Genomic DNA, 57,671 nt, shown 5'->3' with positions numbered 1-57,671 from the left:
CCGATGCCTTGGTGAACTGCGGCAGCAGGTGCTTGAACAGGCCCGACTGTTCCGTCGAGGTGGTCGAGGCCAGCACGATGAACTTGTCCTGTGCGTGCGCCATCGGGGCGAGCAGCGCGCCGGCGAGGGCGAGAAGGGTGAAGCGTCTGCGCGAAGCCATCGTCATCGTGTCAGTCCTCGAGAGTGAAAGAAAGAAGCGGTTCGGCCATCAGGCTGCGGCGTCGACGCGAAAGCCCAGCCGGCCCAGCGCCTCGCGCGCCGCGGCCGATTGCAGCAGCGCAATGAAGGCCTGCACCGGCGCGCGCCCAAGCCGTGCCTGGGGCACCACGAAGTCGTAGCGTTCCTCCTGCACGGGAATGAAGCCCAGCCCGTACTGCCGCGCGACCGTGTCGATGGCCATGCCCCAGTCGGCGCGCTGCTGCGCCACGGCCACCGCCACCGCGTTGTGCGACTTGGTCTGCACGCCGTAGCCGGGCGGTTGCGCGCCGCCGAGCAGGCGGTCGATGAGGATGCGCGTGCCGCTGCCGGCGTTGCGGTTGACCATGGTGCAGCCGGGCTGTGCGGTCGCGGCCGCGATGGCCGCGGCGGCGTCCAGGCCCTCGAAGCGCGTGTCGCCGGGGCGATGGACGACGCCCTGCATGCGGCCGTAGCCCGTCACCAGTTCGAGGCCCGGCGTGAGCAGCGGCCGGTTGTAGACGCCCGTCGCCGGGTCCATCAGGTGGATGCCGGCCACGTCGCATTCGCCGCGCCGGGCGGCCATCAGCCCGCCCGTGCTGCCCACGTTCATGGCCTTGATGCGGATGCCCTGGCGCATCAGCTCGCCGGCCAGCCAGTCCAGGCCCACGCAATGGCTGCCGATGAAGATCAGGTCGGCGGCGTCCAGCCCCTGGCCCAGCAGCTGAACCTGCACGGGGGCGCCGGCATCGACGATCTCGGTGTGCTGGCCGATGGTGATGAAGCCGTCGGCGCTGCTGAAGGTGGTGACCGAGCCGGAGCCCTTGCCCATCGGGTAGGCGGCCACGCCGTCGTCGGTGGGCACCAGGCCCACCAGCAAATATTCGGTGCGGCCGCGCTCGGAGTTCACGCGCATCGGCAGCGTGGCCGCCACGTGCGCATGCCGCTGCGGCGGCCGGCCTGCGAAGGCGCGGATCACGGGCGCGAGGAACTCATGGAAGGTGAAGACCGCCGAGGTCGGAAAGCCCGGCAGGATCACGACCGGCTTGCCGCCCGTGACCGCCAGGCACACCGGCTTGCCGGGCTTGAGCGCCACGCCGTGCGCCACCACGCCCGGGTCGCCGAGGGCGGCCACCACGCGGTACGACAGGTCGCCTTCGCCCTTGGACGTGCCGCCCGAGAAGACCACGGCGTCGCATTCCAGCCCGCGTGCGAGCGCGGCCGACAGCAGCGCCTCGTCGTCGGGGATCACGCCCAGGCGCACCGGCTCGCCGCCCAGTTCCTCGACCGCGGCGCCGATGATGGCGGCGTTGGAGTCGTACACCGCGCCCGTGGGCAGCGGCGCACCGGGCGCGACGATCTCGTTGCCGGTGGAGAAGATGGCCACGCGCGGCTTGCGCCACACGGCGACCTCGGCCAGGCCCAGCGCGGCGAGCACGCCGATCTCGCGCGAGCTCAGCACCTGGCCGGCGCGCAGCACGGTTTCGCCGCGTGCGATGTCGGTGCCGGCGTAGCTGACGTTCTCGCCGGCCGTGGCTGCGCGGCGCACCTGCACGTTGCCGTCGTCGAGGTCGGTGTGTTCCACCATCACCACCGCGTCGGCGCCGCGCGGCAGCATGCCGCCGGTGGCGATCGCCGTGGCGTGGCCGGGCGTCACTTCGCGCCGCGGCACGATGCCGGGTGCGAGCGTCTCGCCCACGAGGGCCAGCGCGCGGACCTGTTCTTCCATCGCGCCCCAGGTGTCGGCGGCCTGCACGGCAAAGCCGTCGACGTTGGAGCGGTCGAAGCCGGGCACGTCGATGGCGGCCACCGCGTCGTCGGCGAGCACCCGGCCCAGCGCCGCGTGCAGGGGAACGGTCTCGCGGCCCAGCGGCGCGAGGCTCAGGTGTTCGCGGAAGCGGCGCTCGGCCTCGTCCCGCGTGACGACATCGAGAAATTGCGATTGGGCTTTCACAGGCACTCGTACAGATGAACAGTGACGTCGGTCCCGGGCCCGAAGCCTTCGCTTTCGGCGGGGGCGATCACGAAGCCGTCGGCGCGCGTGGTCGAGCTCAGCACCGAGGCGCCCGAGAGCGCGAGCGGCTCCACGCCGTCGGCGCCGATCTTCACGCGCACGTAGTCGACGCGCCCCACCTGCGAGACGATCTTGCGCGCTACGGTGGCGCGCGTGCGCGGGTAGGGCCAGTCGGCGGGCCGGCCGCCGAGCAGGCGGATCGCGCGCCCGGCAAAGAAGTCGTAGGCGCACAGGCAGGAGACGGGGTTGCCCGGCAGCAGGAACACCAGCGTTTCGCCGATGCGCCCCATGCCGGCCGGGCTGGAGGGCCGCATCGCGATGCCGTGGATCGCCAGCTCGCCGAGCTCGGCCAGCAGGCGCGGCGCGTGGTCCTCGGCGCCCACGCTGGAGCCGCCGGAGATGAGCACCACGTCGGCGCCGGGCGCGTCCAGTGCCTGCGCGATGATTTGCGGGTCGTCGCCCAGGCGCTGGTGCGACTCGAGCAGGCCGCCGTCGCGCGCCACGAGGCCGCGCAAGGTCACGGAGTTGGCGTCGTAGATCTCGCTCGGGCCCTTGGGCGTGCCGGGCGCGCGCACCTCGTTGCCGGTGACGAGCAGCCGCACGCGCGGCCGGCGCACCACCTGCAACTGCGCCAGGCCGAGCGACGCCGCCAGCCCCGCGTCCTGCGGACGCAGGCGGCGGCCCGCGGCCAGCGCCGTGCTGCCGCGCGCGATGTCCTCGCCGACGTGGCCCACGTGCTGGCCCGGCGCGACGGCGCGCGTGATGGCCAGGCGCCCGTCCTGCTCGCTCGCGTACTCGGCGGGCACCACGGCATCGAGCCCGTGCGGCACCGGGGCGCCGGTCATGATGCGGATGGCGGCGCCCACGGGCACCTCGCCGTCGAAGGGGCGGCCGGGCCAGGCGTGGCCCGCGATCGGAAATTCGAGCGGGTTGTATTCACCGGCCCCCGTGGTCTCGCCGCCGCGCAGCGCATAGCCGTCCATGGCCGCGCGGTCGAACTCGGGCACCGCGATGGGCGCGATCACCTCCTGCAGCAGCACCCGCCCCGTGGCCTCGTCGACGGCCACGGATTCGCCGGGCAGCAAGGGCGTGTGGGCATCGATCCAGGCGAGGGCGGTGGGCACCTCGGCGCGCTGCGTGAAGCCGCGCATACGCACATCGGTCGAGGCAGTTCGTTCGGGTGTGGGCATCGGGGCCAGTATAGAAGTTGGAGGTCGCCGGCGTGGTCGGGCATGGCACCCGACAGCCATGCACAAGAGCGGCCGTGCCGGACCTTGCCGGCGGGCCATTTGCGGTCGCTTTTTTCTTCAGCCGCGTCCGCGCACGCGCGGTGCGTCGCCGGCTTACTTCTTGGGTGCGGGATTCGTCTGTGCCGAGGTCTGGTTCGAACTCGGCGGCGACGCGGCCGTGGGGGCCGGGGAGTGGGCGCCCGATGCCTCGATGGGCTTGGTTTCAACCTTGGGGGCCGCGGCGTAAGGCCCCGGGTCCACGCAGGGCGGCGTGGCCACCGCGGCCGGTGCCGGCTTGCCGGCGGCCTGCGCGCTCGCGCGGTACTTGGCGGCGACCTGGTCCTGTGACTTGCACAGCAGGTAGCCGTCGGTCTTGGCGCTCCACGCGGTGCGGGCCGCGGCCTCGGCGGCCTTGGCCTGCGCTTCCGGCGTGGGCGGGGGGAGCTTGGCGAAAGCTGAGGTCGCAGCGAGTGCGCACAGAAGAAGGGTCAGCGTGTGCTTCATGCGGAGGTTCCTTGCTGCGCCGTCGCCGGCCGTGCGGGCTCGGGTGCGCCGGCCGGTTGCGAGCGCTGCGCGGGGATCTTGCCGGCCTGGATGTCGTCGTACCAGAGCTTGTGGTGCTCGCGCGCCCAGGCCTCGTCGACATAGCCTTCGCGCATCGCCTTGTAGGCGCCGTCCATGCCCAGCGTGCCGATGTAGATGTGGCCCATGATCATCGCCATCATGAGCAGCGTGGCCACCGCGTGCACCATGTGCGCGACCTGCATCTCGCCGCGCGTGTAGACGAAGCCGGGCAGCAGCTTGTCCAGGAACAGGCCCGAGGCGATGACGATGCTGCCCAGGAACAGCACGCCGCCCCAGAACACCGCCTTCTCGCCGGCGTTGAAGCGGTGCGACGCAGGCTCCTTGCCGCCGAACAGGCCGCCGCCGTGCCGCAGCCAGGTGAAGTCGTCCTTGCTCGGCCAGTTGCTGCGGATGAAGGTGAAGATCATGAACAGCGTGGTCACCACGAACAGCGGCCCCACGAAGTTGTGCACGGTCTTGAGCACGTAGGCGAGCCAGCCGAACAGCGTGCTGCCCAGCACCGGCAGCAGGAAGAACTTGCCGAAGGCCATCACGATGCCCGAGATCGCGAGCGTGACGAAGGCCAGCGCGTTCGACCAGTGCGTGGCGCGCTCGAAGGGCGTGAAGCGCTCGATCTTGCGGCCGGTTTCGGTGCCGTGCAGGCGGATCGGCCCGCGCGTGAAATAGAAGATGGCCAGCGCCAGCAGCGTGACGAAGAGCAGCGCCGCGCCGTACGGAATGATCCAGTCGTTGCGCACCTGTCGCCAGGCCTCGCCCGCGTTGGTGAAGCGCGAACCCGGGTACTGCACGAAGCGCTGGATCAGGTTGCCGGCCTCGGGCGCCTGGCTCACCGGCAGGCTGCTGTAGCCGGTGACGCCGCCGCTCACCTGGCGCCACATCGGCGCGTTGTTGCCGGGCTGCACCTTGTTGCGCTCGCCGTTGGTCTGGTTGAGGTAGTTGGGGTCGGCGCTGGCTTCGGGCTTGACGTCGAAGATGTTCTGGCTGCGGATGCCGCCCTCGGCCTTCGGTGCTGCGGCCGTGGCTGCGGCAGGCGAAGCGGGCGCGGGCGCCGCGGTCACGGTGCCGCTCGCGGCCGGGTTGGCCTCCTGGGCCGGTGCCACCGCCGCCCAGCCCAGGAGCGCGGTCGCCAGCAGCGCGTGGAACGCGTGCCTGGTGCGAATGGTGACGCTCATGCGGCCTCCGGTTCAGTTTTCTCGGGTGTACTCGTTCTGGCCGTTGGAGCGCGTCTTGATCTGCTGCTCCCACGCCGTCTTGTCGCCCACCTTCCAGCCGGGCGCGGTGAAGGCGGTGCCGGTGTTGGCCTGCGTGCCCGTGCCGCTCCAGGGCACCGCGTCGTGCTTGACGCCCTCGGCGTTCGTCTGCGGCTTCTCGCTGCAGGCCGCCAGCAGCATCGCGCCCGAGGCGAGCGCGACGAGCATCACGACCGCGCGCTTCACTTGGTGCCTCCGGTGGGCGGCGTGCCGGCCTGTTGCGAGCCGTAGGCCGTGCCCCAGCCCCAGACCTCGGCGCCCGTGCCGCGGTGCACGACGCGGGTGCGGAAGATGTCGGCCACCACGTCGCCGTCGCCGGCCAGCAGGGCCTTGGTCGAGCACATCTCGGCGCAGGCCGGCAGCTTGCCTTCGGCCAGGCGGTTGCGGCCGTACTTCTCGAACTCGGCTTCGGAGCCGTTGGCTTCGGGGCCGCCGGCGCAGAAGGTGCACTTGTCCATCTTGCCGCGCGCACCGAAGGTGCCCTGCGACGGGAACTGCGGCGCGCCGAAAGGGCAGGCGTACGAGCAGTAGCCGCAGCCGATGCACACGTCCTTGTCGTGCAGCACCACGCCTTCGTCGGTGCGGTAGAAGCATTGCACGGGGCACACCGCCATGCAGGGCGCGTCGGAGCAGTGCATGCAGGCCACCGAGATCGATTTCTCGCCCGGCAGGCCGTCATTGAGCGTGACCACGCGGCGGCGGTTCACGCCCCAGGGCACCTCGTTCTCGTTCTTGCAGGCCGTGACGCAGCCGTTGCACTCGATGCAGCGCTCGGAATCGCAGACGAACTTCATTCTTGCCATGGTGATTCCTTATGCTTTCTCGATGTTGCAGACCGTGGTCTTGGTCTCTTGCATCATGGTGACGCTGTCGTAGCCGTAGGTGGTGGCCGTGTTGATGGCCTCGCCGCGCACGATGGGCGCCGCGCCCTTCGGGTAATAGGCGAGCAGGTCTTCGCCCTGCCAGCGGCCCGAGAAGTGGAAGGGCATGAACACCGTGTCGGGCCCCACGCGCTCGGTCACCAGGGCCTGCACGTTGAGCTTGGCGCCCGTGGGCGTGTGCACCCAGGCGCGCTCGCCGTTGCGGATGTTCTTCTCGGCCGCCACCTTCGGGTTGATCTCGATGAACATCTCCTGCTGCAGCTCGGCCAGCCAGGGGTTGGAGCGGGTTTCCTCGCCGCCGCCCTCGTACTCCACGAGTCGGCCCGAGGTCATGATGTAGGGGAACTTCTCGGCGATCTTGTCGGCGATGTTCTTCTGCTGCACCGTCTTGTAGAGCGTGGGCATGCGCCAGAAGGCCATCTTGTCGTCGTGCGTCGGGTACTTGGCGACGAGGTCGGGGCGCGTGCCGTAGATCGGCTCGCGGTGCTGCGGGATCGCATCGGGGAAGTTCCACACCACCGCGCGCGCCTTGGCGTTGCCGAAGGGGTGGCAGCCGTGGTTCTTCATGAACACGCGGATCATGCCGCCCGAGCTGTCGGTCTTCCAGTTCTTGCCCTCGGCCTTGGGCTTCTCGGCCTCCGTGAGTTCGTCCCACCAGCCGAGCTTCTTGAGCAGCAGGTGGTCGAGCTCGGGGTAGCCGGTGGTGATGTCGGCGCCCAGCGAGTGGGAGCCGTCCTCGGCCAGCAGGTTCTTGCCGTTGCGCTCCACGCCGAAGTTCGCGCGGAAGTTGCCGCCGCCGTCCATCACGTGCTTGGACGGGTCGTACAGGTTCGGCGAGCCGGGGTGCTTGAGCTCGGGCGTGCCGTAGCAGGGCCAGGGCAGGCCGAAGTAGTCGCCCGAGATGTCGTAGCCGTTGACCTTGTCCTTGACCGCCCCCTTGGCCCGCAGCGTGCGCACGTCGAAGGCGGCCATGTTGCGCATGTGCGCCTGCAGCCGCTCGGGGCTCTGGCCCGAGTAGCCGACGGCCCAGCAGCACTTGTTGATCTCGCGCAGGATGTCGTCGGGCACGGGCTCGTCCATGCCCTTGACCTTCTGCATCTTGTAGTTCTTGCTGAGCTCCTTGCCGAAGCCCAGGCGATCGGCGAACTGCTGCATGATCATGTGGTCGGTGCGGCTTTCCCACAGCGGCTCGATGACCTTCTCGCGCCACTGGATCGAGCGGTTCGACGCTGTCACCGAGCCGCTGGTCTCGAACTGCGTGCACGCGGGCAGCAGGTACACCGCGCGGTTCGCGTTGGCGTCCTCGGGCCGGCCCGGCATCGCGGCCATGGCGGCCGTGGCCGAGGGGTACGGGTCGACCACGACCAGCAGGTCGAGCTTGTCCATGGCCCGCTTCATCTCGAGGCCGCGCGTCTGCGAGTTGGGCGCGTGGCCCCAGTAGAAGACGCCGCGCAGGTTCGAGTCCTGGTCGATGAGCTCGTTCTTCTCGAGCACGCCGTCGATCCAGCGCGACACCGTGATGCCGGGCTTGCTCATCATCGCGGGCGAGGCGAAGCGGCCCTTGATCCATTCGAAGTCCACGCCCCAGGTGGCGGCGAAGTGCTTCCACGAGCCTTCGACCAGGCCGTAGTAGCCCGGCAGCGAATCGGGGTTGGGGCCGACGTCGGTCGCGCCCTGCACGTTGTCGTGGCCGCGGAAGATGTTGGTGCCGCCGCCCGAGGTGCCCACGTTGCCCAGCGCCAGCTGCAGGATGCACGAGGCCCGCACGATGGCGTTGCCGATGCTGTGCTGCGTCTGGCCCATGCACCACACCACGGTGCCGGGGCGGTGCTCGTGCAGCATGGTCGCGACCTTCAGCACCTGCGCCTCGCTCACGCCGCAGGCCTCCTCGACCTTGTCCGGCGTCCACTTGCTCATGACTTCCGCGCGCACTTCTTCCATGCCGTAGACGCGGTCGTTGAGGTAGCGCTTGTCTTCCCAGCCGTTCTTGAAGATGTGGTGCAGGATGCCGAACAGGAACGCGATGTCCGAGCCCGAGCGGATGCGCACGTACTCGTGGGCCTTGGCCGCCGTGCGCGTGAAGCGCGGGTCGACCACGATCATCTTGCAGCCGTTCTCCTTGGCATGCAGCATGTGCAGCATGCTCACGGGGTGCGCCTCGGCCGCGTTCGAGCCGATGTACATCGCGATCTTCGCGTTGCGCATGTCGTTGTACGAATTGGTCATGGCGCCGTAGCCCCATGTGTTCGCCACGCCCGCGACCGTGGTCGAGTGGCAGATGCGCGCCTGGTGGTCGCAGTTGTTGCTGCCGAAGAAGCTCACGAACTTGCGCAGCAGGTAGGCCTGCTCGTTGCTGTGCTTGCTCGAGCCGATCCAGTAGATCGCGTCGGGGCCGCTGGCCTTGGTGAGTTCCTTCAGCTTGGCGGTGATTTCGTCGAGCGCGGTGTCCCAGCTGATGCGCTCGTACTTGCCGTTCACGAGCTTCATCGGGTAGCGCAGACGGTACTCGCCGTGGCCGTGCTCGCGCAGCGCCGCGCCCTTGGCGCAGTGGGCGCCCAGGTTGATGGGCGAGTCGAACACCGGCTCCTGGCGCACCCACACGCCGTTCTCGACCACCGCGTCGGACGCGCAGCCGACCGAGCAGTGCGAGCACACGGTGCGCTTCACCTCGATCTTGCCGGCGCCGATGGCCGTGGGCCGGCCGTCGGCGGCCTTGGCCTTCTGGATCAGCGTGAGCTGGCTGGCCGCCAGGCCCACGCCGACACCCAGGCCGGAGCGCCGCAGGAAGGCGCGCCGGTCCATGGTCGGCAGGGCGTTCGCGAGACCGCGCCGCAGGCTGTGAACGAAGGGCGACGCGTCGGAGGTCCGCGAGCTCGCGGTGCCTGGGGATTTTCTGGTCAGAAGCACGGGGTCTCCTCAGGCTGACGTGGTGGCGTAGTAACGCTTGACGTGTTCGCTCAGGGAATAGCCGCCGCCGTTTTCGGGCGGGGGCGGCAAAGAGGGGGCGACGGCGGCGACGGGTGTCTCGGCCATGTTTGGCAGCGACGTGACGGCCACCGCGGCGGCGCCGGCGGTGGCGGCACCGATGAAGAATCCGCGGCGGGAGGCCGGCTTGATGCCGGTGTTTTGGCTGTCCTGCATATTGACTCCAGGAGTGGCTGGGCGCGACGAGAGAGGGGAAACCCGGTCGGCCTTGTGGATACTAGACCAGCAACAAGGTGTGAGCAACCTGAATACCCCTCGCATTCGTTCGCCTCAGAAGGTGTGAATGAATCCGGCGTGGCCGAGGGGGCGCGCCTGGGCGGGATGAGCGGACATGGCGGGTTCGTTCACGCCTTCTCAGTCCAGCATGTCGAAGGCCTGCGCCTCGACGTCGACGAACGCGCGCGTGAAGGCGGCGAGCGCCGCATAGAAACGCGCCTTCGGATGCTGCAACACAGCATCGCACAAGGCGGGCAGCCAGGGCTGGATGTGTCTGGAGAACATCGCCTGCTGCTGCGTGAGGTTGGCCACCGCCACGTCCTCGCCGGCGATCAGGTAGCGCATGACCTCGAACAGGCAGGCGATGTGGTCCTCGGTTTCGTAGGTGGTCTCGGTGCGCGCCAGGCCCAGCTTGTCGAGGTCGTGGCGCAGCTGCACGAGCGGCTTGTCGTTGAGAAAGCCGCTCAGGTAGTGCGAACCGAACAGGAACACCTCGGGCTTGCCGATGCCGCCGAAGAGCGCGTCGTATTCCTCGTGCGCGGCGGCCGCGTCGGTGTCGCGCGCGATGCCGACCAGCTGGCGCCACGGCTCTTCCAGGAAGGCGCCCGCGGCCGGCGCCTCGGTGGGCGCGACCTGGAAGGCCTCCAGCAATTCGGCATCGGGCGCGGCGTACCACAGGCGCGCGAGCAGGCCGTAGAGCTCGGCCCGGGCCACCTCCTCGTCGAGCGCGGACGTGGCGGGAAAGGTCTGGCTCATAGCGGGGCGATCTTCACTTCGTTGGTGGCGCTGTACAGGTCGATGACGCGGCAGTCGCTGCACATCTTGAGGCGCTCCAGCGCTTCGCCCTGGAACATGGCATGCCCGGCCAGCTTGCCGAGCATGGCCTCGATGGCTTTTTGCGTGCCGAAGGGCTTGCTGCAGCGGATGCAGGCCCAGGGCTTGGCCTCGTTCAGCAGCACCTGCTGCTTGCGCTCGGGCGCGGCCAGCAGGCGCGGCACGAGCGAGACGGCGTCCTCGGGGCAGGTGGTTTCGCACAGGCCGCATTGCACGCAGTTCTTCTCGATGAAGCGCAGCTGCGGCGCGCTCTGGCTGTCCAGCAGCGCGCCCGACGGGCAGGCGCTGACGCAGGCCAGGCACAGCGTGCACTTGTCCTTGTCGACCGCGACGGCGCCCAGCGGCGATCCGGCCGGCAGCGCGAAGGCCAGCGGGGTCTCGGCGGGTGCCTGCAGGGCCGGGGCCGCGCCCATCAGGTGGTCCAGCGCCATCTCGAGCCGGTCGCGCTTGTCGGCGCCGACGGCGAAGCGCGCCGCCGTGGCCGGCACGCGCTGCGTGGTCGTGCGCAGGCCGGCCAGCGCGGCGTCCAGCGCGGCGGGCGAATCGGCCTCGATCACGTGGAAGTGCGTGCCGGTGTAGCCCAGACCCAGCAGCAGCGCCTGCGCGACGTCCCTCTGTTGCTTGAGCGCCGCGAGGTACTGCGGCGCCTCTTCGCCGGTGCACAGCACCGCGACCTGCGAGGCGCCGAAGGCGACGGCGCTCAGCCACAGGTCGATGCCGGTGCTGGCCGCATGAAAGAGGTCGACCGGCATCACGCGCGCCGGCACGCCCTGGGCCTTGCCCAGCTGCGCCTGCCGGCCGAGCTGTTCGAGCAGCGCCTGGCCGCCTTCCTGGCTGTGCAGCAGCAGCGCGGCATCGCGCCCGCCCGCCGCGGCATAGGTGCTGAGCAGCTTGCGCAGCTTCAGGCCCTGGTCGGGCGCGCGCGGGTAGGTGTAGCCCAGCGCGCCCGTCGGGCACACCGTGGTGCAGGCGCCGCAGCCGACGCACAGGTTCGGGTTGACCACGATGCGCTGGCGCTGCGGGTCGCTGCTCACGGCATGGGCCGAGCACACCTCGACGCAGGCGTTGCAGCCGACCACCTCGTTGCGGCTGTGCGCGCACAGCTTCTGCTTGTAGTCGAAGAACTTGGGCTTCTCGAATTCGCCCACCAGCTCGCGCAGGCGCAGCAGCGTCTGCAGGCCCTCGGCCTGCGCGACGCCGCCGGGCAGGTGGAAGTAGCCTTGCGGCGGCGCGTGCCAGTCGATCTGCGGCGCGGCGCCGAGGTCGAGCACGAGGTCGAAGGCCGCGTCGAGCGCCTGCGGCTCGCGACTGAAGTTGATGGCGCCGGCCACGCTGCAGGCGCGTTCGCAGTCGCGGTGCGAGGTGCAGCGCGCGTTGTCGATCTGGTAGTCCAGCCCGATGGCCTGCTCGGGGCAGGCGACCACGCAGGCATTGCAGCGGGTGCACAGGTCGAGGTCGATCGCGTTGTCGCGCGTCCAGCGCAGCGTGAAGGCGCCGAGCCAGCCGGTGAGCGAATCGATGCGCCCGGCGATCACCGGCCAGTGGCGCGCCTGGGCGCCACCGTCTGCACCGGGGCCCTGCGCGAGCAGGGTGACGTCGAGCGTGTCGCCGACCAGCGCCGCGGCGCGTTCGGCCGCGTCGAGCGGGCCGATGATCAGCAGCCGGCCCTGGCTGGTGTAGCTCACGGTCGAGACGGGGTCGGGCTCGGGCAGGCTGGCGGCGGCCAGCAGCGCCGCGATCTTCGGCATCGCGCTTTTCGCGTCGCGGCTCCAGCCGCCCGTCTCGCGGATGTTGATGAAGCGGATCGGCGAGGTGGCGTTGGGCGTCTGCGTGGCGAGTTCGCCGAACAGCCGTTTTTCCTGGGTGCAGGCGACCACGACGTCGTCGCCGGACTGGATGGCGCGCTGGAAGGAGGTCGCCTCGCGGCGGCACAGCGACGAATGCAGCGGGAGGGTTTCAGCCAGTGCCGCGCCGAGCGTCTTCGGCTCGAGCGGCATCGTCTGGTTGCAGTCGCAAATCAGCGTGGTGGTCATCGGTTTCTTGGCTGGCGGGTTGCTGCGTGGCAACCGGCGGGCTGGGAAGCGTTGCGGGATCCTGGGACTGTGCCACGTCCGTCGCCTCGGTGGCGTCGGGGGTTTCAGGGGGAATGTCTTCGGCGTCTTCGGGGTCTTCGTCGAAGAGCTTGAGGAACTTGGCGCTGGCCATCTGGCGCAGCACGCTCTCGGGCACGGGGGTGGACTGGGAGTAGTCGTCGACGTAGGTGTCGAGACCGTCCATCACATTGAAATGCGGATCGGCAAAGAGCTTGCGGAAGGCCGCGTTCTTGACCTCGGGCGCGACCTCCTTCGTGAGGAAGGGCTTGAAGTCGGACCCGATGTCCAGTGCGTCCACGTCCGCGAGCGTCAGCGGCGGCGCGGCGTCCTGCTCGCCTTCGGCGGCGGGGGGCTCGGCGAGCGCGGTGGGTGCGGGCACTGGCGCAGGCGCCGCAACGGGTTCCACGGCTGGCAGGGTCTTTTCTTCCACGGCGGTCTCGGCCGCGCGCACTTCCTGCTTGCGGCGCGACCAGCGTCCCAGGAAACCTTCAGACATCGCCCGCACCCCGCCCGCGCTTCTTCTCGGTCGTCACGCTCGCGGCGTTGCCGAAGCGGTCGACCAGCGAGCGGAAGCTCTCGGGCCGGCGGCGGCGCTTGGGCTCCACCACGTAGTGTTCGTCGACGAAGGCGCGCACCCAGTCGACCACCTCCGCGGGCGCCGGCACCTGCTCCACGGTTTCCTGCGCATCGAGCCAGCGCCCGGCCTCGTAGTAGCTGAGCGTGACCACGACCGGGCGCGGAATGGGTTCCGTGGAAAGCGTCGGTTCCTCGTCCATGCGCCACAGCACGAACCAGCACGGGGTCGGCGTGATTGCGTTGAGGTGGTAGCCCTCGGCCTCGTCGCGGTACAGCTCGACCTGGAAGCCGGGGTGCAGCCAGTGCTGCTCGCCGTCGTCGTCGCGCAGGAGGCGCGGTTCGGTGCCGAAGCCGGGCTCGTCGGGCAGCACGCTGTCGAGCGTCCAGCGCCAGGGCTGCCAGTGGCTCGAGGGGCCGTGCAGGCGTTCGCGGCGCATGACCACCGCGACGTCGAGCGTCGGGCGGCCCGTGGGCGCGGTCGCGGGAGTGTCCGAAGAAGGCATGAACGAACCATAGCCGATGGCGCGCCCGTTCGCGAGCAGTACCCCTTCGCGCTCCGCTCGCAGCGGTGGCGTAGGATTCCGCATGGCCCCACGTGAAGACGACGCAGAAGACGAGACACCGCTGGCTTTCGATGCGGTCCCGCTGCCCCGGCGCGCCGGCGCGCCGCGCCTGAACCCGGCGCGCGGCCCGCTGCTGCGCCGCATCGAGATCGTCGACCAGCACGGCGAACGCCGCGACATCGACATCCCGGCGGAGCGGCCGTTGACCGTCTTCGTCGACAAGCGCGAACTCGTGACGCTCATGACCCTGGGCGCCGCGCCCGAGCTGCTGGTGCTGGGCTACCTGCTCAACCAGGACCTGGTGCGGCGCGCCGACGAGGTCGAGAGCATCGACGTCGACTGGAGCGTGGAGGCGGCCGCCGTGAAGACCCACCGCGGCATCGCGAACCTCGCCGAGAAAACCGCGCACCGGGTCGTGACCACGGGCTGCGGACAAGGCACCGTCTTCGGCGACGCCATGGCGCAGATCGGCGCCGTGCGGCTGCCGGCGGCGCAGTCGGCGCGCATTGCACAGGGCACGCTGGCGCGCATCCTCGAACAGATGAAATCGCGCAACAGCGTGCACCGGCACGCCGGGTCGGTGCACGGGTGCGCGCTGTTCCGCGGCACCGAGATGCTGGTGTTCGCGGAGGACGTCGGCCGGCACAACGCCATCGACACCATCGCCGGATGGATGGCGGTGCATGGCGTCGACGGCGGCGACAAGGTCTTCTACACCACGGGCCGCCTGACGAGCGAGATGGTGATGAAGTCGGCCCACATGGGCGTGCCGATCGTCGTCTCGCGCAACGGCGTCACCGCGATGGGGCACGAGCTGGCCACCAAACTCGGCATGACCTTGTTCGGCCGCGCGGCCAACCGCCACTTCCTGTGCTACTGCGGGTTCGAGCGCTTCGACGCCGAGCCGCTGGCGCAGGCGCTCGTCGCCGACTGAGGGGCCTGCGCGGCCTACCCGCGCGCCACGTCGATCACCGCCTTCGCGAACGCCTCGGGCGCTTCCTGCGGCAGGTTGTGGCCGATGCCGCCGCTGACCAGCCGGTGCTCGTAGCGCCCCGAGAACTTCTTCGCATACGCGCCGGGTTCCGGGTGCGGCGCGCCGTTGGCGTCGCCTTCGAGCGTGATGGTCGGCACGCCGATCACCGGCGCCTGGGCGAGCCGGTTCTCCAGCGCCTGGTACTTCGCCTCGCCCTCGGCCAGGCCGAGGCGCCAGCGGTAGTTGTGCACCGTGATCGCCACGTGGTCGGGGTTCTCGAAGGCGACGGCGCTGCGTTCGAAGGTGGCGGCGTCGAAGTTCCACTTCGGCGAGGCGAGCTGCCAGATGAGTCTGGCGAAGTCGTGGCGGTTCTTCTCGTAGCCCGCGCGGCCGCGCTCGGTCGCGAAGTAGTACTGGTACCACCACTGCAGCTCGGCCTGCGGCGGCAGCGGCGCCTTGCCGGCCTCCTGGCTGCCGATGAGATAACCGCTGACCGACACCAGCGCCTTCACGCGCTCGGGCCACAGCGCGGCCATGATGCACGCGGTGCGCGCGCCCCAGTCGCAGCCGGCCACGGTGGCGACGGGGATCTTCAGGGCATCCATCAGCGCGACGATGTCGACGGCCACCGCCGACTGCTGCCCGTTGCGCGGCGTGTCGGCCGACAGGAAGCGGGTGGTGCCGTAGCCACGCAGGTACGGCACGATCACGCGAAAGCCCGCGGCGGCCAGCTGCGGCGCGACGTCGACGAACATGTGGATGTCGTAGGGCCAGCCGTGCAGAAGAATCACCGGCGCGCCGTCGGCCGGGCCGGCCTCGTAGTAGCCGATGCGCAGGCTGCCGGCGTCGATGCTCCTGAGGGGTTCGAGGCGACGGGCGCCGCCTGCGCTGGCGGACTGGGCGAAGGCGGGAACGATCGATGTCAGCTGCGTGGCGGCGAGGCCGAGTGCGGCCTTGCCGAGGAACGCGCGGCGTGGCAGCGAGGGGGAGGCGGTCATGGAAATCTCCTGGGATTCGAAGGGGGACGGCGCGATTGTTCGGCGGGGAATCCACCTGTCGATCGGCTTGTGTATGCCTCTGTATCCGCGCCGGTTCCGGCCACACTAAATTTCAAACACAGGCGTGCGAAGGCACCTCAATGAAACGTGGTGTGTCGATGTCGGGCCGGGATACACAGGCATACGCAATGCCCGTTGCGTGGTGAGAAGGCGGCCAACAATCCGCCCGTCATCCACTCATCGCCCGAAGGAAATTCCCATGACGCGTCCTCGCGGATTCAAGAAGCTCTGGTTCGCGCTGCTGTTCTTCGCGGGCGGGTTCGCGCACGAGGTGCGCCATCCGACCCAGTGCCAGAGCGTGGCGTCGGTCAGTCTCTCGCTTCGACCGCCGAAGCGAGCACGTAGCCTTCGCTGCGCACGGTCTTGATGTAGCGGGGCTCGCGCGCATCGTCGCGCAGGCGCTGGCGCAGCCGGCTCACGAGCAGGTCGATGGAGCGCTCGAAAAGCTCGGCCTCGCGCCCCTGCGTCAGGCTCAGCAGCTGGTCGCGGCTGAGCACCTTCTGCGGGTGGTCGAGGAACACGCGCAGCAGCCGGTACTCGGCGCCGCTGAGCGCCACCATCACGCCCGCGTCGTCGATCAGGTGGCGCGCCACGGTGTCGACCTGCCACTCGCCGAACCCCAGCTTCTGCGAGGGCTCGACGGTGCCCATGTTGGGCGGCAGCATGCGCGTGCGGCGCATCACGGCGCGGATGCGCGCCAGCAGCTCGCGCGCGGAAAAGGGCTTGGCCAGGTAGTCGTCGGCGCCCATCTCCAGGCCCAGGATGCGGTCGGCTTCCTCGCTGCGCGCGGTCAGCATGAGGATGGGCGTGGCCTTGTACTTGCCGGTGCGCAGGTCGCGGCACAGCGTGAGCCCGTCTTCGCCGGGCAGCATCAGGTCCAGGATGATCAGGTCGAAGGGCCCCGACGCCTCGAGCGCGGCGCGCATGTGGCGCCCGGTGGGCACCGCGACCACGCGCAGGCCGTTCTTCACCAGGTAGGTGGTGAGCAGTTCGCGGATGTCCCGGTCGTCGTCGACGATGAGGATGTGGTCGGAGGTCTTGGGCGTCATGGCAGGGAAGGCGGTGGCGGCACGGCGCCGCAGCCGCAATGTAGCGTTCCGGCGGCGCGCCGGGGGTGGCCGTGGAAACGTAGTGTGTGGTTTCGCGGGCCAGATACACAGGCATACAGAAGGCGATCCGGCAGGGGGCGGTCGGCCCAACAATCCGTGCGTTTTCCAACCACCCTGCAACCAAGGAACCCTCATGACCCGCATCGACAAAGTCCTCTACACCGGCAAGACCCACACCTCCTCGGGAGGCCGCGACGGCGAGGCGCGCAGCTCCGATGGCCGCCTGGACATCAAGCTCTCGTCGCCCGGCAGCGCCGGCACCGGCACCAACCCCGAGCAGCTGTTCGCGGCCGGCTGGTCGGCCTGCTTCATCGGCGCGATGGGCAAGGCGGCCGGCAAGATGAAGGTCGCGCTGCCGCCCGACCTGGCCGTCGATGCCGAGGTCGACCTGGGCACGGCGGGCGGCGAATACTTCCTGCAGGCGCGCCTGAACGTGAGCCTGCCGGGCCTGGACCGCGAGGTGGCGCAGGCCCTCACCGAGGCCGCGCACCAGACCTGCCCCTATTCCAAGGCAACCCGAGGCAACATCGACGTTGCCATCCACCTGGTGTGAGCCCGCTGCGCTGATGACGCATCGCCACGCCGCCTGACCGAAGAAGCTGTCCATGTCCACTTCCGCGAATCCCGTTGCGAATCCGACCGGTACGGCGCCGCGCTGGCGCCGGCTGCTGCCCGGCTCGCTGTTCTCCCGCGTGACGCTGATCATCGTGGTGGGCCTGGCGATCGCGCAGCTGCTCACCTTCGCGGCGATCCGCTACGAACGGAACATGGCGCTTCGCGAGCTGATGATGATCGGCATCGAGCGCGACATCGCGAGCTCGGTCGCCATCCTCGACCGGCTCCCCGCGGCGGAGCGCGCCGGCTGGCTCGACCGGCTGGAACGGCGCAACTACCGCTTCGTGCTGGGCGGCAGCGCGCAGGGCAGCGCGCCTGCTTCGGAGGCTTCGCGGCAGTTTGCCGCGGCCATCGTCGATGCGATGCGCCCGTTCCCAGTCGTCAAGGTCGGCGAGGTGGCCTGGCCGCCCGAAGGCCTGCAGATCGAGGTGCGGCTGGGCGACGGCTCGTCCGTGGTCGTGCACGCCATGCGCGTGGGCATGCCGGTGTCGGGCTGGGTGATGTGGCTGCTGGTGGGCCAGCTGCTGGTGCTGGCCGTGTGCGCCTGGGTCGCGGTGCGGCTGGTGACGCGGCCGCTCGCGCAGCTGTCCGCGGCGGCCGACCAGCTTGGGCCTGACCTGAAGGGCCGCACGCTGGTGGAAGAGGGCCCGACCGAAGTGGCGCACGCGGCGCGCGCCTTCAACGCCATGCAGCAGCGCATCGCGGGCTACATGGCGGAGCGCGTCGAAATCCTGGCGGCCATCTCGCACGACCTGCAGACGCCCATCACGCGGATGCGCCTGCGCACCGACCTGATGGACGACACGCACGACCGCGCGAAATTCCGCCAGGACCTGGACGCCATGAACGCACTGGTGCGCGAAGGCGTGACCTATGCGCGCACGCTGCACGGCGCCACCGAGCCGCCGCTGCGCATCGATGCCGACGCGCTGTTCGAGAGCATGGTGGCCGACTACGAAGACGTGGGCCAGCAGGTGCGACTCGACGGCCGGGCCGGCGCGCCGATCGTGAGCCGCCCGAACGCGCTGCGCCGCATCCTGATGAACCTGATCGACAACGCGCTGAAGTTCGGCAACGACGTGACGCTGCGCGTGCAAACCGAAGGCGAGGGCGGCCGCCTCGTCGTGAGCGTGCTCGACAACGGCCCGGGCATTCCCCCCGACGAACTCGACGCGGTGCTCAAGCCCTTCTACCGCGTCGAAAGCTCGCGCAACCGCAGCACCGGCGGCACCGGCCTGGGCCTGGCCATCGCGCACCAGCTGGCCATGGCGATGGGCGCCGAACTCACGCTGCACAACCGCCCCGAAGGCGGGCTCGAGGCGCGGCTGGCCTTGGCCGCCGCGCCCGCCCGCTGAACCCGATCCCCCCATCTTTCACACCATGCTCATCCTCTTCATCGCCTACCTGGGCGGGGTGCTCACGATCCTGAGCCCCTGCATCCTGCCGGTGCTGCCCTTCGTGTTCGCACGCGCCGACCGACCCTTCCGCTCGCACGGCCTGCCGATGCTCATGGGCATGGCGCTGGCCTTCGCCGTGGTCGCCACGCTGGCCGCGGTGGGCGGCGGCTGGATCGTCACGCTCAACGAATACGGGCGCTACGCGGCCATGGCCTTGCTCGCGCTGTTCGGTGCGACGCTGCTGTTCCCGCGCGTGGCCGAGCGCCTGAGCCGGCCGCTGGTGGCGCTGGGCCTGCGTTTGTCCGACGGACGGCAGGCTTCGGTGTTTTCGCCGCTGTGGCTCGGCGTGGGCACGGGCCTGCTCTGGGCGCCGTGCGCGGGGCCGATCCTCGGGCTGATCCTGACGGGCGCGGCGCTCAACGGCGCGAGCGTCGGCACCTCGCTGCTGCTGCTCGCCTATGCCGCCGGCGCGTGCACCTCGCTCGCGGTGGCGCTGCTGTCCGGCGGCCGGCTGCTGTCGGCGCTGAAGCGCACGCTGCCGACCGGCGACGGCGTGCGGCGCCTCGCCGGCGCCGCGGTGCTGGCCGGCGTGGGCGCCATCGCGCTGGGGCTGGACACCGGCTGGCTCGCGCGCCTGTCGCTGGGCACCACGTCGGCGCTCGAACAGGCGCTGGTGGACACGCTGCGCCAAGACGCGCCACAGGCACAGCGCGCAGACACCGGCTTCGTGCGCGTCGCGGACACCCGCCCGGCCCCGCTGCCCGCGCGCGATCTCCGCGTCGAGGGCCGCCTGCCTTCGCTGGCCGGCGCGACCGAATGGATCAACTCGGTGCCGCTCACGCCCGAGGCCTTGCGCGGCAAGGTGGTGCTGGTCGACTTCTGGACCTACTCGTGCATCAATTGCCTGCGCACGCTGCCCTACGTGCGCGCCTGGGCCGACAAGTACAGGGACGCGGGCCTGGTCGTCCTCGGCGTGCACGCGCCGGAGTTCGCGTTCGAGAAGAACCCGGCCAACGTGCGCAAGGCCGTGAAAGACCTGGGCATCGGGTTCCCGGTGGCGCTGGACAACGACTTTGCGATCTGGCGCGGCTTCGACAACCAGGCCTGGCCGGCGTTCTACTTCGTTGATGCGCAGGGGCGCATCCGCCATCACCAGTTCGGCGAGAACCGCTACGACAAGGCCGAGCAGGTGATCCAGCAACTGCTGGCCGAAGCCGGGCAGGCCCGGGTCGCCGACGGGCTGGTGGCGCCGCAGGGGCAGGGCACCCAGGCCGCGCCCGGCGCCGAGCCGGCGCAGTCCGGCGAAACCTACCTGGGCCATGCGCGCGCGCACGGTTTCGCGTCGCCCGGCGGCATCGCGCGCGACCGTGCGAAGGCCTACGAGCCCGTGGTTTCATCGCTGCGCACCAACCAGTGGTCGCTGGGCGGCGACTGGACGGTGGAGGGTGAGCGGGCCGTGCTGAACCAGGCCAATGGCCGCATCGCCTACCGCTTCAAGGCGCGCGACCTGCACCTGGTGCTCGGCCCGATGGCCGACGGCAAGCCGGTGCGTTTCACGGTGCGGGTCGACGGCCAGCCGCCGCTGGCGGACCACGGCGCCGACACCGATGCCCAGGGCCACGGCGTGGTCGATGCGCAGAAGCTGTACCAGCTGGTGCGGCAGTCGGCGGGCAGCGGCAGGGAGCGCCTGTTCGAGATCGAGTTTCTCGACGCCGGCGCGCAGGCCTACGCGTTCACCTTCGGTTGAGCGGCGCCCCGGTCAGGGCGTCAGGCCCGCCGCGTTGACGGCCCGGCAGGTGTCGACCTCCTGGCGCGTGGGCAGCACGAAGCAGCGGGCGTCGGCCTCGCGGGCGACGGCTTCGCGCAGCTGGCGTTCCTGCGCGGTTTCCACCTGCAGCTCGACCAGCCACTTCATGAGCAGCGCCATCACGATCAGCAGCACCACGGAGGCCGCGAGCAGGGTCGTGCGCCAGCTCTGGACGCGGAAGACGGAAGCGTTGGAAGTACTCATCGCGTGCGGCCCTCAGCTCGACAGCTGCGGAAAGATCCAGATGCTCATGCCGAGCACCACGCCCGCGCCCAGCGACATGGCCGCCGCGGTCGCGAACAGGCAGGCCACGAGCAGGCTCGGCACGACCACCGACATGCTCAGGAAGGCGATGGCGACGAGCACATAGGCCAGCACGGGCAGCAGGGCGATGTAGGCTGGCCGCGCGGTGCCGGTCGGCAGTTCGTCGGGCGTCATGTCACGCAGGAACGGGTTCAGCATGGCGGGCGATCAGCAGTTGCCCTTCTTGGCCTGGCCCGGCGGGCAGAAGTTGCCGCCCTTGTGCGCCGGCCCGGGCTCCGCACGCGGCGGCGGCGCGTGGTGGTGCACGCAGGCGCTCATGAGAACGGATGCCGCCAGCGCGAGCATCACGGTGATCGTGGATTTGGTCATGGGAACTCCCTGCTTCGATTTCTTGTGCACCTCGGGTGCTTCGGGGCAGGACAATAGTTGCCGTATTAACAATCTCACAGGGAAATGCTCACATTTGTGGGCGAATTGAGAAGGGTGCGGTCAATCTCCGTGCGGGATTGCGCAGTACTTCACACCCGTGCGGCCGACCGGCCGCCGCCGCGCAACCGCTACATTGCATGCCCCATGGACCGCCTCGAGAACATAGAGACCTTCGTGCGGGTCGCACAGACCCAGAGCTTCGCCGAGGCCGCGCGCCAGCTGCGGGTGTCGAAATCGGTGGTGACCAGCCGCGTGAAGCAGCTGGAGGACCACGTCGGCGCGCCGCTGTTCCACCGCAGCACGCGCGTGGTCCGTCTCAGCGACGTGGGGCAGGCCTTCCTGCGCGACTGCGTCGAGCTGGTCGGGCGGGCCAACGACATCATGGACCAGATGCGCGACGCCAAGGACGGACCCACCGGCACGCTGCGCGTGCATGCGCTCACGGGGTTCGTGCTGGGGCATTTCGCCACGCTGCTGCGCGCCTTCCAGGTGAGCTTTCCGGACATTCACCTGGAGCTCATCGTGAGCGATGCGGTGGTCGACCCGGTGAAGGCGGGCGTCGATTGCGCGCTGCAGATTTTTCCGGCGGCGTCGACCGAGCTGGTGTCGCGCCCGCTGTTCCCGGTGCGCCGCGTGTTCTGCGCCACGCCCGAGTACCTGCGCGCACACGGCCGGCCCGCGAGCCCGCGCGAGCTGCACAAGCACACGCTCGGCCTGTACTCGGGCTACCCCACGCGCGACCGCTGGACCTTCCATCACGCGGGCGAGCAGGTCACGCTGTACATGAGCGCCGCGCTGCTCACCAACAGCGTCCACCTGCTGCGCGAGTACGCCATGGAGCATGCCGGCATCGTCTGCCTGCCGACGCTGGTGGCCGGCGAGGCGATCCTGCGCGGCGACCTGGAGGTGGTGCTGCCGGCGCACCAGCTGTCGTCGTTCTCGCTCAGCGCGGTGTACGCGGGCACCTCGCGCAATGCCTTCAAGCTGCGCCTGTTCATCGAGCACCTGACCCAGGCGTTCTCCAAGGTGCCGCCATGGGACGCCGCCATGATCGAACGCGGCCTGCTGCCGCCGGGCCTGATCTGGGACGCCTGACGCGAGCGCGGCCGGTTCCGGGGTAAACCCTGTGCATTGAACGGATTTGCCGAACAATGCGGCCCGCGTTTCGGGCCTACCGCTCGCGCCCCCCGTTTCCTACAGTGCACACATCGCAGCCACCACGCTGCATCGTCCGGCACCTCAGGAGACACCCATGACCGTCGCATACCAGACCCGCTTCGGGTCCCTCAAGCACTTCGAGAAAGGCCACGTCGAGCCCATCGACGACGACGTGCGCCACTACGCGTTCTCCAACTGCTTCGAGATCGCCAGCATCAGCCAGCCCTACGAGAAGGTCGTGTTCGGCCAGAACCAGATCTACGTGCTGGAAACGCTGCGCGCCGAAGGCACCTCGCCCTGGTTCACCTGCGCCCACGACGAGTTCGCGCTGGTGATGGACGGCGAGGTCGAGGTGCATCTCGTGCAGCTCGATGCGGCCCAGGCCGTGGCCGACACCGAGAAGAACGGCGCGGTGCGCGTGAAGGGCGAACCCCAGGGCAAGAAGATGGGCTGGATGAAGCTCTCGCGCGGCCACCAGGGCCTGCTGCCTAAGAACACGGCCTACCAGTTTCGCGTGGCCGGCGACCCCGGCGTGATCGTGCTGCAGACCTGCAAGGGCGATCTGTCTGTCGAGAAATGGGCCGACATCTGCCAGACGCACTGAACCCGCATCCAGGAGCCACACCATGAACGCACCCGCAGAACTCGCCAAGGTCATCGCATCGCAGCCCGATGCCACGCTCGGCTACAAGGATTTTTCGCTCGGCAGCTTCGGCTTTCGCCGGGACGAGTACTTCGCCCACATCACCTGGAAGACCCGAGACGGGCGTCCCATGAGCCACACCATGGACGCCGGCAACTACCTGCGTGCGCTGATGCGCGACGTGGCCTGGGGCTTCTTCTACGGCTGGGTCAACTTCGACAACGTGTTCGGCACCATCAACCACTACGACTCGGTCGACCTGTACGCCGGCAGCTTCAACGGCACCATGAAGGACGCCGGCATCGACCTGCTCGAGAACTTCCCCACGGCGCAGATCCGCGCCACCTTCGAGGCCATGCTCGACGACTGGACCAACGAGGCCTTCGATCCCTTCGCCGCGCCGCAGGAAACCGGCTCGCCCTACGGCCGCAAGAGCGGCAACAACACCGCCAAGATCACCCGGGCGCGCGAACTGGCCAAGCGCTGCGTGGGCCTGAAGGGCGACCTCGACCTGCGCAGCGACGCGCGCGGCGCGCCCGTCAACCGCGCCTTCGCCGACGTGCCGCAGGGCCAGCCCGAGCTGCACCCTGAGCCCGGCTTCGAGAACGAGGTGCATGCCTTCAACCTCTTCGGCTTTTTGAGCCGCTCGCAGGTCACGTGGAACCCGAGCTTCACCTCGGTGGTGAAGCACAGCTACATGTGCCCGACGACCGAGGAGCACATCCTGCCGATCATCCATGGCAACGACCGCGTCGAGTGGTTCTTCCAGATGACCGACGAGATCCACTGGGACTGCGGCGACAAGAACACCGGCAAGCCCATGGCGCGCGTGATCATGAAGGCCGGCGACATGGCCGCCATGCCCGCCTACTGCCGCCACCAGGGCTTCAGCCCCAAGCGCTCGATGCTGCTGGTGTGGGAGAACGGCTCGCCCAGCCTGGTCTACGAGATCCAGAAGGGCGAGTCGCCCGAGATCCCGGTCGAGTTCTGACCGGCCGGCGCGCCGCCGCTTCTTTCTTCCCGCCACCCATCCATCCAGCCCTCCCCGCGCGGGGAGGGCGAGGAGAACCCATGCCCGCTCTTTTCATCCGCCACCAGCTTTTCATCGACGGCCGCTTCGTCGACGCCGAATCCGGCGAGACGCTCGCCACGCTGAACCCACACGACAACACGCCCATCGCCCAGGTCGCGCTGGCCGGCAAGGCCGACGTCGACAAGGCCGTGGCCGCCGCGAAGCGCGCGTTCCCCAAGTGGAGCCGCATGGCCGCCGCCGACCGTGGGCGCATCCTGCTGAAGCTGGCCGACCTCATCGAGGCCAATGGCGAAGAACTCGCGCGGCTCGAATCGCTGGACACCGGCCACCCCATCCGCGACTCGCGCCGGCTCGACGTGCCGCGCACCGCCGCGTGCTTCCGCTACTTCGGCGGCATGGCCGACAAGTTCCAGGGCGAGACCATTCCGGTGGAAGAGGGCTTTCTCAACTACACGCTGCGCGAGCCCGTGGGCATCGTCGGGCAGGTGGTGCCGTGGAACTTCCCGCTCATGTTCACGAGCTGGAAGATGGCGCCCGCGCTGGCGGCCGGCAACTGCATCGTGATGAAGCCGGCCGAGATCACGCCGCTCACCTCGCTGCGCATCGCCGAGCTGATGGCCGAGGCCGGCGTGCCGCCCGGCGTGGTCAACATGCTGCCGGGCCTGGGCAGCGTGGCGGGCCAGTACATCGCCGAGCATCCCGAGATCGCCAAGATCGCCTTCACCGGCAGCACCGCCACCGGCCGGCGCATCGTGCAGGCCAGCGCGGGCAACCTGAAGAAGGTGCAGCTCGAGCTGGGCGGCAAGGGCCCCAACATCGTGTTCGAGGATGCGAACCTGCAGGCCGCCGTGAACGGCAGCGCCTGGGCCATCTTCCACAACCAGGGCCAGGCCTGCATCGCGGGCTCGCGGCTGATGCTGCACGAGAAGATCGCCGACGCCTTCCTCGAGCAGTTCATTCCGCTGGCCCAATCCATCCGCCTGGGCAACCCGCTCGACGAGGCCACCGAGATGGGCCCGCTCACCAGCGCCCAGCACCGCGACCGCGTGCTGAGCTATGTCGAGGTGGCGCAGGCGCAGGGCGGCGAGGTGCTGGCGGGCGGCGGCGCGCCCGGCGGCGACCTGGCGCAGGGCTGCTATGTGCAGCCGACCGTGGTGCGCGCCCGTTCGTACCAGGACCGCGTGGCGCAGGAAGAAGTCTTCGGCCCCTTCGTCACCGTGCTCACCTTCAAGAGCGACGAAGAGGCGATGCAGATCGCCAACGGCACCGACTACGGCCTGGGCAGCGGCCTGTGGACCAGCAATCTGCAGCGCGCCCACAAGGTGGCGCGCGACCTGCACGCCGGCATGGTCTGGATCAACAGCTACAAGCGCGTGAACCCCGGCTCGCCCTTCGGCGGCGTGGGCCAGAGCGGCTACGGCCGCGAGATGGGCTTCGACGCGATGCGCGAGTACACGCAGGTGAAAAGCGTGTGGGTCAACGTCGACGCGCAGATTCCGCCGCACTTCGTGCGCTGACGTCTTCCTTTTTCTTCCAACCCGACGGACGCACACGATGTCTTTCTCGATCCTTTCCCGGGCCCTGGTCGCCTGCACGCTGCTGTGGGGCATGGCCGCGCAGGCCCAGGCGCCGGCCTGGCCGACCAAGCCGGTGCGGCTGGTCGTCGGCTTTCCGCCGGGTGGCATCGTCGACACCGTCGCGCGCCAGTTGCAGCCGCGCCTGCAGGCTGCGCTCGGCCAGACCGTGATCGTGGACAACCGCAGCGGCGCCGGCGGCACGCTGGCGGGCGCCGAGGTGGCCCGCGCGGCGCCCGACGGCCACACGCTGCTGATGGTGTTCGACAGCTACGCGACCTACCCGCTGGTCTACCCGAAGCTGAGCTTCGACATCGCCAAAGACCTGCAGCCCGTGACGCAGGTGGCGAGCAACCCGCTGGTGCTGGTGGTCAACCCGAAGGTCGAGGCGAAGGACTTCGTGCGCTTCGTCGGCCTGCTCAAGGCGCAGCCGGGGCGCCTGAACTACGCCAGCGTCGGGCCGGGCTCGAGCAACCACCTCACGGCCGAGTACTTCAAGGCCGTGAGCGGCACCTTCGTCACGCACATCCCTTATCGCGGTGGCGGTCCGGCCCAGCAGGACCTGCTGGGCGGGCAGGTCGAGATGATGTTCCTCTCGGCCGTGCTGGCCCAGCCGCATGTCAACGCGGGCCGGCTGCGCGCCCTGGCCCAGACCGGCGCGCAGCGCGTGGCCGCCTATGCCGACGTGCCGACCGTGGCCGAGAGCGGCTACCCCGGTTTCGAGGTGAACTCCTGGGTCGGCCTGCTGGCCCCGGCCGGCACGCCGCGCGCCGTGGTCGACCGGCTGCAGGCCGAGGTGCGCAAGGTTGTGACCGAGCCCGCGTTCCAGCAGCGGCTGCGCGAACAGGGCCTGACGGGCATCGCCAACACGCCCGAGCAGTTCGCCGCCGTGTTGCGCACCGAGCAGGACAAGTGGACCCGGCTGGTGCGCGAGCGCCGCCTGAGCCTCGAATAGCCAGAAAGAAAAGGAGCGCGCCATGCACGACTTCATCCACACCACCCATCCGCAGCGCGTGGTGTTCGGCGCCGGTTCGCTGCGCCACCTGGCGCGCGAGATCGATGCGCTGGGCGCGAAGAAAGCGCTGGTGCTGTGCACCCCCGAGCAGCGCCCGCAGGCCGAGCGCGTGGCGGCCTCGCTCGGCGCGCAGGCGGCCGGCCTGTTCGACCGCGCCGTGATGCACGTGCCCGTCGAGACGGCGCGCGAGGCCCGCGACCTGGCGCGCCAACTCGGTGCCGATTGCGCCGTGGCGCTGGGCGGCGGTTCCACCACGGGGCTGGGCAAGGCCATCGCGCTCGAATCCGGGCTGCCGATCGTCGCCATTCCCACCACCTACGCGGGCAGCGAGATGACGCCGATCTACGGCCTCACCGAGAACGGCCTGAAGAAGACCGGCAAGGACCCGTGCGTGCTGCCGCGCACCGTGATCTACGACCCCGAGCTGTCGCGCACGCTGCCCGTGGGCCTGAGCGTGACCAGCGGCATCAACGCCATCGCGCACGCGGCCGAAGGCCTGTACGCGCAGGACAGCAACCCGGTGATGGACCTGATGGCCGAGGAGGGCATCGCGGCGCTCGCCCGTGCACTGCCGGCGATCCGCGTGCAGCCCGACGACCTGGCCGCACGTTCCGATGCGCTGTACGGCGCCTGGCTCTGCGGCGGCGTGCTCGGCGCGGTGGGCATGGCCCTGCACCACAAGCTGTGCCACACGCTGGGCGGCAGCTTCAACCTGCCGCACGCCGAGGTGCACACGGTCGTGCTGCCGCATGCGCTCGCCTTCAACGCACAGGCCGCGCCGCGTGCCATGGCGCGCATCGCGCGCGCGCTCGGCGGCGTGTCGGCACCGGCGGCGGTCTTTGCGCTGGCGCGCGACAACGGCGCGCCGGTGGCGCTGAAGGACATCGGCATGCGCGCTGCCGACCTCGACCGCGCGGCCGACATCGCCGTTGCCAACCCGTACTGGAACCCGCGGCCCTTCGGCCCGGCCGAGCGCGACGCGATCCGCGCGCTGCTGCAACGCGCCTTCGACGGCGAGCCGCCGGGCTAGGCACGGCGCACGCATCGAAGACACACACGAACAACGAAGGAGACAGCCATGACATTCAACCGCAGACAGTTCACGCAGGCCGCCGCCGCGCTCGCCGCCACGGGCGCCGCGCCGCGGGTGTTCGCCGCCGACACGCTCAAGATCGGCTACGTGTCGCCGCAGACCGGGCCGCTCGCGCCCTTCGGCGAGGCCGACAAGTGGGTGATCGAGCAGATGAAGGCCGCCTTCAAGGACGGCATCAGCGTGGGCGGCAAGAAGTACGCCGTGCAGATCGTGCTGAAGGACAGCCAGTCGAACCCCAACCGCGCGGGCGAGGTGGCCAACGACCTGATCCTGAAGGACAAGGTCGCGCTCGTGCTCACCGCCGGCACGCCCGAGACCGCCAACCCGGTGAGCGACGCCTGCGAGCTCAACGAGGTGCCCTGCATCTCCAGCGTGGTGCCGTGGCAGCCGTGGTTCTTCGGCCGCAAGGGCGACCCGGCCAAGGGCTTCAACTGGACCTACCACCTGTTCTGGGGGCTCGAAGACGTCATCGCCACCTTCACCAACGGCTGGAAGACCGTGGCCACCAACAAGAAGGTCGGCGGCCTGTTCCCCAACGACGGCGACGGCAATGCCTGGGGCGACAAGGAGCTGGGCTTTCCCAAGCCGCTCGCGCAGATGGGCTTCACGCTCACCGACCCGGGCCGCTTCCAGAACGGCACGCAGGATTTCAGCGCGCAGATCGCGGCCTTCAAGCGCGACAACGTCGAGATCGTCACCGGCGTGGTGATCCCGCCCGACGCCAAGACCTTCCTCACGCAGGCGCGCCAGCAGGGCTTCAAGCCGAAGGTGATCACGCTCGGCAAGGCGCTGCTGTTCCCGGGGGCCATCGAGGCGCTGGGCGACCTCGGCGAGGGCCTGTCGACCGAGGTGTGGTGGAGCCCGTCGCACCCCTTCAGCTCCAGCCTCACGCAGCAAAGCGCCAAGGCGCTGGCCGAGGCCTACGAAGCCGGCACGAAGAAGCAGTGGACGCAGCCCATCGGCTTCGCGCATGCCTTGTTCGAGGTGGCGGCGAACGCGCTGTCGCGATCGAAGTCGCTCAAGGCCGGCGACGTGCGCGACGCCGTGGCCGCGACCTCGATCAACTCCGTGGTCGGCCCCGTGAAGTGGGGCGGGCAGGGTCCGTTCAAGAACGTCAGCAAGACGCCGCTGGTGCTCGGCCAGTGGGGCAAGGGCAAGCAGCGCAAGGTGGAGCTGACGCTGGTGAACAACGAGGCCGCGAAGGCCATTCCCACCGGCGGCGCGCTGCGCCTGCTCTGAGTGACGGCTGCCATGACGTTGCTGGCCTTGCACGGCGTGAGCAAGTCCTACGGAGCGCTCAAGGTCACCGACGGCATCACGCTGGCGGTGGCCGAGGGCGAGACGCTGGGCATCCTCGGGCCCAACGGCGCGGGCAAGACCACGCTGTTCAACCTGATCTCGGGCGACGCGCGCGTCGACGCCGGCCGCGTGGAGTACGCGGGCCGCGACGTGACGCGGCTGCGCCCGCACCAGCGCTGCCGCGCCGGCATCGGCCGCAGCTACCAGGTGCCGCAGCCCTTCGGCCACATGAGCGTGTTCGAGAACCTCGTCACCGCCGCCTGCTTCGGCGGCCAGCAGGCCGAGCGCGAGGCCTGGGAGACGGCGCACGAGGTGCTGGCCCAGACCGGTCTGGCGCCGCACGCCAACAAGCCGGCCGGCGGGCTCACGCTGCTCGACCGCAAGCGGCTGGAGCTGGCGCGCGCGCTCGCGACCAAGCCGCGCCTGCTGCTGCTCGACGAGATCGCGGGCGGGCTCACCGAGCCCGAGGCGGCGGTGCTGGTGGCGGAACTGAAACGCATCAAGGCGCGCGGCGTGACCATGATCTGGATCGAGCACGTCGTGCATGCGCTGCTGTCGCTGGCCGACCGGCTGTTCGTCATCAACTTCGGGCAGCAGCTGGCGGAAGGCGCGCCGCGCGCGGTGATGAACGACCCCGAGGTGCGGCGCGTGTACATGGGGATCGAGGCATGAACGCGCTGCTCGACACCCACGGCCTGCAGGCCTTCTACGGCGACGCGCAGGCGCTGTTCGGCATCGACTTCACGCTGTCGGCGGGCGAGCTGGTGGCGGTCATCGGCGCCAACGGCGCGGGCAAGTCGACCTTCCTGAAAAGCCTCACGGGGCTGCTGCGCGCGCCCTCCGACGCGATCCGCTTCAAGGGCGAACCCATCGGCGGCCTGCCGCCCGGCGAGATCGTGCGGCGTGGCCTGGCGATGGTGCCGGAAGGCCGGCGCCTGTTCCCGAGCCTCAGCGTGGAAGAGAACCTGCTGATGGGCGCCACGCCGCGCCGCGCGGGGCCGTGGAACCTGCAGCGCCTGTACGGCCTGTTCCCGATCCTGGCCGAGAAGCGGCGCCAGCCCGCCACCTCGCTGTCGGGCGGGCAGCAGCAGATGGTGGCGCTGGGCCGCGCGCTCATGAGCAACCCCGAGGTGCTGCTGTGCGACGAGCTCTCGCTCGGCCTGGCGCCGGTCGTCATCCGCGAAATCTACGCGGCCATGCCGGCCATCACGGGGGAGGGCATGACGGTCGTGATCGTGGAGCAGGACGTGCGCATGGCGCGGCAGGTGTCGCAGCGCGTGTACTGCTTCCAGGACGGGCGCGTGTCGCTCACGGGGCGCTCGGATGAACTCACGCCCGAGCAGATCTCGCAGGCTTACTTCGGCATCGAGGACTCCCATGCTTGAAACCCTGCTCCAGGGCGTGTTGCTCGGCGGCCTCTACACGCTGTTCGCGCTCGGCCAGTCGCTGATGTTCGGCGTCATGCGGCTGACCAACACGGCGCAGGGCGACTTCATCATCCTGGGTGCCTTCGCGGTGATCGCCGGTATCTCGATGACCGGCGCCGCGGTGCCGTGGGGGGTGGTGCTCGCGGTGCTGCCGCTGGCCTTCGGCTTCGGCTACCTGCTGCAGCGCCATGTGCTCAACGGCACGCTGGGCAAGGACCCGCTGCCTTCGCTGGTCGTGACCTTCGGCCTGTCGATCGTGATCCAGAACCTGCTGCTGGAGCTGTTCTCGGCCGATCCGCGCGCCATCGAGGTCGGCGCGCTGGCCACCGCCTCGGTGCCGCTGGGCGACACGCTGGCGCTGGGGGCGCTGCCGCTGGTGATCCTGGCGGTCGCGGTGACGGCCACGGGCGCGATGCAGTGGATGTTCACGCGCACGCCGCTGGGCCGCACCTTCCGCGCGGTGTCCGACGACCGCGAGATCGCCGAGCTGATGGGCCTCAAAGCCAAGCAGGTCTATGCGCTGGCCACGGGCATCGCCTTCGTGCTGATCGCCATCGCCGGCGCGCTGCAGGGCATGCGCACCACGGTGTCGCCGTCGGACGGCCCGCTGCTGCTGCTGTTTGCCTTCGAGGCCGTGATCATCGGCGGCATGGGCTCGTTCTGGGGCACGCTGGCCGGCGCCATGATCCTGGGCATCGCGCAGCAGATCGGCTTTCGCATCGATCCGGGCTGGGGCATCTGGTTCGGCCACCTCGTGTTCCTCGCGGTGCTGGTGCTGCGGCCGCAGGGACTGTTCCCCAAGACACGCTGACCGCCTTCCGACATGACCGACAAGACTTCCCCCGCGCCGCTCAAGCATGTGCTGTTCATCATGTGCGACCAGCTGCGCGCCGACCACCTCTCGTGCTACGGCCACCCGCGCCTGAAGACCCCGCACATCGATGCGCTGGCCGCGCGCGGCGTGCGCTTCAGTCATGCCTATGCGCAGGGCGCGGTCTGCGGCGCCTCGCGCATGTCGACCTACACCGGCCGCTATGTCAGCAGCCACGGGACGATGTGGAACTTCGTGCCGCTGTCGGTGGGGCAGAAGACGCTGGGCGACCACCTGCGTCCGCACGGCGTGCGCTGCGCGCTGGTCGGCAAGACGCACGTCGAGGCCGACACAGAGGGCGCCCACCGCCTGGGCATCGACCCGACGCAGGGCGCGGGCCGGCTCGCAATGGAAGGCGGCTTCGAGCCCTACGCGCGCGACGACGGCATCTGGCCGCCGGGCTTCAAGGTCACGGGCAATGCCTATTGCGACTGGCTGCGCGCGCAGGGCTACGAATCGGACAACCCCTGGCACGACTTCGCCAACTCGGGGCGTGGCCCCGACGGCGAGATCCTGAGCGGCTGGCAGATGCGCTGGGCCGACCGGCCCGCGCACATCGCCGGCGCGCACAGCGAGACGTCCTACACGACCGACCGCGCGATCGACTTCATGCGCGAGGCCGGCGACGCGCCCTGGGTGCTGCACCTGTCGTACATCAAGCCGCACTGGCCCTACGTGGCGCCCGCACCGTACCACGCGATGTACGGGCCCGACGACATGTTGCCCGTGGTGCGCAGCGAGGCCGAGCGCGTCGACGCCCACCCGGTGGTCGAGGGCTTCCGGCGCGAGACCGTGAGCCGCAACTTCAGCCGCGACGAGGTGCGCAATACCGTGGTGCCGACCTACATGGGGCTCGTGAAGCAGGTCGACGACCAGCTCGGCCGGCTCTTCGCCTTCATGGCCGAACAGGGGCTGGACCGCGACACGCTGGTGGTCTTCACCAGCGACCACGGCGACTACCTGGGCGACCACTGGCTGGGCGAGAAGGAGCTGTTCCACGACCCGATCGTGAAGGTGCCGCTGATCGTGGTCGATCCGCGCGCCGAGGCCGACGCGCGCCGCGGCACGGTGAGCGACGCGCTGGTCGAGTGCATCGACCTCGTGCCGACCATGCTCGATGCATTGGGCCTGCCGCAGCCGGTCGAATGGCTCGAAGGGCAGTCGCTGCGCCCGCTGCTGCACGGCCACGCCGGCGCGGCCGGCAAGGACCTGGTGGTGTGCGAGAACAGCTTCGCCTTCCGCGACGAGGTGCGCCTGCCGCTGGCCCAACCCGTCGAGCGCTGCCACATGACGATGCTGCGCACGCGCCGCTGGAAGTTCGTGCACTTCGAAGACCTGCCGCCGCAGCTGTTCGACATGCAGGCCGACCCGGACGAGCTGGTCGACCTGGGCCGCGACCCGGCCTTGGCCGCGGTGCGCGAGCAGATGCTGGGCCTGCTGTTCGACTGGCTGCGCCAGCGGCGGCGCTTTCCCACGGTGGCGCCCGAGGACATCGCGCGCTGGAACGAACGCGAGCTGGCGGCCGGCATCCTCATCGGCGCCTGGTAGGCGAGCGCGCACCCCAATTCAAAAAAGGAGACATCCCATGAACGCTTTCCGCCGACCTCTCGCGGCCTGCATGGCGGCAGCTGCCGTGCTCGCCACCCTCGCGCCCGGCCACGCCGCCGACACCTGGCCCACCAAGCCCGTGCGGCTGGTGGTGGCCTTCCCGGCCGGTGCGCCGGGCGACATCGTCTCGCGGCTGATGCAGCCGGCCCTGCAGAAGGCGCTGGGCCAGCCCGTGGTGGTCGACAACAAGCCGGGCGCGGGCGGCAACATCGGCATGCAGGAGGTGGCGCGCGCCACCGACGGCCACACGGTGCTGGTCGGCCCCGACACCATGCTGACCATCAACCCGCACCTGTACCGCAAGCTCGCCATCCGCCCGATGGAAGACCTGGTGCCCGTGACCCAGCTCGCGGCGTTCAGCCAGGAGCTGGTGTGCTTTCCCGGCGCCGGCATCAAGACCCTGCCCGAGCTGCTGGCCGCGGCCCGGGCCAAGCCGATGAGCTACGCCTCGGGCGGCCCCGGCGTGCCCGGCCACATGGCGATGGAGATGCTGCTGGCCGATGCCGGCGTGCAGATGCAGCACGTGCCCTACCGCGGCCCGAGCCCGGCCATGCAGGACGTGATGGGCGGCATGGTGCCCTGCGGCTTCCTGGCCTCGCCGACGGTCGGCCCGATCATCCGCGACGGCAAGCTGGTGGCGATCGCCGTGTCCGGCAGCAAGCGCCTGGGCAGCCAGCCCACGGTGCCGACCGTGGCGCAAGCGGGCGTGAAGGGCTACGACGCCAGCTTCGCCGAGATGATGGCCATGCCGCGCGCCACGCCGCCGGCCGTGGTGGCGCGGCTGCAGGCCGAAGTGGCGAAGGCGCTGGCCGCGCCCGAGCTGCGCGAGCGGCTGGCCACCATGGACCTCGAGGTGGTGGCCAACACGCCCGAAGAAGCGGCGCGCCGCCTGCGCGCCGAACACCAGCGCTGGGGCCAGGTGGCCGCGCGCGTGCAGCTGCAGCTGGACTGAGCGCCATGACCTGCGTCGTCGTCACCATCGACACCGGCAGCAGCCGCCGCGCGGGCTGGACCGCCGCCGCGCTGGTGGCGGTGGCCGCCACGCTGCCCTTCTGGGGCGAGCCCAGCTGGATGCGCGAGTTCGTCGAGATCGCCTGCTACTTCATCTTCGCGATGATGTGGAACCTGCTGGCCGGCTACGGCGGCATGGTCAGCATCGGGCAGCAGGCCTTCTTCGGCTTCGGCGGCTACGTGATGCTGATGCTGGGCAACTTCGCGGGCGTGAATCCGTTCGTGGCGATTCCGCTGGGGGCGCTGGCCGCCGCGCTGATCGCGGTGCCGGTGTCCTTCGTGGCGTTCCGGCTGTCGGGCGGCTACTTCGCCATCGGCACCTGGGTGATCGCCGAGGTGTTCCGGCTCAGCTTCGCCAACGTGTCGGCGGTGGGCGGCGGCTCGGGCACCACGCTCACGGCGCTGCGCGGCATCGAGCGCGCCACGCGCGAGAGCGTCACCTACTGGATGGCGCTGGGCTGCGTGGTGGCGGCGGTGTCGCTGGTCTACCTGTTCCTGCGCAGCCGCTTCGGGCTGGCGCTGCTGGCGATCCGCGACAACGAGATGGCCGCCGAATCGCAGGGCATCCCGGTGGCGCGCATGAAGCTCGCGGTGTACGTGGTGGCGGCCTTCGGCGCCGGGCTGGCGGGCGCGCTGTACTTCGTGGGCAACCTGCGCATCAGCCCCGACGCGGCCTTCGCGCCGAACTGGACCGCCTTCGCGATCTTCATGGTCGTGATCGGCGGCATCGGCCGCATCGAGGGGCCGCTGGTGGGCGCGCTGGTGTTCTGGGCGCTGAACAAGTTCCTGAGCGACTACGGCACCTGGTACCTGCTCGGCCTCGGGCTGCTGGCCATCGTGGCCACGATCTTCTTCAAGCAGGGGCTGTGGGGCTGGGCGCAGCAGCGCTGGGCCTGGTCCCTGTTCCCGACGCAGCGACGCCTGGCGGCGCCGCACGCGCCTTCTTCCCACCCGGAGCCCGACGCCCATGCGCAACATCGATGAACACACCATCACCGCCGCCGTGCTCGAGCGCATGGCCGGCTGCGAGGACGCGCGCCTGAAGGAAGTGCTGTCGGCGCTGGTGCGCCACCTGCACGACTTCGCGCGCGAGGTGCGACTCACCGAGGCCGAGTGGGCCGCGGGCATCGACTTCCTCACCGCCACGGGCCAGAAGTGCGACGCGCAGCGCCAGGAGTTCATCCTGCTGTCGGACACCCTGGGCCTGTCGATGCTCACGGTGGCCATGAACCACGCCAAGAGCCCTCAGGCCACCGAGGCCACCGTGTTCGGCCCCTTCCATGTGGCCGGCGCGCCGCAGCTGCCGCTGGGCAGCGACATCGCGGCTGGCGCGGTGGGCGAGCCGCTGTTCGTGCAGGCCACCGTGCGCGGGCGCGACGGCGAGCCCGTCGCCGATGCGGTGGTCGACGTGTGGGAGGCCGATGCCGAAGGCTTCTACGACGTGCAGCGGCCCGGCGATCACTTGCAGGGGCGGGCGATCTTCCGCACCAACGCCGAGGGCCGGCTGTGGTTTCGCGGCGTGGCGCCGGTGGCCTATCCGATTCCCACCGACGGGCCCGTGGGCGCGATGCTGCGCGCGACCCGGCGCCATCCGTGGCGGCCCGCGCACGTGCACTTCATGGTGCAGGCGCCGGGCTACGAGACGCTGATCACGCACGTCTTCCGCGAGGGCGATCCCTACCTCGACAGCGACGCGGTGTTCGGCGTGCGCAGCTCGCTCATCGGCGACTTCATGGCGCATGGCCCGGGTCGCGCGCCCGACGGCAGCGTGCAGGACGGGCCGTTCCACACGCTGGACTTCGCGTTCGTGCTCGAGCCGACTGGGAGGTGAGGAGGGGGCCGCGAACCGTTTCGGCGGTTCGCCGCCTCTCTTGCAGGTGTCCATTCCCAAGGAGCCCTGCACCATGTGTCCTGTTTCCATCACCTGGCATCTGCTTCGCGGCGCGGGAGCGCTTGTGCTCATCGCGCTGGCGGTGCTGCTGTCGTCCGCCCATCCCTGGATCGCGCCGCCCGCCGTCATCGGCGCCTTGCTGCTGCTGCGCGGCTGCCCGATGTGCTGGCTCGTCGGGCTGCTCGAAAGGCTGTCCGCGCGCAAGGCGGCCCCTGCGTCCGAGGCCACTTCCGAGAGGGTTTGAGCGCGTTCGGCCTTCGCGGAATGGAAGGCTGATCCGGGATTCCATCCGCCCGTGTCGAGGGGGTGACGCCCCATTAGTGTGAGTTTGTTTGCACACGATGACAAAAGAACAGGGCTACCTGTTTCCGTTGGTCAATATCGGCACTTTTCCCTATCGACTGTACATAAACGTTAATACATTCCACTCCATTGTGAGAGGCATGCGGGGAGCGATGAAAAGGGAAGCGATGGTGGACAGGGTGGAACAGAAAAACGGTCGGGTGGTGGTGCTGACGGATTCCGGCGAAGAGATCGACTGGCTGCGAGGCCGGTTGAAGGACGCCGGCTTCAGTCCCTTGTGCGTGGTCAACGAGGAAGACCTGCTGGAGGCCGCCTCGATGCCTGGCGTCGGGCTCTTCCTGCTGATGGGCGAGACGATGGAGGGCGCGCTGCCGGAAATCCTGTTCGGCATCGGCGCCAGCCGTGCGGCCACCGCTCCGGTGGTCGTGCTGACCCGGTCGCGCGGCGTGCTGGAAACGCCCCGCGTGTCGGTGTTCGACGTTGACGATTTCCTGGTGAGCCCCTGGAACGCGGAAGAGGTCGTGGCGCGCGTGTCGACGCTGTGCGGCAGGAAATCGCTGCGCCGGAACGCGAAGCCGCATGGCCTGTACGGTTTCCAGCTCGTGCGCAGCCGCCTCGCGGTCGAGTACGCGAGCCGCGAAGCCATCATGACGCCGAGCGAATTCGAGATCGCCCGGGTGCTGGTGCGCCACCTCGACACGCCCGTGTCGCGGCAGCAACTGCCCCAGGGGCCCCGATGCAACGGGGAGCTGGGCGCCAGCCGGTCGCTCGATGCGCTGGTGTCGCGCGTGCGCAAGAAGCTGGCATCGATCGTGGCGGGCGAATTCCGCGTGCGCTCGCTCTATGGCGTGGGCTACACGCTGGAGCGCGCGCACAACCGGCACGGCAAGTGAGTTTTCGCGGGCAGCGCCCGCGGCATCCGAAGGGGTGACGCAAGGTCACCTTGAAAAAAGACGTTCGCCCATTCGCCTCCGAATTGAGGCCGGGCGTCGGCAGACCAACGAATGAATTCCGGCGAAGTGAGCCGGCCGGGATTGGCTTGAATTGAATTCAGGCCAATGGCGAAGCCGTGTCTGTTTGAATGGAATTGGATTTTGAAAAATCCATCAATCCGTATTTCACGCTGCCAGTGATTGAAACCATTGGGGGACAGGTCGCGCATGCCGTCCCTGAAATTCACGGGGCCTGATTACACAGTCTGTGAATTTGTAAATTTAGTTTCGAAGTGGCCCCAGGGGGCCAGTCCGAGGCCGCTCGAAGGGCCTCGTTTCTCCCTTGAAACATTGGGGGATCGTGAGGCGGCGGGTTGATGTGGAAGTGAAATTATTCAAACACATCAACAACTTGGAGGCGATCCGCTTGTGAAATTGATCACACTCAAATTGCAGGTTTATTCACAATCTAAGCAGACGTCCAGATTACATCTGTATTCACAGTTGTTAACTTTGGAGGGCCTCTCGTGACATTTTCACGGAACCCTCGGCCATTGCAAGTGGCGGATCGCGGACGTTCGATTGTTTTTGTAAACATTCAGAAAATAATATGAACGTGGTAAATGGCTCATGGAAGCGGCTCGAAAAGGGAGTGCTTGCGTGAGGCCGAGAGTGGGCATCGGAGGCGGTCGTCGCCGATGCCGGTGTGTCAGTGGTGTGCTGCAAGTGGCTGGGAAATGGCTTCGACGCCAATTCGCGAGGCCACAGGTCAAGTCGGTTTGATCTTCGTGTTGCCTCGGTCTGGCTTTGAAGTTGTTTTTTAGGAGTTGTCTATGTCTATCGGAAGTTCGTCTCAAGTGAATTCATTCATGTCGCCGGTGGTCCGGCTGACCGTTCGCCTCGGCCTGGGGCTCGGCGTGGCCATGACCCTGGGGCTGGGCGGCATGGCCGCCGCGCAGGGCACGAAGGCCGCGCCCGCGCCCACCGAGGCCGCGCAGAAGAAGACCGTCGCGGTCGTGCTGACGCAGGCCAAGGTGGTCAAGGACGCGCAGGGCAAGGAGCAGCTGGTGGCGGCCGATTCGGTCAAGCCGGGCGACGTGCTCGAGTACACGGCCACCTACACCAACCACACGGGCAAGGCCGTCACCGGCCTGGTGGCCAACCTGCCGATCCCCGAAGGCCTGGAATACCTGCCCAAGACCGCCAAGCCCGGCGCGACGCTGGTCAAGGCCGCGACCAAGGACGGCGCCTTTGCCGCCGAGCCGCTGGCGCGCGTCGTCAACGGCAAGTCGGAGCCGGTGCCCTACAACGAGTACCGCTCGCTGCGCTGGACGCTGGGCCAGCTGCCCGCCAACGGCTCGGCCGCGGTGACCGCGCGCGCCAAGGTTGAAGTGGTGGTGCCGCCCGCGCCGGTGGCCGCTGGTGCCGACGCGCAGAAGGTTGCGCGCAGCACGCCCTGAGCTTCCCGCGCTGACGACGACCGTCGGCGGCGCTGAGCCGCCCTGACGGCCGGTTCTCTCTTTTCTTCAAGACCCCGCTGGTTTTTTCCATTGCCGGTTTCCGTTCGCGGAAATCCCCGGCCGGGGTGAGTTCGTCCTTTTTTTGACCTTTTTTGACCCCAACCCCCGAGGAGAAACCCAAGTGATCCCTACCTTGTCTGCCCGTCGCACCGGCCCCGCGCCGCGCGCGCTCTGGGCGGGCGCAGCAGCCCTGACGCTGAGCTTCCTTTTTGGAAGTTCCGGCGCACTCGCTGCGGCTCCACCCGCCAACACCATCATCGGTAACCAGGCTTCGGCCACCTACCTGGACCCGAACGGTGCCAGCCAACTGGCCACCTCCAACCTCGTGCAGACGACGGTGCAGCAGGTCGGCTCGTTCAACCTGGACACCTACACCACGGTGACGACCAATGTGGTCAACACCAAGACCGGCGCTGCAGGCACGACCGTGTACGCGCCGCACGTGCTGACCAACACGGGCAACGGCACCGACACGTTCACGCTGAGCGTGGCCGCACCGGCCAGCCCGAACGGCTTCACCAAGGTCGAAGTGTTCGCCGACGCGAACGCCGACGGCGTGCCTGACAGCACGACCGCGCTGTGCTCGGTCGTTCCGGGTGCGGTCTGTAACGTCCCGGCCCAGACCGTGGCGGGTGGCAACGGCACGTTCCCGTTCGTCGTGGCGTACTCGATCCCGAGCACCGCTTCGTCGTCGACGTTCACCTCGCCGGTCGCAGCGACCATCACGGCCACCGCAGGCACGCCGGCGCTGTACGCGGCGGGTAACACGCAAGCGGCCGACGTCGACAACGTGAACCTCACGGATCAGGCGGCCTTCAACGCCACCAAGAGCCTGAGCGTTCCGTCGGTCGCCTGGTCGGCCAATGGCGGCACCTGGCCCGCGGCATCGGTGAGCGGTCCGCGCTCGGTCGCAGGTTGCGCGGCTACCACCACGGCAGCTGGCGCACCCGCAGCAGGCTGCGTCTACACCACCTATACGTTGAAGTTCAACAACACGGGTGGTGCGGCTGGCCGGTTCGTCATGACCGACACGTTGCCCGCAGGCTTCACGTACGTGCCGGGTTCGGCCGTCTGGAGCAATGCACCGGGCACGGCGCTCACGGACGCACCGCAGGGTGATGTGGCTGGTAACGCCATCGACTTCACCGCGACCGGCAACACGCTGGCCTTCGTGGTGGCCTCGCTGCCGCCGAACGTCACGCAGACGGTGAGCTTCGTCGTGATGGTCAACAACACGGCGGCCATCGGCACGTCGACCACGACCAACACGGCCAAGTACAACCCCGTGACTGTGCCGACGACGGTCACGTCGGACAACCCGGGCACGACGGGCTCGCCGACCAACCCCGCGAGCTACAACGTCATCGGCACCTTCGGCATCGTGCTCGGTTCTGCTTCCGGCAGCCCGACCACCTCGCTGGACACGGCGGTGGGCAACCCCAACACGACCGCAGCCGACACGACGACTGTCGCCAGCGCGGCCATGGGCGCCACGGTGAAGTTCACGCAGACGGTGTTCAACACGGGCAATGCCACGGACGTCGTGAACCTCACGGCCGCCCTGGGCACCTTCCCGGCCGGAACGACCTTCAAGTTCTTTGCCGCCGACGGTGTCACGCCGTTGATCGACAACAACAGCGACGGCATTCCCGACACCGGTCCGGTCGCGGCCAACGGCAGCGTGCAGTTCGTGCTCGCCGCCACGCTGCCGTCTCCCGGCACGCTGCCCACCGGTCCGTTCAGCGCGATCGTGACGGGTACCTCGACGGGCGACAGCACGAAGACGGAATCCACCCGCGACACCCTGAACGCCATGATCGGCGTGCTGGTCGACCTGACCAACACGGCCACCGGTAACGGCACCGCAGGCAACACCGGCAACGGCGACGTGGGCACGGGCCCGAGCCCGCAGCCGACCACCACGAAGACGACCGCTGCCGGCACCGGCGCGATCTTCACGCTGTTCGTCAAGAACAACGACACGGTGGCCAACACCTACAGCCTGGCGGCGAGCCAGACCAACAGCTTCCCGGGCAGCCTGCCCGCAGGCTGGACCGTCAAGTTCGTGGCGGCGGGTGGCACCTGCACGGGTGCGGCGATCACCACGGTGGACGTTGCAGCCAACGCGCAGACGCCGGTCGATGCCTGCGTGACGCCGCCTGCTTCGCAGACGCCCGTCACCGGCCAGCTGGTGTACTTCCAGGTGCGTTCCACCATCGTGACGTCGACGGGCGCCGTGGCGATCGACACGAAGACCGATGCCGTGACCGTGACCCAGGCCGTGACCTACGGTGCGACGCTGACGCCGAACAACAACGGCCAGATCGCCCCCGGCGGCTCGGTCGTGTACGCCCACACGCTGACCAACACCGGCACGCAAAGCTGCGCTGGCCCGTACACCGTGTCGGCCACGCTGCCGGCGGCAGACGTGACGGCTGGCTGGACCACCGCGCTGTACATCGACGTGGACGGCGACGGCCAGATCGGCAGCGGCGACACGCTGGTGACCGGCACGATCCCGGGCCCGCTGGCGGCCAACGGCACGCAGAAGCTGCTCGTCAAGGTGTTCGCACCGGGCGGCGCTTCGGCAGGTGCCGTGGACACGGCCACCGTCACGGTGACCTTCCCGGCAGGCGCCACCTCGTGCGGCACGCCCTCGGCCACCGACGTGACCACGGTCATCACGGGCCAGATGCGCCTCGTGAAGACGCAGGCACTGGACACGAACTGCGATGGCACCGAGGTCCCGTCCTCGTCGGCTCCGCTGGTCGCCAAGCCCGGTGAGTGCATCGTGTACCGCGTCGTTGCCACCAACGAAGGCGCGGCACCGGTCACCAACATGTCGATCAACGACGCGGTGCCGGCCTACACCTCCTTCACCGGTGCGACGCAGCCTCCGGCCCCCACCCAGTGCACGTCCACCGGCGTGTCTGGTACGGCCCTGGCCTACAGCAGCACCGCCACCACCGTGGCTTGCGGCAGCGCAAGCAACACCGTGGCACCTGGCGGCAGCGCCACGCTGCTGTTCTCCGTGAAGGTCAACAACTGAGCTTCGCCTGAGTGAAGCGGAGCCGACGGGTGCGAGCCCGTCGGCTCCCTCGCACAAGGCATGCGAAAGCCTGTGCGTTTTTCCTTTGCGCCTTCTCTCTTCCTCTGTCGAGGCGAGGGCGCAAACGAAAAAGTTCTTTCGTTTCTTCTGATCCCCACGCGGTGATCGATCAAGGGTTCGCGGCATGCTGTTCACTTTCAATCCCAGGAGCACACACCGGCCATCGTGGCGCGGATGGGCTGCCGCGCTCGCCGCTGGCGCAGCGCTGCTGCTGGGAGGTGCCGCCCAGGTGAACGCCGCACCCGCCCCCGCCGGCATCGTGATCCGCAGCATCGCCACGGGCACCTACGTGCCCAACGGCCTGGCGCAGACCGAGACCATCTCGTCCAACGAAGTGATCGCCACGGTGCTGCCGGTGGAAGCGCTGGTGCTCACGCAGGACCAGTCGCTGTCGCGCCCGCCGGCGAGCATCGTCACGCTGAGCCACCTGCTCACCAACACCGGCAACGTCGCCTCCACCTACACGCTGGCGCTGGCCAACAACGCCGGCGGCTGCGCGGCCGACACGCTCGATCTGTCGGCGCTTCGCGTCGTGCGCGACAGCAACAACAACGGCGTGGTCGATGCGGCCGATCCGGTGGTGCAGCTCAACGCCGCGGGCGCCATCGCGCTCAAGCCCGGCGAGACCGCCGCGCTGCTGGTGCAGGGCACGATCCCCACGGCCGCGACCGGCGTGGCCTGCGTGGGCCTCACGGCCACCACCGCGCTGCAAGGCCTCACCGCCATCAACCGCGACACCGTCACCGTCGGCAACGCCGCCGCGCTGCAGCTGGTCAAGTCGGCCAGCTACCCCGGCAACGTCATCCCCGGCCAGACGCGCATCGACTTCTCGGTCTCGGGCACCAACATCGGCGCGCAGGACGCGCAGCCGTCCAACGTCATCGCGCCCACCAACACGCCGCTGCTCGTGAACGGCGCGCCCTCTGCCTTGGTCCTCGTGCGCGACCCCGTGCCCGCCGGCACCCAGTACGTGCCCGGCACCTTGCGCACCACGGCCGCCAACGCCGTCAAGCTGTACCGCCTGGCCAACGATCCGGCGTTCAGCTACCGCACCGCCGAAGACGCCTCGGCCGTCGAAGTGGCCATCGGCATCTCCACGCCCGTGGCGCGCAACGTGTCCATCGCGATGCAGTTCGCCGTCAAGGTCAACGCCGACCAGGTGGGCGAGATCCGCAACACCGCGCACAGCCAGTACAACGACGGCACCGGCCCGGCCACCGTGCCCTCGAACACCATCGTCATCAGCTCCAGCCAGGCGCGCATCGGCGTGGCCAAGGCCGCGTCCACTCCGCGCGTGAACCGCAGCGCCGACGGCAAGACCGACGGCACCGCCACCGTGCGCTTCAGCGTGAACGTGCGCAACTACGGCACGTCCTGGCTGTATGGCGTGCAGGCCGCCGACGTGATGGAAGGCGCGGGCGCCACGCAGTTCGGCAGCTACACGGCAGCCGCCGTGCCCGGCGCGAACCAGTACACCATCGTGCCCGGCTCGATCGTGATCGCGCCCGCACCCAGCGGCGGCACCGTCGCCGCGCCGAACCCCGCCTTCAAGGGCACCGCCGCCGCCTCGAACCTGCTGGCCGACGGCGCCGTGCTGCCTGTGGGCGCACAACTGACGGTGCAGTTCGATGCGCGCATCAACTTCACCGGCCGCACCGGCACCTTGCTGAACACCGTCAAGGCCTCGGGCGCCCTCAATGCCGGCGGCCCCGCGGTGGCCCTGGACGACTCCGTCAACGGCGACAACCCCGACGCCGACGGCGACGGCAACCCCAACAACGACACCTCGCCCACGCCGGTGTCGACCCAGCTGCCCACGCTCACGCTGACCAAGCAGGCCTCCATGGCGCGGCGCGTGTCGCCCGGCGTCTACGAGCTGGACTACACCTTCAAGGTCACCAACACCGGCGCCGTCGCCGCGCCCAACGTGCGCGTGATCGACAACCTGAACTGCACCTTCGACATGGACAAGTCGAGCAGTCAGGTCGCGTCGTGGGAACTGCTGGGCCCGCCCAAGGCCGCCAACGGCAACCTCAACGCCGCCACCGGCTTCACCGGCCGCGCCACCTGCAACCGCACCACGCAGGACAGCGCCGACCCCTTCCAGCTGCCCACCGAAGTGGCGCTGAGCCTGACCGACGGCGCCCGTGCGCTGGCCCCGGGCCAGAGCGAACAGATCCGCCTGAGCGTGCGCATCACCGAGAAGGCATCGGCCGTCGGCGGGCGCGTGTCGCTCACCAACAAGGCCTGGGCTGCCGCCTTCGAGCAGAACACCGTCAACGTCACGCCCACCATGCTGCTGGCGGCCACCGCCACCTCGGTGCAGGCGCTGCTGGTCGATCCGCAGGGCACGGTCTACAACGCACTGACCCGTCAACCTGTGGCCGGCGCGTTGGTCACCTACACGCGCCAGTCGTGCAGCAGCGGCACGGCCGGGCCCATCACCGCGGCCGAGATCTACGGCGCCGACTCGGGCACCTACACGCTCAACCCCAACGGCAGCGTCTCCATGACCACGGGTGCCGACGGCGCCTACCAGTTCTACCTGCAGACGCCGCCGGTGACGGGCCTGTGCACGTACGCGCTGTCGGTCACGCCGCCGGCCGGCAGCGGCTACGTCTACCCCTCGCAGCTGATCCCCGTGACCGGTGGCTCGTTCAACAGCTGCGGCGCCGTCGTGCCCAGCGCCGTGCCCCCGAAGGACGCCGACCCGACCAGCTACTACTTCCAGGTGCAGGCCGGCGCCAAGCCCGATGGCACGCCGTGCGACGCCGTGCACAACCACATCCCGCTCGACCCGGGCAACATCCTGGGCCTGGTGCTGCGCAAGGACGGCAGCAAGCGCCAGGTCGAGTTCGGCGACTTCATCGACTACGCGCTCACCGTCACCAACAAGACCGGCTTCCCCGTCACCGGCGTCACCTTCAACGACACGCTGCCCCCGGGCTTCGCGTACGTGGCCAACAGCGTGCGCCTGAACGGGCAAGTGGTGCCCAACCCCGCCGGCGGCGCCGGCCCGGGCCTGATCTTCAACTACCCCACGCTGGTGGTGGCCCCCGACCAGTCGGCCATGGTGCGCTACCGCGTGCGCATCGGCGTGGGCGCGCCCACCAACGGCGACGCCATCAACCGCGCACGCGCCACCTCGGGCCCGATCCAGTCGAACCTGGCCAACTGGACCGTGCGCGTGACGGGCGGTGTGTTCTCCGACGACGCCTTCGCCTTCGGCAAGGTGTACCTCGATTGCAAGCGCGACGGCCAACGTGACGGTCGCCAAGAGGGTGCCGACGAGATCGGTGTGCCCGGCGTGCGCCTGTACATGGAAGACGGCACCCACGTCGTCACCGACATCGAAGGCAAGTGGAGCCTGTACGGCCTCAAGCCTGTGACCCACGTGCTGCGCCTGGACCAGACCACGCTGCCGCTGGGCGCCAAGCTCGAAGTGCTCGACAACCGCAACTCGGGCACCCCCGAGAGCCGCTTCGTCGACCTGAAGAAGGGCGAGTTCCACAAGGCCAACTTCATCATCACGAACTGCGATGAGAAGAGTGTCATTGCCGACGTGGCCGCACGCCGCGCCGCCATCGCCGCGCGTCCCGACACCGAGGCCGAAGCGCAGGTGCGCCTGCGCCTGGACCCCGAAGGCAAGGTCGTGCCCGTGGGCGACGTGCGCGGCCTGCCCGCCACCGGCCAGGCGCTGGCCAGCGGCAGCACGGGCGCGGTGCAGCCCACCTCGGCGCCGCTGATCGCGCTGCCCGTGGCGCCGGGCAACGCCAGCAGCTTCGTCAGCGGCGGTGGCGGCAGCATGGGCGGCACGCTGGGCGTGCAGCCCGCGATCCCTACCGGCAGCCTGTTCTCGCCGCTGAACGGCGTGCCCACCTCGGGCCTGCCGTCGTCGCCCACCAGCGGCTCGGCCACCGGCGTCGGCGCGCAGGCCATGCGCCCCATCGGCACCGGCGGCGCGATGCTCGAGCCGCGCGCCAACCCGCTGCTGCCCCAGGCAGTTCCGAGTCCCATCGAACTCGAGACCCTGCTGCCCCAGCTGGAGAACAACACGCTGGGCTTCATCGGCCTGAAGGACCGCGACACCGTCGCCGGCCAGTCGATCAACGTGCGCGTCAAGGGCACGGCCGGCACGTCGTTGCGCCTGAGCGTGAACGGCGCCGCGCTGGAAGAACGCCGCGTGGGCAAGAAGACCCAGCTGGCATCGAAGAACATCGCCGCCTGGGAATACATCGGCGTGGCCCTGCGCCCCGGCGTCAACACCCTCAAGCTCGAAGCCGTGGACGGCTTCGGCAACGTGCGCGGCAGCGCCGACGAGATCACCGTCGTCGCCCCCGACAAGCTCGGCGCCATCGAGGTCGACCTGCCCGAGGTGGCCCGCGCCGACCTGCGCACGCCCGTCGTCGTCAAGGTGCGTCTGATCGACGCGGCCGGCGTGCCCGTGACCGCCCGCACGCAACTCACGCTGGAGACCGACCGCGGCCGCTGGCTGGCCGAAGACCTGAACCCGACCGAGCCCGGCACCCAGGTCTTCATGGACGGTGGCGCGGCGGAGTTCCAGCTGATGCCCCCGGGCGAGCCCGGCGATGCGCGCCTGCGCGTGAGCGCGGGCACCTTCGTCAAGGAAGTGCGCCTGGCGCTGCTGCCCGAGATGCGCCCCATGATCGGCGTGGGCATCGTCGAAGGCGTGCTCGACTTCACCAAGCGCGGCAAGCTGCCGATCGGCGCCATGCCCGCCGGCGCCGCCTTCGAGGCGGAACTCTCGGGCCTGAAGGACGAAGGCACCAACAGCCGCGCCAGCGGTCGCGCCGCCTTCTTCTTCAAGGGCACCGTCAAGGGCGAGTACCTGCTCACGGCCGCCTACGACTCCGACAAGACCCGCAAGGACCGCCTGTTCCGCGACATCCGTCCCGACGAGTTCTATCCGATCTACGGCGACTCCGCGGTCAAGGGCTTCGACGCCCAGAGCACGCAGAAACTCTACGTGCGCATCGACAAGAACCGCTCCTACCTGCTGTACGGCGACTTCACCACCGCCAGCAGCACCGAGGTGCGCAACCTCAGCCAGAGCAACCGTTCGCTCACGGGCCTGAAGCACGTGTACGAGGACGAGAACGTGCGCGCCACCAGCTATGTCTCGCGCACCGCCCAGACCCAGCAGGTGGAGGAGTTCCGCGCGCTGGGCACCTCGGGCCCGTACTACCTGAGCGCCAGCAACGGCGAGTTCGTGGACAACAGCGAACAGATCGAGATCGTGGTGCGCGACCGCAACCAGCCCAACATCGTGCTGCAGCGCACGGCCGTGGCGCGCTTCGTGGACTACACGGTGGAGCCGCTCACGCGCCGCATCCTGTTCACGCACGCCATCGCCTCCATCGACGCGAACCTGAACCCGCAGTCGATCCGCGTCACCTACGAAGTGGACAGTGGCGGCCCCAAGTTCACCGTGGCCGGCACCGACGTGCAAGTGAAGGTCAGCGAGAACCTGCAGCTGGGCGTGGTGGCTTCCACCGACCAGAACCCGCAGAACAAGCGCAACCTGCAGGCGCTCACGGGCGTGGCGCGCATCGGCCAGAACACCAGCGTGGCGGCCGAACTGGTCAAGACCGACTCCGACGACAAGGGCCACGGCCACGGCGCGCGCGTGGAAGCGCGCTACCAGGACGAGAAGCTGGCCGTGGTGGCCCTGGCGGCCAAGACCAGCAAGGGCTTCGACAACCCCGGTGCCAGCTTCTCGGCCGGCCACACCGAAGCCTCGGCGCGCGCCGAGTACCGCGTCGACCCGACCCTGGCCGTGCGCGGCGAGGTGCTCTACAGCAAGGACGCGGCCCAGGTCGACGAGCGCAAGGGCGCCACGGTGAGCGTGCAGAAGAAGCTCAGCGACAAGACCGTCGCCGAAGTGGGCCTGCGCCACGGCCAGAGCAATAACGCGCTGGGCTCCACCTCGGGCTTCGACTACGGCCAGATCTCCACCTACAACGGCCAGATGGGCAGCAGCATCGGCGCCAACAGCGTGACCACGCTGGGCGCGGCCGCCGCCGCAGCCGGCGTGGACACGCAGAGCCAGACGACCGTGCGCGGGCGCCTGTCGACCGAGGTGCCCGGCGTGGCCGGTGCGCAGGTGTTCGTGGAAGGCGAGCAGGACCTCAAGGACGGCAAGCGCCACGTGCTGGCCGTGGGCGGCAACTACGCCATCACCGACAAGACGCGCGTGTACGGGCGCTACGAGCTGATCTCCACGCTCAACGGCCCCTACGAACTGGACAGCACGCAGCGCAACAACACCGGCATCGTCGGCATCGAGAGCAACTACATGGAAGGCGGTCGCGTGTACAACGAGTACCGCATCGCCGACGGCGCCGAAGGGCGCGGCGTGCAGGCGGCCATCGGGGTGCGCAACACCTTCAAGGTCAACGAGCAGATCCGCGTGACCGGGGGCATCGAGCACACGCGCGACATGAGCGGCTACAGCAACAGCAAGAACACCGGCACGGGTTATGCCGGCGGGCTGGGCGAATCGACCGCGATCACCAGCGGCATCGAATACATCACCGACCGGATCAAGGCCAGCGGCGTGTACGAAGCCCGCCGGGGTGATGATGCGAACACGCGCCTGTTCAGCGCCGGCTTCGGCTTCAAGCTCGATCCGTCCTGGAGCCTGCTGGCGCGCAGCATCGTGAGCGACAGCGAAGGCCAGGGCGCCAACGCGGGCAACGAGCGCCACCTGCAGCGCCACCAGATCGGCATCGCTTACCGGCCGGTGGACGACGACACCTGGAACGCGCTGGCACGTTACGAGCGTCGCTCCGAGCGCGTGGTGGGCGCGGGCAATGCGGCCGGCGCGCTGCAGGGCAGCAGCGTCTTTGGCGCCGACAACGGCGCCAGCCTGCCGGGCAAGACCAGCGCGGACATCGTCTCGGCGCACGTCAACTACAACCCCGAGCCGGGCAAGGCGGTGATGGCGCGCTATGCCTTCAAGCTCAGCCGCGCCGACGACGGCACGCTGGCCAGCAAGTACTGGGCGCACCTGGTGCAGGCGCGCTACACGCAGGACATCAACCAGGACTGGGACTTCGGCGTGCAGGCCGGCCTGCTGTACGGCAAGGGCGGCGCGCTGCAGAAGACCTTCGGCGTCGAGGTGGGCTACCAGGTGCAGAAGAACATGTGGGTGTCGGCGGGCTACAACTTCGTAGGGTTGAACGACCGCGATCTGACGGCCAACGAGTACACGAGCAAGGGCGCCTATGTGCGGCTGCGCTTCAAGTTCGACGAGACGCATCTGGGGTTTGCGTCGACCGGGGAGACGAACGTGGCCAAGGCTGCCAAGGCAGAGAAGGTGGCTGCGGATGCGCCCGAAGTGGCACCGCTGCCGATGCGCACGGTGCTGCAGGCCGAGGCGCTGTTCGAGCCCGCCAAGTCCTTCATCAAGCCGCAGGCGCACGACACGCTGAACACGCTGGCCGCGCAGATCAAGGCGACCGAGGCGCAGGTGGTGATCCACATCAGCCATGCCGATGCGCAAGGCAGCGCTGACGACCGCATGCAGCTCATTGCGCAGCGGACCAACGCGGTGCGCAGCTACCTGATCGGGCGCGGCGTGGATGTGCTGCGCCTGCGCACCGACACCAAAGAAGACACGCAGCCTGTCGCAGGCGATGACAGCAGCGCCAAGAGCCGCTGGGTCGTGATCGCCGCGGCCGCGCAGGAAACCCGCTGAACGAGACCATGATGCAAAGCAGAACGAGAAACGAAGCGGGCGGGATGGCGCGGCTCGGCGGGGTGTTGAAGGGTGTGCTTGCCGCGACGGCCTTGTGGCTGTTTGCCATGCCAGGTGCGCAGGCTGCAACCGCTGCGTGCACGCCGCAGTCGGGCTACAACAGCTGCGTGACCTTCACCCATTCGGGCTCGGCGCAGACCTTCACGGTGCCTGCGGGCGTGTCGTCGGTGCGCGTCACGATGTGGGGCGCCGGCGGCGGCGGCTCTACGGCGGCCGGCGGCAACTCGGCCAACGGGGGCGCCGGCGGCTTCGCCGATGGCACCGTGTCGGTCACGCCCGGCACCGCCATGGCGGTGACGGTGGGGCAGGGCGGGCAGAACGGGGGCACCGGCGCGACCTACGGCCGCGGGGGCGGCGGCGGCAATGGCGCGAACGCGGGCGTTGCCGGTTCGTCGGGCGGCGGCATGAGTGCGCTGTGGAACGGCGGCACGGAGTTTTCGGCGGCCGCCGCACGACTGATTGCAGGCGGCGGCGGCGGCAGCGCCTTCTGGACCGACGTCGGCAGCCCGGTGCCAGGCGGCGGCGGTGGCACCAACGGCGGCTCGTCCACCGGCACGGGCGGACGGGGCGGCACCCAGGCCGCTGGCGGTGCGCGCGGCACCCCGAGTGCGGGGACCGTCGCGGCCACCTGTCCGGCCGGCACTGACGGCAGCGCCTTGCAGGGCGGCACCGGGTGCTCGGCGGTCGGTGGCACCCCCCTCCAGTACGAGGGCGGTGGCGGCGGCGGCGGCGGCTGGTTCGGCGGCGGCGGCGGCATGGCCCAGTGCAGCAACACGCCCAATCCCGTCTCGGTCGGCTGTTCCTACAACGGACCGGGCGGCGGCGGCTCGGGCTTCATCGGCACGGGCGTGACCGGCGGCGTGATCACCGCCGGGGCCGACGGCAGCTACTCGGCGGCTTCCAACCCGGCCAACCAGGGCAACACGCTCTACCAGAACGGCGTCGGCGTGGGCGGAACGCGCGCCTCGCTGACCGGTTCCACCGGCGGCAACGGCCTCGTCGTCATCCAGTTCAACGTGGTCAGGCTGCAGCTCGCAAAGGCCTGGTCGGCCGGCAGCAACACCGGCGACGTGGCGAGCATTGGCGCCTCCACGGGCGGGACCAACTTCTTCGGCGCCAGCAACACCTCGGCCTTCACCTCGACGGCGTCCACTGCCGCCTCCAGCTCCGTCGTGGGCGTGAACATCGGCAACGTCATCACGCTGCCCGCCGAAACACTGACCACCGGCACGCTGGCGAACTACAACACCGTGCTGTCGTGCACCGTGAACAGCGGCACGATGGCCAGCACGTTGAGCGGCACCAACGGACAGGTGTCGAACACGCTGACGATCGCCCTCGGCGACATCGGCAAGGACATCGTCTGTACCTACACCAACACGCGCAAGACCGCGACCTTGCAACTGGCCAAGTCGTGGAACCCCATCAGCGTGACGGGCAACGTGGCGAACATCGGCGCCACCACGGGCGGCGCGGCCAACACCGCGGCGTTCTCGTCGACGGCGCCGACGGCCAACACCAGCGCGACCGTGACCGTCGCGGCCGGCAACACGATCACCTTCCCCGCGGAAACCATGAACGGCGGCGTGCTGCCGAACTACACGACCGTGCTGTCGTGTACCGCCGGTGGCGGCGCGACGGCCAACAGCCTGAGCGGCACCAACGGCCAGGCGACCAACACGCTGACGATCGGCGCGGGCGACGCGGGCAAGGCCATCGTCTGTACCTACACCAACACGCCGAAGACCTCCACGCTGCAGCTGGTCAAGTCGTGGGGCGCCAACAGCCTCACGGGCAACGTGGCGAGCATTCCCGCCTCCACGGGCGGCACCAACAACACCACGGCCTTCACGGCCACGGCCCCCACGGGCGCGACCAGCGGCACCGCCGTGACCGTGGCCACGGGCAACACGATCACGCTGCCGGCCGAGACGATGTCGCCGGGCACGCTGGCGAACTACAACACGGTGCTGGCGTGTACGGCCGGTGGCGGTGCCACGGCCAATGCGCTCAGTGGCACCAACGGACAGAACAGCAACACGCTGCTGGTCGGCGCGGGCGACGCGGGCAAGGCCATCGTCTGTACCTACACCAACACGCCGAAGACGGCGACGCTGCAGATCGCCAAGGCCTGGGGCGCGAACAGCATCGCCGGCAACGTGGCGAGCCTGGGCGCGAGCACGGGCGGCGCGAACAACACCACGGCCTTCACCGCGACGGCGCCCACGGGTGCCAACAGCGGCGCGGCCGTGACCGTGGTCGCCGGCAACACCATCACGTTCCCCGCTGAAACGATGCCGACGGGGACGCTGGCGAACTACAACACGGTGCTGGCCTGTACGGCCGGCGGCGGCGCCACGGCCAACGCGCTGAGCGGCACCAACGGGCAGGCCACCAACACTTTGCTGATCGGCCCGGCCGATGCGGGCAAGGCGATCCTGTGTACCTACACTAACACGCCGAAGACGGCCACGCTGCAGATCACCAAGTCCTGGGGCGCCGGCGCCATCAGCGGCAACGTGGCGAGCATCGGCGCGAGCACGGGCGGCGCGAGCAACACCACGGCGTTCACGGCGACCGCGCCCACGGCGGGCAACAGCAGCACGGTGAACGTGGTGGCAGGCAACACCATCACGCTGCCGGCCGAGACGATGCCCACGGGCTCGCTCGCGAGCTACAACACGGTGCTGTCGTGTACGGCAGGGGGCGGCGCCACGGCCAACGCGCTGAGTGGCACCAACGGGCAGAACAGCAACACGCTGCTGATCGGCGCGACCGACGCGGGCAAGGCCATCGTCTGTACCTACACCAACACCGGCAAGCCCGCGACCCTGACCCTCGCCAAGCGTTCACTCGGCGGCGTGGCGGGCTTCGACTTCACGGGCACCAATGGCGTGGCCGCGCACACCATCACCACCACCGTGGCCGGCACGGTCGTCAACGGGCCGCTGCAGACGCTGACCGCGACGGGCACGGCGACCACCTTCACTGAAACCTACACGCCGGCCACGGGTGTGCCCGACTACGTGATCACCGACGTCAGCTGCACCGGCATGGGCAGCGGCGGCACGGTGACGCGCGGCACCGCGCAGAACACGAACCAGTTCACGCTGAACGCCGCGGCGACGGTGGCGGGCTCGAACATCGTCTGTACCGTCACCAACGCCAAGGCGCCGACCGTGCAGCTGCGCAAGAAGTGGGTCAACGCGCTGGTCAACGACGCCTTCACGCTGACCGCCTCGGGCACGGTGCACCCGAACCACAACATCGGCTACGCCTTCAACCTGCAGGCCACGGCCAACACGCCCAACGAAACCGACACCGGCGGCGCGCAGCGCGTGGCAGTGGGCGACACCGTGACCCTGTCGGAGACGCCGTTCGGCACCAACGCCGGCTCGTACACCGCCAGCGCCTGGAGCTGCACCGGCGGCGGTTCGCTCAGCGGCAACCTGCTGACCCTGGGCAACGCCGATGCGGGCCTGCCGATCGTCTGCGAGATCACCAACACCGCGAAGACGGCGACCGTCACGCTGGCCAAGACCTGGTCGGGCGCGATCGTCAACGACGCCGTGAGCGTCACCGGCACGGGCCTCACCACGCTGGCCTCGGTGGCCAACACGGCCGCCGAGACCGACACCGGCGCTGCGCAGGCCGTGCCCGTGGGCAGCGTCATCACGCTGGCCGAGAGCTTCACCACCGGCAGCGCCGCCAACTACACCAGCGCGCTGAGCTGCACCGGCACCAGCGGCCTGTCGGGCAACACGCTGACGGTGGGCGCGGCCGACACGGCCATCGTCTGTACCTACGCCAACACGCGCAAGACGGCGGCGGTGACGCTGTCCAAGAGCTGGAGCGGCGCCATCGCCGGCGACAAGGTCAACCTGACGGTCAGCGGCAGCGCCGCCGAAGTGACGGGCGCGACCGCCGGCACGTCGACCGCGCCGGCCACCACCACCAACGCCACGGCCACCGCGGCCAGCGGCGCCACGGTGACGCTGGCCGAGGCCTTCACCACCGGCAACGCGGCCAACTACACCACCACGCTGGCCTGTACCAAGGTGTCGGACGGCAGCGCGGTGACGGTGAGCGGCAGCGGCCTGAGCCGCAGCTTCACCATGCCGTCGGACAGCGCCGTGAACTGCGCTTACACCAACACGCGCAGGACCGCGACGCTGCAACTGGCCAAGGCCTGGAGCGCCGGCAGCACCACGGGCAACGTGGCGAGCATCGGCGCGACCACGGGCGGCGCGAACAACACCGCCGCGTTCACGGCGACGGCGCCGACGGCGGGCACCAGCGGCACCGCGGTGTCGGTGGCCGCGGGCGACACGCTCACCTTCCCGGCCGAGACGATGACCACGGGCACGCTGGCGAACTACACCACCGTGCTGTCGTGTACCGCCGATGCCGGCGCCACGGCGAACACGCTGAGCGGCACCAATGGCCAGGCCAGCAACACGCTGCTGATTGGCGCGGGCGACGCGGGCAAGGCGATCGTCTGTACCTATACCAACACGCCGAAGACGGCCACGCTGCAGATCGCCAAGGCCTGGGGCGCGAACAGCATCGCAGGCAACGTGGCGAGCATCGGCGCGAGCGCGGGCGGATCGAGCAACACCACGGCCTTCACCGCGACGGCGCCCACGGGCGCCAACAGTGGCACGGCCGTGACCGTGCAGGCCGGCAACACGATCACGCTGCCGGCCGAGACGATGGCGCCGGGCACGCTCGCCAACTACACCACGGTGCTGGCCTGTACGGCCGGCGGCGGCGCCACGGCCAACGCGCTCAGCGGCACCAACGGGCAGAACAGCAACACGCTGCTGGTCGGCGCGGGCGATGCCGGCAAGGCCATCGTCTGTACCTACACCAACACGCCCAAGACCGTCACCGTGCAGCTGCGCAAGGCCTGGAGCGCGGACAGCACGAACGGCGACGTGGCCAGCATCGGCGCCACCTCGGGCGGCAGCAGCAACACGTCGGCGTTCACCGCGACGGCACCCACCGCGGGCAACAGCGGCGCGGCGGTGTCGATGGTCGTCGGCGGCACGCTCACGCTGCCGGCCGAGACGATGACCACCGGCTCGCTCGCGAACTACAGCACCGTGCTCGCGTGTACCGCTGACGGCGGTGCGACGACCAACCCGCTGAGCGGCACCAACGGCCAGGCGAGCAACACGCTGGCGATTGCCGCGGCCGACGCCGGCAAGGCCATCGTCTGTACCTACACCAACGCGAAGAAGACGGTCACCCTGCAGGTGCGCAAGGCCTGGGGCGCGAACAGCGAAGCGGGCAACGTCGCCAGCATCGGCGCGACCACGGGCGGGACCAACAACACGGCCGCGTTCACCGCGACCGCACCCACGGCCGGCAACAGCGGCACGGCGGTGGTGGCGGCCGTGGGCAACACCATCACCTTCCCGGCGGAAACGATGCCCACCGGCACGCTGGCCAACTACACGACCGTGCTGTCGTGTACCGCCGACGGCGGCGCCACGGCCAACGCATTGAGCGGCACCAACGGGCAGGCCAGCAACACGCTGGTGATCGGCGCGGGCGACGCCGGCAAGGCCATCGTCTGTACCTACAGCAACAACCGCCTGCCGACGGTGCAGATCCGCAAGCAGGCGCTGGGCGGCACGGGCACCTTCGCGTTCAGCGGCACCAACGGCTTCGGCTCGGACAGCATCAACGTCTCGGTGGCGGGCTCGACGGTGGTGGGCACCATCAAGACGCTCACCACGGCCAACACGCAGACGGTGCTGACCGAAGTCGCGGCCTCGATGCCCGGCGGCTTCGCGTTCTCGGGCGCGACCTGCACGGGCCTGGCGGGCGGGGCGACGGCGGCCGTCGACGTGGTGGCGGGCACCGTCACGCTGCCCGCGGCCGGGCTGACGAACGGCACGGCGGTGGTCTGTACCTTCACCAACACGCTCGCGGCCATCGTGAGCGGCCGCGTGTTCCTGGACAACGGCGTGGGTGGCGGCACGGCCAACGACGGCATCGTCAACGGCGGCGAAGGTCCGTTGTCGGGCGTGAGCGTGCGGCTGACCAACTGCGGCGCCACCGTGTACGCGAGCGCGCTCACGGACGCGTCGGGGGCCTACAGCCTGAGCGTGCCGGCCGGTACGGCCACAGGCTCGGCGATGTGCGTGGAAGAAACCAACCCGGGCACGCGCGTGTCCACGGGCGCCTCGGTGGGCAGCGTCGCGCTGCCCTCGGGCTCGGCCGTGGCCGCGGCCGGTGGCACCTACACCTACACGCGCACCGGCACGCCCGACCGCATCGCCTTCAGCTGGAACGGCACGGGCCACGCCAACCTGAACTTCGGCGACGTCGACAACAGCGCCTTCGCGACCGACGGTGCCAAGACCGGCCTGCCGGGCAGCACCGTGACCTACGCCCACACCTTCACGGCCGGCACGGCAGGGCAGGTGCGCTTCAGCGTGGCGAGCGAGACGGCCACGCCGGCCATCACCGGCTGGACGACGAAGGTCTTCGCCGATGTGGGCTGCACCGGCAGCCTGCAGCCCGGCGCGGCGCAGCTGTACCCGCCGAGCGCGGCGGCCACGCCCGTGGCTTTCGCGGGCAAGGTCTGCGTGATCGTGCAGGAGTTCATTCCCGCCACGGCGCCGCTGGGCTCGAACAACAAGGCGACGATCCGCGCCGACTTCACCTATACCAACGCGAGCCCGTCGCTCAGCGGCAGCTTCACGCTCGACGACCTCACGACGGTGTCGGGCGTGGCGCTGGAGCTGAAGAAGGAAGTGCGCAACATCACGCAAAGCGGCACCTTCGGCGTGAACAACCAGGCCAAGTCGGGCGAGACGCTGGAGTACCGCATCACCTACACGAACAACGGCGACGCGCCGATCCGCAGCATGGTCGTGAACGACATGACGCCGGGCTACACCACCTTCGTGAGTGCGACCACCGGCACCACGCCGGCGTCGCTCACGGGCTGCGTCAAGACCACGCCGGCGAACACGCCGCCCGCGGGCGCGGTGGCCTGCACCACCGTTCAACCCGCAGGGGGCACGGGCGCGATCGACTGGCGCTTCACGGGCACGGTCGAGCCGGGCGGTACGGGCTTCGTGCTGTTCCAGGTGAAGGTGGACTGAAGACCTGGCAGGGCCTTCAGGCCCGGCGCTTGAACAGTGCGGACGCGCCGCTGGCCCGCGCCACGTCGTCCGCCGCGGCCAGCAGCTGCGGGCCCAGCGCGAGCATGCGTTCTTCCGTGAGCCGCACCAGCGGCCCCGCGATGGTGATGACGCCGATCACGCCGCCGTGCGCACCGCGCACCGGCGCGGCCATGGCGGTCATCGCGGGGGCGAACACCTCGTTGATCATCGAGAAGCCGCGCTTGCGCGTGGCGCGCAGGAACACGAGCAGTGCCTTCACGGTGGTCGGCGCCTTGGGGCCGAAGTCTTCCGGCTGGCCGAAGCCCTGCTTCGCGACGAGCTGCAGCGCCTGCTCGTCCGTCATGGTCGAGAGCCAGGCGTGGCCTGCGGAGCTGCATGAGAGGTTCACCGACAGGCCCATGTCCGGGTCGTAGCGCAGCCCGCGCGTGGCGCCTTGCGCCTTCGCGACGAAGGTGAGCTCGTCGCCGTCGACCACCGCCAGCCGCACCAACTCGCCCGACGCGACCGCGAGTCGGTCGAGCAGCGGCTGTGCCACGTCGACGATGCCGCTGTTGCTCAAGAAGCTCAGGCCCAGCGACACCAGCTTGATGGTCAGCATGTAGTCGCCATGGCTCTGGTCCTGCCGCACATAGCCGTAGCGCACCAGTTCGCTCAGCAGGCGGTGGGTGGCGCTCAACGGCATTTCCAGCTCGGCAGAAAGCGCGGAAAGCGCACGGCCCTCGGGGTGGCCGGAGAGGTGTTCGAGCACCTTGAAGCTGCGTTCGAGTATGGCTGTCATGAGACGACTCTAGCATTTTGCCAAGTGTTTTCACTAGTAGAAAGATTTTCCACTAAATCGATAAGATCGCGCCGCCAGGAGTCGGAGCGCGTGTGAAGCGCCCCGGCATGGACCGCTCACATCGCACGCTGGAGAACAACTTTGAGAACGCTTTACCGCTCGCTGGCCACCGCCGGCCTTGCCCTCGCCCTGGTCGTTCCTGCTGTTGCGCAAGCGCAGCAGGAGCGCGTGATCCGCTTCGGCCACCTGAACAACGCCGACCACCCCGTGAGCTTCGGCGTCAAGCGCTTTGCCGAGCTGCTCTCGGCCAAGAGCGGCGGCAAGATGAAGGTCCAGGAGTTCCCCGCCTCGCAGTTGGGCAACGAGATGCAGCAGCAGTCGGCCTTGCAGGGCGGCGTGCAGCAGATGTCGGCACCGGCCACCACGTCGCTC

43 protein-coding genes and 1 pseudogene (1 of these 44 running past the window's edge) are annotated in these 57,671 nt (G+C 69.5%); 25 read left to right on the top strand and 19 right to left on the bottom strand.

The window, feature by feature from the left end; all coding sequences use genetic code 11:
* From AC07O4_RS19175 to AC07O4_RS19115, 13 genes are all read right to left on the bottom strand, one after another.
* Positions 1–166, bottom strand: the 5' portion of a protein-coding gene (locus tag AC07O4_RS19175; RefSeq protein WP_495305353.1) for an ABC transporter substrate-binding protein. 659 nt of this gene lie to the left of the window's left edge; the window shows 166 of its 825 coding nt (coding positions 1–166); the start codon lies at positions 164–166; its stop codon lies off the left edge, out of view.
* Positions 167–208: 42 nt separating this feature from the next.
* Positions 209–2,128: a molybdopterin biosynthesis protein gene (locus AC07O4_RS19170; protein WP_495305352.1), complete on the bottom strand. Its 1,920-nt coding sequence runs from the start codon at positions 2,126–2,128 to the stop codon at positions 209–211.
* Entirely contained in the window at positions 2,125–3,378 is a 1,254-nt protein-coding gene (locus AC07O4_RS19165) for a molybdopterin molybdotransferase MoeA (protein ID WP_495305351.1), read from the bottom strand. The genes AC07O4_RS19170 and AC07O4_RS19165 overlap by 4 nt, the downstream gene beginning before the upstream one ends.
* A gap of 153 nt (positions 3,379–3,531) precedes the next feature.
* Positions 3,532–3,921 carry a hypothetical protein gene (locus AC07O4_RS19160; RefSeq protein WP_495305350.1) on the bottom strand — a complete coding sequence of 130 codons (390 nt, stop codon included), beginning with the start codon at positions 3,919–3,921 and terminating at the stop codon, positions 3,532–3,534.
* A complete protein-coding gene (locus AC07O4_RS19155; protein ID WP_495305349.1) occupies positions 3,918–5,174 on the bottom strand; it encodes a formate dehydrogenase subunit gamma in 1,257 nt (418 codons plus the stop codon). Before AC07O4_RS19155 ends, AC07O4_RS19160 begins: the two co-directional genes overlap by 4 nt.
* Positions 5,175–5,186: 12 nt before the next feature.
* Positions 5,187–5,438, bottom strand: a complete 252-nt coding sequence (locus AC07O4_RS19150) for a hypothetical protein (protein WP_082817975.1) — start codon at positions 5,436–5,438, stop codon at positions 5,187–5,189.
* On the bottom strand, positions 5,435–6,055 hold the full coding sequence (gene fdh3B, locus AC07O4_RS19145) for a formate dehydrogenase FDH3 subunit beta (protein ID WP_062470938.1): 621 nt from the start codon (positions 6,053–6,055) through the stop codon (positions 5,435–5,437). The genes AC07O4_RS19150 and fdh3B overlap by 4 nt, the downstream gene beginning before the upstream one ends.
* Positions 6,056–6,064: 9 nt before the next feature.
* Entirely contained in the window at positions 6,065–9,040 is a 2,976-nt protein-coding gene (locus tag AC07O4_RS19140; protein ID WP_354347845.1) for a formate dehydrogenase subunit alpha, read from the bottom strand.
* Positions 9,041–9,049: 9 nt separating this feature from the next.
* Positions 9,050–9,274, bottom strand: a complete 225-nt coding sequence (locus AC07O4_RS19135) for a formate dehydrogenase (protein WP_070059792.1) — start codon at positions 9,272–9,274, stop codon at positions 9,050–9,052.
* Between the two features lie 198 nt (positions 9,275–9,472).
* On the bottom strand, positions 9,473–10,090 hold the full coding sequence (locus AC07O4_RS19130) for a TorD/DmsD family molecular chaperone (protein ID WP_369632053.1): 618 nt from the start codon (positions 10,088–10,090) through the stop codon (positions 9,473–9,475).
* On the bottom strand, positions 10,087–12,165 hold the full coding sequence (locus AC07O4_RS19125; RefSeq protein WP_495305538.1) for a 4Fe-4S dicluster domain-containing protein: 2,079 nt from the start codon (positions 12,163–12,165) through the stop codon (positions 10,087–10,089). Before AC07O4_RS19125 ends, AC07O4_RS19130 begins: the two co-directional genes overlap by 4 nt.
* On the bottom strand, positions 12,125–12,757 hold the full coding sequence (locus AC07O4_RS19120) for a DUF3306 domain-containing protein (protein WP_495305348.1): 633 nt from the start codon (positions 12,755–12,757) through the stop codon (positions 12,125–12,127). Before AC07O4_RS19120 ends, AC07O4_RS19125 begins: the two co-directional genes overlap by 41 nt.
* Positions 12,750–13,340, bottom strand: coding sequence for a DUF3305 domain-containing protein (locus AC07O4_RS19115; protein ID WP_159275132.1), 591 nt, complete (start codon positions 13,338–13,340; stop codon positions 12,750–12,752). Before AC07O4_RS19115 ends, AC07O4_RS19120 begins: the two co-directional genes overlap by 8 nt.
* Before the next feature lie 82 nt (positions 13,341–13,422).
* On the opposite strand from AC07O4_RS19115, the gene AC07O4_RS19110 reads away from it, so the two are divergent.
* Positions 13,423–14,334 carry a formate dehydrogenase accessory sulfurtransferase FdhD gene (locus tag AC07O4_RS19110; protein WP_495305347.1) on the top strand — a complete coding sequence of 304 codons (912 nt, stop codon included), beginning with the start codon at positions 13,423–13,425 and terminating at the stop codon, positions 14,332–14,334.
* 14 nt (positions 14,335–14,348) lie between these two features.
* On the opposite strand, the gene AC07O4_RS19105 is transcribed toward AC07O4_RS19110, so the two are convergent.
* On the bottom strand, positions 14,349–15,371 hold the full coding sequence (locus tag AC07O4_RS19105; RefSeq protein ID WP_495305346.1) for an alpha/beta fold hydrolase: 1,023 nt from the start codon (positions 15,369–15,371) through the stop codon (positions 14,349–14,351).
* A gap of 368 nt (positions 15,372–15,739) precedes the next feature.
* Positions 15,740–16,480: a response regulator gene (locus AC07O4_RS19100; protein WP_062470956.1), complete on the bottom strand. Its 741-nt coding sequence runs from the start codon at positions 16,478–16,480 to the stop codon at positions 15,740–15,742.
* Between the two features lie 193 nt (positions 16,481–16,673).
* Between AC07O4_RS19100 and AC07O4_RS19095 the strand changes: the two genes are divergently transcribed.
* From AC07O4_RS19095 to AC07O4_RS19085, 3 genes are read left to right on the top strand one after another with little or no spacing between them, the layout of a single operon-like run.
* Positions 16,674–17,093 carry an organic hydroperoxide resistance protein gene (locus tag AC07O4_RS19095; RefSeq protein ID WP_062470958.1) on the top strand — a complete coding sequence of 140 codons (420 nt, stop codon included), beginning with the start codon at positions 16,674–16,676 and terminating at the stop codon, positions 17,091–17,093.
* Positions 17,094–17,145: 52 nt separating this feature from the next.
* A complete protein-coding gene (locus AC07O4_RS19090; RefSeq protein ID WP_495305345.1) occupies positions 17,146–18,510 on the top strand; it encodes an ATP-binding protein in 1,365 nt (454 codons plus the stop codon).
* Positions 18,511–18,535: 25 nt separating this feature from the next.
* The gene (locus tag AC07O4_RS19085) at positions 18,536–20,299 is read left to right on the top strand and encodes a cytochrome c biogenesis protein DipZ (protein ID WP_495305344.1); all 1,764 of its coding nucleotides are present in this window, start codon (positions 18,536–18,538) and stop codon (positions 20,297–20,299) included.
* 12 nt (positions 20,300–20,311) lie between these two features.
* Here the strand turns inward: AC07O4_RS19085 and AC07O4_RS19080 are convergent, their stop codons facing one another.
* The 3 genes from AC07O4_RS19080 to AC07O4_RS19070 are packed head-to-tail and all read right to left on the bottom strand — an operon-like array spanning position 20,312 to position 20,992.
* Complete coding sequence (locus tag AC07O4_RS19080; protein ID WP_062479609.1) at positions 20,312–20,563, bottom strand: hypothetical protein; 252 nt, start codon at positions 20,561–20,563, stop codon at positions 20,312–20,314.
* Between the two features lie 12 nt (positions 20,564–20,575).
* The gene (locus AC07O4_RS19075) at positions 20,576–20,821 is read right to left on the bottom strand and encodes a hypothetical protein (protein WP_062479607.1); all 246 of its coding nucleotides are present in this window, start codon (positions 20,819–20,821) and stop codon (positions 20,576–20,578) included.
* A gap of 9 nt (positions 20,822–20,830) precedes the next feature.
* A complete protein-coding gene (locus AC07O4_RS19070) occupies positions 20,831–20,992 on the bottom strand; it encodes a hypothetical protein (protein WP_169805078.1) in 162 nt (53 codons plus the stop codon).
* A gap of 204 nt (positions 20,993–21,196) precedes the next feature.
* On the opposite strand from AC07O4_RS19070, the gene AC07O4_RS19065 reads away from it, so the two are divergent.
* The 20 genes from AC07O4_RS19065 to AC07O4_RS18970 all read left to right on the top strand — a co-directional run bounded on the left by AC07O4_RS19065 (position 21,197) and on the right by AC07O4_RS18970 (position 56,440).
* The gene (locus AC07O4_RS19065) at positions 21,197–22,147 is read left to right on the top strand and encodes a LysR family transcriptional regulator (protein WP_062479604.1); all 951 of its coding nucleotides are present in this window, start codon (positions 21,197–21,199) and stop codon (positions 22,145–22,147) included.
* A gap of 157 nt (positions 22,148–22,304) precedes the next feature.
* Positions 22,305–22,814: a cupin domain-containing protein gene (locus AC07O4_RS19060; protein ID WP_070059784.1), complete on the top strand. Its 510-nt coding sequence runs from the start codon at positions 22,305–22,307 to the stop codon at positions 22,812–22,814.
* Positions 22,815–22,836: 22 nt separating this feature from the next.
* Positions 22,837–23,844: a hydroxyquinol 1,2-dioxygenase gene (locus AC07O4_RS19055; protein WP_070059783.1), complete on the top strand. Its 1,008-nt coding sequence runs from the start codon at positions 22,837–22,839 to the stop codon at positions 23,842–23,844.
* A gap of 95 nt (positions 23,845–23,939) precedes the next feature.
* A complete protein-coding gene (locus AC07O4_RS19050) occupies positions 23,940–25,403 on the top strand; it encodes an aldehyde dehydrogenase family protein (RefSeq protein WP_095747526.1) in 1,464 nt (487 codons plus the stop codon).
* 37 nt (positions 25,404–25,440) lie between these two features.
* Positions 25,441–26,415, top strand: coding sequence for a tripartite tricarboxylate transporter substrate binding protein (locus AC07O4_RS19045; RefSeq protein WP_495305343.1), 975 nt, complete (start codon positions 25,441–25,443; stop codon positions 26,413–26,415).
* A gap of 22 nt (positions 26,416–26,437) precedes the next feature.
* Positions 26,438–27,505, top strand: coding sequence for a maleylacetate reductase (locus tag AC07O4_RS19040; RefSeq protein ID WP_495305342.1), 1,068 nt, complete (start codon positions 26,438–26,440; stop codon positions 27,503–27,505).
* Between the two features lie 48 nt (positions 27,506–27,553).
* The gene (locus tag AC07O4_RS19035) at positions 27,554–28,807 is read left to right on the top strand and encodes an ABC transporter substrate-binding protein (protein WP_492685056.1); all 1,254 of its coding nucleotides are present in this window, start codon (positions 27,554–27,556) and stop codon (positions 28,805–28,807) included.
* Positions 28,808–28,819: 12 nt separating this feature from the next.
* Positions 28,820–29,539, top strand: a complete 720-nt coding sequence (locus AC07O4_RS19030) for an ABC transporter ATP-binding protein (protein WP_062479592.1) — start codon at positions 28,820–28,822, stop codon at positions 29,537–29,539.
* Entirely contained in the window at positions 29,536–30,252 is a 717-nt protein-coding gene (locus tag AC07O4_RS19025; RefSeq protein WP_495305341.1) for an ABC transporter ATP-binding protein, read from the top strand. Before AC07O4_RS19030 ends, AC07O4_RS19025 begins: the two co-directional genes overlap by 4 nt.
* A complete protein-coding gene (locus AC07O4_RS19020; RefSeq protein ID WP_495305340.1) occupies positions 30,245–31,105 on the top strand; it encodes a branched-chain amino acid ABC transporter permease in 861 nt (286 codons plus the stop codon). Before AC07O4_RS19025 ends, AC07O4_RS19020 begins: the two co-directional genes overlap by 8 nt.
* A gap of 12 nt (positions 31,106–31,117) precedes the next feature.
* Entirely contained in the window at positions 31,118–32,713 is a 1,596-nt protein-coding gene (locus AC07O4_RS19015; protein ID WP_495305339.1) for a sulfatase-like hydrolase/transferase, read from the top strand.
* Between the two features lie 37 nt (positions 32,714–32,750).
* Entirely contained in the window at positions 32,751–33,725 is a 975-nt protein-coding gene (locus tag AC07O4_RS19010; protein WP_495305338.1) for a Bug family tripartite tricarboxylate transporter substrate binding protein, read from the top strand.
* A 5-nt stretch (positions 33,726–33,730) separates the two neighbouring features.
* Positions 33,731–34,768: a branched-chain amino acid ABC transporter permease gene (locus AC07O4_RS19005; protein ID WP_495305337.1), complete on the top strand. Its 1,038-nt coding sequence runs from the start codon at positions 33,731–33,733 to the stop codon at positions 34,766–34,768.
* Positions 34,752–35,615, top strand: coding sequence for an intradiol ring-cleavage dioxygenase (locus tag AC07O4_RS19000; RefSeq protein ID WP_495305336.1), 864 nt, complete (start codon positions 34,752–34,754; stop codon positions 35,613–35,615). The genes AC07O4_RS19005 and AC07O4_RS19000 overlap by 17 nt, the downstream gene beginning before the upstream one ends.
* 73 nt (positions 35,616–35,688) lie before the next feature.
* Positions 35,689–35,919: a hypothetical protein gene (locus tag AC07O4_RS18995; RefSeq protein WP_495305335.1), complete on the top strand. Its 231-nt coding sequence runs from the start codon at positions 35,689–35,691 to the stop codon at positions 35,917–35,919.
* A gap of 97 nt (positions 35,920–36,016) precedes the next feature.
* Positions 36,017–36,871, top strand: a complete 855-nt coding sequence (locus AC07O4_RS18990) for a response regulator transcription factor (RefSeq protein ID WP_492738361.1) — start codon at positions 36,017–36,019, stop codon at positions 36,869–36,871.
* A gap of 908 nt (positions 36,872–37,779) precedes the next feature.
* Positions 37,780–38,370 (top strand): DUF11 domain-containing protein, encoded by a 591-nt coding sequence (locus AC07O4_RS18985; protein ID WP_083259036.1) that lies wholly within the window; start codon positions 37,780–37,782, stop codon positions 38,368–38,370.
* Positions 38,371–38,551: 181 nt separating this feature from the next.
* Positions 38,552–41,479: a beta strand repeat-containing protein gene (locus AC07O4_RS18980; RefSeq protein WP_495305334.1), complete on the top strand. Its 2,928-nt coding sequence runs from the start codon at positions 38,552–38,554 to the stop codon at positions 41,477–41,479.
* Between the two features lie 289 nt (positions 41,480–41,768).
* A complete protein-coding gene (locus AC07O4_RS18975; protein ID WP_495305333.1) occupies positions 41,769–49,259 on the top strand; it encodes an OmpA family protein in 7,491 nt (2,496 codons plus the stop codon).
* Between the two features lie 107 nt (positions 49,260–49,366).
* Positions 49,367–56,440, top strand: coding sequence for a prealbumin-like fold domain-containing protein (locus AC07O4_RS18970; RefSeq protein ID WP_495305332.1), 7,074 nt, complete (start codon positions 49,367–49,369; stop codon positions 56,438–56,440).
* Between the two features lie 16 nt (positions 56,441–56,456).
* Here the strand turns inward: AC07O4_RS18970 and AC07O4_RS18965 are convergent, their stop codons facing one another.
* On the bottom strand, positions 56,457–57,239 hold the full coding sequence (locus AC07O4_RS18965; protein WP_062481672.1) for an IclR family transcriptional regulator: 783 nt from the start codon (positions 57,237–57,239) through the stop codon (positions 56,457–56,459).
* Between the two features lie 141 nt (positions 57,240–57,380).
* On the opposite strand from AC07O4_RS18965, the pseudogene AC07O4_RS18960 reads away from it, so the two are divergent.
* A pseudogene (locus AC07O4_RS18960) lies at positions 57,381–57,671 on the top strand (TRAP transporter substrate-binding protein); the annotation flags it as partial.

The sequence above is a fragment of the Variovorax sp. GW821-FHT09D04 genome, assembly GCF_059416405.1.
Note: the sequence above shows the minus strand (reverse complement) of the source record. Positions and strands in the feature narration are given on the sequence as shown.

Excerpts from the sequence above, each read along its gene's own strand:
- AC07O4_RS19020 (WP_495305340.1), top strand. The coding sequence starts at position 30,245 with ATGCTTGAAACCCTGCTCCAGGGCGTGTTGCTCGGCGGCCTCTACACG.
- AC07O4_RS19100 (WP_062470956.1), bottom strand. The coding sequence starts at position 16,480 with ATGACGCCCAAGACCTCCGACCACATCCTCATCGTCGACGACGACCGG.
- AC07O4_RS19075 (WP_062479607.1), bottom strand. The coding sequence starts at position 20,821 with ATGCTGAACCCGTTCCTGCGTGACATGACGCCCGACGAACTGCCGACC.
- AC07O4_RS19115 (WP_159275132.1), bottom strand. The coding sequence starts at position 13,340 with ATGCCTTCTTCGGACACTCCCGCGACCGCGCCCACGGGCCGCCCGACG.
- AC07O4_RS19040 (WP_495305342.1), top strand. The coding sequence starts at position 26,438 with ATGCACGACTTCATCCACACCACCCATCCGCAGCGCGTGGTGTTCGGC.
- AC07O4_RS19130 (WP_369632053.1), bottom strand. The coding sequence starts at position 10,090 with ATGAGCCAGACCTTTCCCGCCACGTCCGCGCTCGACGAGGAGGTGGCC.
- fdh3B (WP_062470938.1), bottom strand. The coding sequence starts at position 6,055 with ATGGCAAGAATGAAGTTCGTCTGCGATTCCGAGCGCTGCATCGAGTGC.
- AC07O4_RS18985 (WP_083259036.1), top strand. The coding sequence starts at position 37,780 with ATGTCGCCGGTGGTCCGGCTGACCGTTCGCCTCGGCCTGGGGCTCGGC.
- AC07O4_RS18970 (WP_495305332.1), top strand. The coding sequence starts at position 49,367 with ATGCCAGGTGCGCAGGCTGCAACCGCTGCGTGCACGCCGCAGTCGGGC.
- AC07O4_RS19165 (WP_495305351.1), bottom strand. The coding sequence starts at position 3,378 with ATGCCCACACCCGAACGAACTGCCTCGACCGATGTGCGTATGCGCGGC.
- AC07O4_RS19135 (WP_070059792.1), bottom strand. The coding sequence starts at position 9,274 with ATGCAGGACAGCCAAAACACCGGCATCAAGCCGGCCTCCCGCCGCGGA.
- AC07O4_RS19065 (WP_062479604.1), top strand. The coding sequence starts at position 21,197 with ATGGACCGCCTCGAGAACATAGAGACCTTCGTGCGGGTCGCACAGACC.
- AC07O4_RS18995 (WP_495305335.1), top strand. The coding sequence starts at position 35,689 with ATGTGTCCTGTTTCCATCACCTGGCATCTGCTTCGCGGCGCGGGAGCG.
- AC07O4_RS19155 (WP_495305349.1), bottom strand. The coding sequence starts at position 5,174 with ATGAGCGTCACCATTCGCACCAGGCACGCGTTCCACGCGCTGCTGGCG.
- AC07O4_RS19090 (WP_495305345.1), top strand. The coding sequence starts at position 17,146 with ATGTCCACTTCCGCGAATCCCGTTGCGAATCCGACCGGTACGGCGCCG.
- AC07O4_RS19015 (WP_495305339.1), top strand. The coding sequence starts at position 31,118 with ATGACCGACAAGACTTCCCCCGCGCCGCTCAAGCATGTGCTGTTCATC.
- AC07O4_RS19160 (WP_495305350.1), bottom strand. The coding sequence starts at position 3,921 with ATGAAGCACACGCTGACCCTTCTTCTGTGCGCACTCGCTGCGACCTCA.
- AC07O4_RS19030 (WP_062479592.1), top strand. The coding sequence starts at position 28,820 with ATGACGTTGCTGGCCTTGCACGGCGTGAGCAAGTCCTACGGAGCGCTC.
- AC07O4_RS19005 (WP_495305337.1), top strand. The coding sequence starts at position 33,731 with ATGACCTGCGTCGTCGTCACCATCGACACCGGCAGCAGCCGCCGCGCG.
- AC07O4_RS19070 (WP_169805078.1), bottom strand. The coding sequence starts at position 20,992 with ATGACCAAATCCACGATCACCGTGATGCTCGCGCTGGCGGCATCCGTT.
- AC07O4_RS19025 (WP_495305341.1), top strand. The coding sequence starts at position 29,536 with ATGAACGCGCTGCTCGACACCCACGGCCTGCAGGCCTTCTACGGCGAC.
- AC07O4_RS18965 (WP_062481672.1), bottom strand. The coding sequence starts at position 57,239 with ATGACAGCCATACTCGAACGCAGCTTCAAGGTGCTCGAACACCTCTCC.
- AC07O4_RS19110 (WP_495305347.1), top strand. The coding sequence starts at position 13,423 with ATGGCCCCACGTGAAGACGACGCAGAAGACGAGACACCGCTGGCTTTC.
- AC07O4_RS18990 (WP_492738361.1), top strand. The coding sequence starts at position 36,017 with ATGACAAAAGAACAGGGCTACCTGTTTCCGTTGGTCAATATCGGCACT.
- AC07O4_RS19010 (WP_495305338.1), top strand. The coding sequence starts at position 32,751 with ATGAACGCTTTCCGCCGACCTCTCGCGGCCTGCATGGCGGCAGCTGCC.
- AC07O4_RS19085 (WP_495305344.1), top strand. The coding sequence starts at position 18,536 with ATGCTCATCCTCTTCATCGCCTACCTGGGCGGGGTGCTCACGATCCTG.
- AC07O4_RS19060 (WP_070059784.1), top strand. The coding sequence starts at position 22,305 with ATGACCGTCGCATACCAGACCCGCTTCGGGTCCCTCAAGCACTTCGAG.
- AC07O4_RS19055 (WP_070059783.1), top strand. The coding sequence starts at position 22,837 with ATGAACGCACCCGCAGAACTCGCCAAGGTCATCGCATCGCAGCCCGAT.
- AC07O4_RS19080 (WP_062479609.1), bottom strand. The coding sequence starts at position 20,563 with ATGAGTACTTCCAACGCTTCCGTCTTCCGCGTCCAGAGCTGGCGCACG.
- AC07O4_RS19105 (WP_495305346.1), bottom strand. The coding sequence starts at position 15,371 with ATGACCGCCTCCCCCTCGCTGCCACGCCGCGCGTTCCTCGGCAAGGCC.
- AC07O4_RS19045 (WP_495305343.1), top strand. The coding sequence starts at position 25,441 with ATGTCTTTCTCGATCCTTTCCCGGGCCCTGGTCGCCTGCACGCTGCTG.
- AC07O4_RS19000 (WP_495305336.1), top strand. The coding sequence starts at position 34,752 with ATGCGCAACATCGATGAACACACCATCACCGCCGCCGTGCTCGAGCGC.
- AC07O4_RS19035 (WP_492685056.1), top strand. The coding sequence starts at position 27,554 with ATGACATTCAACCGCAGACAGTTCACGCAGGCCGCCGCCGCGCTCGCC.
- AC07O4_RS19125 (WP_495305538.1), bottom strand. The coding sequence starts at position 12,165 with ATGCCGCTCGAGCCGAAGACGCTCGGCGCGGCACTGGCTGAAACCCTC.
- AC07O4_RS19120 (WP_495305348.1), bottom strand. The coding sequence starts at position 12,757 with ATGTCTGAAGGTTTCCTGGGACGCTGGTCGCGCCGCAAGCAGGAAGTG.
- AC07O4_RS19095 (WP_062470958.1), top strand. The coding sequence starts at position 16,674 with ATGACCCGCATCGACAAAGTCCTCTACACCGGCAAGACCCACACCTCC.